Annotated in this window: 48 protein-coding genes and 1 pseudogene (2 of these 49 only partly in view); 28 read left to right on the top strand and 21 right to left on the bottom strand. The window is 68.8% G+C overall.

The genetic code is table 11. The features are described 5' to 3' along the window. From LMJ29_RS06575 to hrpB, 3 genes and pseudogenes are all read right to left on the bottom strand, one after another. Positions 1-1070, bottom strand: the 5' portion of a protein-coding gene (locus LMJ29_RS06575; RefSeq protein WP_229604709.1) for an alpha-1,4-glucan--maltose-1-phosphate maltosyltransferase. 946 nt of this gene lie to the left of the window's left edge; only the first 1070 of its 2016 coding nucleotides appear in the window; its start codon is at positions 1068-1070; the stop codon falls past the left edge of the window. 175 nt (positions 1071-1245) lie between these two features. Further along, positions 1246-1806: pseudogene (locus LMJ29_RS06580) on the bottom strand (DNA polymerase ligase N-terminal domain-containing protein); the annotation flags it as partial. A gap of 258 nt (positions 1807-2064) precedes the next feature. Beyond that, a complete protein-coding gene (gene hrpB, locus LMJ29_RS06585; protein WP_229604710.1) occupies positions 2065-4611 on the bottom strand; it encodes an ATP-dependent helicase HrpB in 2547 nt (848 codons plus the stop codon). 150 nt (positions 4612-4761) lie between these two features. Between hrpB and LMJ29_RS06590 the strand changes: the two genes are divergently transcribed. From LMJ29_RS06590 to LMJ29_RS06610, 5 genes are all read left to right on the top strand, one after another. Then, on the top strand, positions 4762-5178 hold the full coding sequence (locus LMJ29_RS06590; RefSeq protein WP_229604711.1) for a polyribonucleotide nucleotidyltransferase: 417 nt from the start codon (positions 4762-4764) through the stop codon (positions 5176-5178). Between the two features lie 11 nt (positions 5179-5189). Beyond that, complete coding sequence (locus LMJ29_RS06595) at positions 5190-6065, top strand: cation diffusion facilitator family transporter (RefSeq protein ID WP_229604712.1); 876 nt, start codon at positions 5190-5192, stop codon at positions 6063-6065. A 315-nt stretch (positions 6066-6380) separates the two neighbouring features. Continuing rightward, positions 6381-6857: an Lrp/AsnC family transcriptional regulator gene (locus LMJ29_RS06600; RefSeq protein WP_229604713.1), complete on the top strand. Its 477-nt coding sequence runs from the start codon at positions 6381-6383 to the stop codon at positions 6855-6857. A gap of 159 nt (positions 6858-7016) precedes the next feature. Next, on the top strand, positions 7017-7220 hold the full coding sequence (locus LMJ29_RS06605) for a DUF2788 domain-containing protein (protein WP_229604714.1): 204 nt from the start codon (positions 7017-7019) through the stop codon (positions 7218-7220). A 73-nt stretch (positions 7221-7293) separates the two neighbouring features. After that, the gene (locus LMJ29_RS06610; RefSeq protein ID WP_229604715.1) at positions 7294-7686 is read left to right on the top strand and encodes a globin family protein; all 393 of its coding nucleotides are present in this window, start codon (positions 7294-7296) and stop codon (positions 7684-7686) included. 66 nt (positions 7687-7752) lie between these two features. Here the strand turns inward: LMJ29_RS06610 and LMJ29_RS06615 are convergent, their stop codons facing one another. The 3 genes from LMJ29_RS06615 to LMJ29_RS06625 form a co-directional block, all read right to left on the bottom strand. After that, entirely contained in the window at positions 7753-8319 is a 567-nt protein-coding gene (locus tag LMJ29_RS06615) for a pseudouridine synthase (protein ID WP_229604783.1), read from the bottom strand. A 92-nt stretch (positions 8320-8411) separates the two neighbouring features. Beyond that, complete coding sequence (locus LMJ29_RS06620; RefSeq protein ID WP_229604716.1) at positions 8412-8978, bottom strand: SEC-C domain-containing protein; 567 nt, start codon at positions 8976-8978, stop codon at positions 8412-8414. 94 nt (positions 8979-9072) lie between these two features. Next, complete coding sequence (locus LMJ29_RS06625) at positions 9073-10725, bottom strand: acyl-CoA dehydrogenase family protein (protein WP_229604717.1); 1653 nt, start codon at positions 10723-10725, stop codon at positions 9073-9075. 106 nt (positions 10726-10831) lie between these two features. Here LMJ29_RS06625 and LMJ29_RS06630 point away from each other — a divergent pair, with 106 nt between their 5' ends. The 4 genes from LMJ29_RS06630 (at position 10832) to LMJ29_RS06645 (ending at position 14405) form a co-directional block, all read left to right on the top strand. Continuing rightward, positions 10832-11629 (top strand): hydroxymethylpyrimidine/phosphomethylpyrimidine kinase, encoded by a 798-nt coding sequence (locus LMJ29_RS06630; RefSeq protein WP_229604718.1) that lies wholly within the window; start codon positions 10832-10834, stop codon positions 11627-11629. 54 nt (positions 11630-11683) lie between these two features. Continuing rightward, on the top strand, positions 11684-12316 hold the full coding sequence (gene thiE / locus LMJ29_RS06635; RefSeq protein ID WP_229604719.1) for a thiamine phosphate synthase: 633 nt from the start codon (positions 11684-11686) through the stop codon (positions 12314-12316). Between the two features lie 22 nt (positions 12317-12338). Then, entirely contained in the window at positions 12339-13628 is a 1290-nt protein-coding gene (gene hemL / locus LMJ29_RS06640; protein WP_229604720.1) for a glutamate-1-semialdehyde 2,1-aminomutase, read from the top strand. A 228-nt stretch (positions 13629-13856) separates the two neighbouring features. Continuing rightward, positions 13857-14405: a tetratricopeptide repeat protein gene (locus LMJ29_RS06645; RefSeq protein WP_229604721.1), complete on the top strand. Its 549-nt coding sequence runs from the start codon at positions 13857-13859 to the stop codon at positions 14403-14405. A 178-nt stretch (positions 14406-14583) separates the two neighbouring features. On the opposite strand, the gene LMJ29_RS06650 is transcribed toward LMJ29_RS06645, so the two are convergent. Further along, a complete protein-coding gene (locus tag LMJ29_RS06650) occupies positions 14584-14910 on the bottom strand; it encodes a DUF1820 family protein (protein ID WP_229604722.1) in 327 nt (108 codons plus the stop codon). Between the two features lie 128 nt (positions 14911-15038). On the opposite strand from LMJ29_RS06650, the gene miaB reads away from it, so the two are divergent. The 7 genes from miaB (at position 15039) to LMJ29_RS06685 (ending at position 23032) form a co-directional block, all read left to right on the top strand. Beyond that, the gene (gene miaB, locus LMJ29_RS06655; protein WP_229604723.1) at positions 15039-16379 is read left to right on the top strand and encodes a tRNA (N6-isopentenyl adenosine(37)-C2)-methylthiotransferase MiaB; all 1341 of its coding nucleotides are present in this window, start codon (positions 15039-15041) and stop codon (positions 16377-16379) included. A gap of 143 nt (positions 16380-16522) precedes the next feature. Next, on the top strand, positions 16523-17542 hold the full coding sequence (locus LMJ29_RS06660; RefSeq protein ID WP_229604724.1) for a PhoH family protein: 1020 nt from the start codon (positions 16523-16525) through the stop codon (positions 17540-17542). Beyond that, complete coding sequence (gene ybeY / locus LMJ29_RS06665) at positions 17532-17996, top strand: rRNA maturation RNase YbeY (RefSeq protein WP_229604725.1); 465 nt, start codon at positions 17532-17534, stop codon at positions 17994-17996. Before LMJ29_RS06660 ends, ybeY begins: the two co-directional genes overlap by 11 nt. Before the next feature lie 6 nt (positions 17997-18002). After that, on the top strand, positions 18003-18842 hold the full coding sequence (locus LMJ29_RS06670; RefSeq protein ID WP_229604726.1) for an HlyC/CorC family transporter: 840 nt from the start codon (positions 18003-18005) through the stop codon (positions 18840-18842). A 142-nt stretch (positions 18843-18984) separates the two neighbouring features. Further along, entirely contained in the window at positions 18985-20520 is a 1536-nt protein-coding gene (gene lnt, locus LMJ29_RS06675) for an apolipoprotein N-acyltransferase (RefSeq protein ID WP_229604727.1), read from the top strand. 127 nt (positions 20521-20647) lie between these two features. Next, positions 20648-21409, top strand: coding sequence for a sulfate transporter CysZ (cysZ, locus tag LMJ29_RS06680; protein WP_229604728.1), 762 nt, complete (start codon positions 20648-20650; stop codon positions 21407-21409). 504 nt (positions 21410-21913) lie between these two features. Continuing rightward, positions 21914-23032, top strand: a complete 1119-nt coding sequence (locus LMJ29_RS06685; protein WP_229604729.1) for an NHL repeat-containing protein — start codon at positions 21914-21916, stop codon at positions 23030-23032. Between the two features lie 44 nt (positions 23033-23076). Here the strand turns inward: LMJ29_RS06685 and LMJ29_RS06690 are convergent, their stop codons facing one another. Both LMJ29_RS06690 and LMJ29_RS06695 read right to left on the bottom strand, forming a co-directional pair. After that, positions 23077-23571: a glutathione peroxidase gene (locus LMJ29_RS06690; protein WP_229604730.1), complete on the bottom strand. Its 495-nt coding sequence runs from the start codon at positions 23569-23571 to the stop codon at positions 23077-23079. A gap of 115 nt (positions 23572-23686) precedes the next feature. After that, on the bottom strand, positions 23687-24172 hold the full coding sequence (locus LMJ29_RS06695; protein ID WP_229604731.1) for an FKBP-type peptidyl-prolyl cis-trans isomerase: 486 nt from the start codon (positions 24170-24172) through the stop codon (positions 23687-23689). Positions 24173-24355: 183 nt separating this feature from the next. Between LMJ29_RS06695 and LMJ29_RS06700 the strand changes: the two genes are divergently transcribed. Further along, positions 24356-25246, top strand: coding sequence for an acyltransferase (locus LMJ29_RS06700; protein WP_229604732.1), 891 nt, complete (start codon positions 24356-24358; stop codon positions 25244-25246). Between the two features lie 39 nt (positions 25247-25285). On the opposite strand, the gene LMJ29_RS06705 is transcribed toward LMJ29_RS06700, so the two are convergent. The 12 genes from LMJ29_RS06705 to LMJ29_RS06760 form a co-directional block, all read right to left on the bottom strand. After that, entirely contained in the window at positions 25286-26341 is a 1056-nt protein-coding gene (locus LMJ29_RS06705; RefSeq protein ID WP_229604733.1) for an extracellular solute-binding protein, read from the bottom strand. Positions 26342-26482: 141 nt separating this feature from the next. Continuing rightward, a complete protein-coding gene (locus LMJ29_RS06710; RefSeq protein ID WP_229604734.1) occupies positions 26483-28261 on the bottom strand; it encodes a PAS domain-containing hybrid sensor histidine kinase/response regulator in 1779 nt (592 codons plus the stop codon). Next, a complete protein-coding gene (ercA, locus tag LMJ29_RS06715; protein ID WP_229604735.1) occupies positions 28245-29402 on the bottom strand; it encodes an alcohol dehydrogenase-like regulatory protein ErcA in 1158 nt (385 codons plus the stop codon). The genes LMJ29_RS06710 and ercA overlap by 17 nt, the downstream gene beginning before the upstream one ends. Positions 29403-29518: 116 nt before the next feature. After that, entirely contained in the window at positions 29519-31510 is a 1992-nt protein-coding gene (locus LMJ29_RS06720) for an alpha/beta hydrolase family protein (protein ID WP_229604736.1), read from the bottom strand. 173 nt (positions 31511-31683) lie between these two features. Then, the gene (pqqE, locus tag LMJ29_RS06725) at positions 31684-32838 is read right to left on the bottom strand and encodes a pyrroloquinoline quinone biosynthesis protein PqqE (protein ID WP_229604737.1); all 1155 of its coding nucleotides are present in this window, start codon (positions 32836-32838) and stop codon (positions 31684-31686) included. Beyond that, complete coding sequence (pqqD, locus tag LMJ29_RS06730; RefSeq protein WP_229604738.1) at positions 32810-33088, bottom strand: pyrroloquinoline quinone biosynthesis peptide chaperone PqqD; 279 nt, start codon at positions 33086-33088, stop codon at positions 32810-32812. The genes pqqE and pqqD overlap by 29 nt, the downstream gene beginning before the upstream one ends. Then, positions 33085-33837, bottom strand: coding sequence for a pyrroloquinoline-quinone synthase PqqC (gene pqqC, locus LMJ29_RS06735; RefSeq protein ID WP_229604739.1), 753 nt, complete (start codon positions 33835-33837; stop codon positions 33085-33087). The genes pqqD and pqqC overlap by 4 nt, the downstream gene beginning before the upstream one ends. A gap of 184 nt (positions 33838-34021) precedes the next feature. Next, positions 34022-34933, bottom strand: a complete 912-nt coding sequence (gene pqqB, locus LMJ29_RS06740; protein WP_229604740.1) for a pyrroloquinoline quinone biosynthesis protein PqqB — start codon at positions 34931-34933, stop codon at positions 34022-34024. A 49-nt stretch (positions 34934-34982) separates the two neighbouring features. Beyond that, entirely contained in the window at positions 34983-35054 is a 72-nt protein-coding gene (pqqA, locus tag LMJ29_RS06745; RefSeq protein WP_003253598.1) for a pyrroloquinoline quinone precursor peptide PqqA, read from the bottom strand. Positions 35055-35433: 379 nt separating this feature from the next. After that, positions 35434-36954, bottom strand: a complete 1521-nt coding sequence (gene exaC, locus LMJ29_RS06750) for an acetaldehyde dehydrogenase ExaC (protein ID WP_229604741.1) — start codon at positions 36952-36954, stop codon at positions 35434-35436. 209 nt (positions 36955-37163) lie between these two features. Continuing rightward, positions 37164-38861: a methyl-accepting chemotaxis protein gene (locus LMJ29_RS06755; protein ID WP_377656456.1), complete on the bottom strand. Its 1698-nt coding sequence runs from the start codon at positions 38859-38861 to the stop codon at positions 37164-37166. Between the two features lie 170 nt (positions 38862-39031). Continuing rightward, a complete protein-coding gene (locus tag LMJ29_RS06760) occupies positions 39032-40816 on the bottom strand; it encodes a PQQ-dependent methanol/ethanol family dehydrogenase (protein ID WP_229604743.1) in 1785 nt (594 codons plus the stop codon). Positions 40817-41541: 725 nt separating this feature from the next. Between LMJ29_RS06760 and glyA the strand changes: the two genes are divergently transcribed. The 11 genes from glyA to dgcB all read left to right on the top strand — a co-directional run. After that, positions 41542-42795, top strand: a complete 1254-nt coding sequence (gene glyA / locus LMJ29_RS06765) for a serine hydroxymethyltransferase (protein ID WP_229604744.1) — start codon at positions 41542-41544, stop codon at positions 42793-42795. Between the two features lie 93 nt (positions 42796-42888). Beyond that, complete coding sequence (locus LMJ29_RS06770) at positions 42889-44139, top strand: sarcosine oxidase subunit beta family protein (RefSeq protein WP_229604745.1); 1251 nt, start codon at positions 42889-42891, stop codon at positions 44137-44139. 11 nt (positions 44140-44150) lie between these two features. After that, a complete protein-coding gene (locus LMJ29_RS06775) occupies positions 44151-44471 on the top strand; it encodes a sarcosine oxidase subunit delta (RefSeq protein WP_229604746.1) in 321 nt (106 codons plus the stop codon). After that, positions 44468-47506, top strand: coding sequence for a sarcosine oxidase subunit alpha (locus LMJ29_RS06780; RefSeq protein WP_229604747.1), 3039 nt, complete (start codon positions 44468-44470; stop codon positions 47504-47506). The genes LMJ29_RS06775 and LMJ29_RS06780 overlap by 4 nt, the downstream gene beginning before the upstream one ends. A gap of 82 nt (positions 47507-47588) precedes the next feature. Continuing rightward, positions 47589-48218, top strand: a complete 630-nt coding sequence (locus tag LMJ29_RS06785; protein WP_229604748.1) for a sarcosine oxidase subunit gamma — start codon at positions 47589-47591, stop codon at positions 48216-48218. 127 nt (positions 48219-48345) lie between these two features. Then, positions 48346-49203 (top strand): formyltetrahydrofolate deformylase, encoded by an 858-nt coding sequence (gene purU, locus LMJ29_RS06790; protein WP_229604749.1) that lies wholly within the window; start codon positions 48346-48348, stop codon positions 49201-49203. Positions 49204-49683: 480 nt separating this feature from the next. Further along, positions 49684-50883, top strand: a complete 1200-nt coding sequence (fdhA, locus tag LMJ29_RS06795; protein WP_229604750.1) for a formaldehyde dehydrogenase, glutathione-independent — start codon at positions 49684-49686, stop codon at positions 50881-50883. Between the two features lie 339 nt (positions 50884-51222). Then, positions 51223-52200, top strand: coding sequence for a dipeptidase (locus LMJ29_RS06800; RefSeq protein WP_229604751.1), 978 nt, complete (start codon positions 51223-51225; stop codon positions 52198-52200). Positions 52201-52354: 154 nt separating this feature from the next. Further along, positions 52355-52885, top strand: a complete 531-nt coding sequence (locus tag LMJ29_RS06805) for a 4-vinyl reductase (RefSeq protein WP_229604752.1) — start codon at positions 52355-52357, stop codon at positions 52883-52885. Positions 52886-52988: 103 nt separating this feature from the next. Beyond that, positions 52989-55049, top strand: coding sequence for a dimethylglycine demethylation protein DgcA (gene dgcA / locus LMJ29_RS06810; protein WP_229604753.1), 2061 nt, complete (start codon positions 52989-52991; stop codon positions 55047-55049). A gap of 156 nt (positions 55050-55205) precedes the next feature. Continuing rightward, positions 55206-57042 carry the 5' portion of a dimethylglycine demethylation protein DgcB gene (dgcB, locus tag LMJ29_RS06815; protein ID WP_229604754.1) on the top strand. It continues 134 nt past the right edge of the window, so the window shows 1837 of its 1971 coding nt (coding positions 1-1837); it begins with the start codon at positions 55206-55208; its stop codon lies off the right edge, out of view.

A 57042-nucleotide genomic window follows, 5' to 3' on the forward strand; every position in this document is an offset into this window, starting at 1 on the left:
TTCTCCGCGTAGCGGATGCTGCCGTCCGGGCGCCAGCTGAACCAGCCGGGGTGCTGCTTCAGCCAGGGATGGTCCTGGGAGCACTGGATGGCGAAGTCCAGGGCGATCTCCAGGCCGTGCTCGGCGGCGGCGGCGACCAGCCGGCGGAAGTCATCGCGGCTGCCGAGCTGAGGGTGGATCGCCTCGTGGCCGCCCTCATCGCTGCCGATCGCATAGGGGCTGCCGGGGTCGTCGGGGCCGGCGTCCAGGGCGTTGTTGGGGCCCTTGCGGTAGCGCCGGCCGATCGGATGGATCGGCGGGAAGTACAGCACGTCGAAGCCCATGTCGCGGATCATCGGCAGGCGCCGGTGCACGTCGTCGAAGGTGCCGTGACGGGCCGGATCGTCGGTCGCGGAACGGGGGAACAGCTCGTACCAGCTGGCGAACTGCGCCAGCGGCCGCTCCACCTCGATGGGGAACTCCTCGCTGCGCACCAGGTGGGCGTGCTCGTCCAGCGGCGCCATCGCCGCGGCGGTCTCGCTGCCGAGCAGGATGGCCAGGCGCTCGGGCTCGTCGCGGGCGTCGAGCAGCAGCCGGTATTGCCGCTCCAGCGCCGCCCGGGTTTCGCCCTGGGCGCGGTCGACGGCCTTCTCCAGCAGGATGCGGCCCTCCTCCAGCTCCAGGCCGATCGCCATGCCGGTGACGTGCTTGCGGGTCAGCTCATGGCGGTAGGTTTCGTAGTGATCCCACCAGGCGACGATGAGATACGCGTAGCGACCGATGCGCATCGGCGTGAACTGCGCCTGCCAGCTGTCGTTGCCGAGGGCGGCGAGGCGCACGCGATGCCAGCGCTCCTCGCCGTCGAGGCGCCAGAGCAGCGCGGCTCCCAGCTTCTCATGGCCGTCGGTGAAGATCTTCGCGCTGACGGTGACCGGCTGGCCGGCGATGCCCTTGCTGGCGAAGCGGCTGTTCTCGACCACCGGCTCGATCGTCTCGATGGCGATGCGCGGCATGCGGATCGCCTCTTCCACCGCCAGTCCCCTGCGCAGCTTCCTGGGCTCGCGCGCGGCATGCAGCTGGTTTTCTGGCATCGGACAGGGCCTCCTCATGGGCAGGCTGGCCGGCACAGGGCGCATGTCGGCAGGGGCGGCGCCCGGCGTGGACGCCGGCACCCGTCATGGCGGCCGCGAGGCAGTATAGACAGCCCCGGTACGCCGCCCGGGCAGGGCCGACGACAGGTCGCGGCGCTCACCGCGAGTCCAGGCGCGCCCCGCTGAGTACGCTGTCCGGGCGCTCGGCCAGCACGTCGTAGTCGGCCTGGGGACGCGCCGCGGCGTCCTCCTCCTTGATCAGCAGCCACTGCGCCTGGTCGGCGCTGCCACCCAGGCGGCGGGTCCGCAGCAGCAGCCAGCCGCCCTCGAGCTTCTCGCCGCGCAGGCGGAACTTGAGCTTGCCGGCGGCATAGGCCGCCGCCGGGTCCTCGTCCTCGGCCTGCCAGGTGCCGCAGTCCCAGACGATCACCTCGCCGGCGCCGTATTCCCCCGCCGGAATCCGCCCCTCGAACTCGGCGTACTCCACGGGATGGTCCTCCACCTGCACGGCCAGGCGCTTGATCGTCGGGTCCAGGCTCGGTCCCTTGGGCACCGCCCAGCTCTTCAGGGTGCCATCCAGTTCGAGGCGGAAGTCGTAGTGCAGCTGGCGCGCGGCGTGCTTCTGGATCACGAAGCGCCGCTCGTCGCTGCGCTTGTCGAGCGCCCGCCGCCCGCGCGGCTCGGCGCTGCGCGCGAAGTCGCGCTTGCGCCGGTATTCACTGAGGGGATGGGCCATGAGCGCCTCCTCCCGCGACGGAAGTCTTACTCGGAGGACCGGGGGCGGCGGGGAAAGTTTCTCGCCGCCAGTCGGGGAAGGCTTGCGGCGTGCCGAGCGGGACGCGCGCCTGGCGCCCGCTGTCGCCCCGCCGGCGGGCGTCGTCGACGGGCCCGCCTGTGCTCCTTTGCGCCAGGCCCCGGCGGAAGCAGCGCGTGCGCCGCCGCTGTCGCAGGGGCGGCGGGCGGACGTGCGCCTGCCTTGGGCGGTCGAGCGGCGCTAGAGCTTGCGCGGCTTGGCCCGCGCGGTGGGCTCGGCGACCAGCGGGTCGTCCGGCCAGTAGTGCTTGGGATAGCGGCCCTTGAGGTCCTTCTTCACCTCGGCGTAGGTGTTGGCCCAGAAGCTGGCCAGATCCTGGGTGACCTGCACCGGGCGCTGCGCCGGCGACAGCAGGTGCAGCTTGACGCCCAGCCGGCCGCCGGCGATGCGCGGCGTGGCGGCCAGGCCGAACAGCTCCTGCAGGCGCACCGCCAGCACCGGCGGCTCCTCGCCGTAGTCGAGGCGAATGCGCGAGCCGGAGGGCACCTCGAGGGTCTTCGGCGCCAGCTCGTCGAGGCGCTGGGGCAGCGGCCAGGGCAGCAGGCCCTGGAGAATCGCCGGCAGGTCCAGCGCGGCGAAGTGGCTGAGGCGGCTGACCTTGCCCAAGTAGGGCAGCAGCCAGTCCTCCAGGGTCGCCAGCAGCGCGGCGTCGGCCACGTCCGGCCAGTCGCTCTCGCCCCGCCCCGCCAGGTCAAGACGGCGCAGGAGGGCGATGCGCGCCTGCCACTGGCGCAGCTCGGCGGTCCACGGCAGCAGTTCGAGGCCCTTGCGGCGCACCAGCGCGAGCAGCGCGCGGCCGCGCGCTTGCTCGTCGAGGTTGGCCAGCGCCTCGCTGGACAGCACCAGCTCACCGACCTTGCGCTGGCGCTCGGCGCGCAGCACGCCCTCGCGCTCGTCCCAGTCGAGCACTTCGCTGGCGCTGACCTGCTCGGCCAGCGGGCCGTCGAACAGCGCCGGGTCGAGGTCGGCGGCGAGATAGATGCGCTCCTCGCGCTGGCCCTGGCGGCTGCCCAGATCGGCGATCACCAGCCAGTCGTGCTTCATCAGCGCGTCCGGCTCGCCGAACTGCGCGGCGCGGCCGTTGGCCAGCCGGTAGTCGGCCCCCCCGGCGCGGCGCTGGCGGGCGACGCGGTCGGGATAGGCGAAGGCCAGCAGGCAGCCGAGCCAGCGCGGATGCTCGGGATCGGCGACCGCCTGCGCGGCGCCCCGGGGCAGCAGGCTGCGGAACTGGCGGGCCAGCTGGCGGGCGCGCTGTACTCCGCCCTGGGAACCACGTGCCGCGCGCGACTCGCCGGACAGCAAAGCCAATCGCGTGTGCAGGTCGGCGCCACCGCCGCCGCGCAGGATATCGCGCTCGGAAAGCAGCGCGGCCAGATCGGCGGCCAGCGCGCCGAGGCCGAGCGCCTGGCCGCGCAGCAGCAGATGGGCCAGGCGCGGATGGGCCGGCAGGGTGGCCATCGCCTGGCCGTGGCCGGTCAGCGCCCAGCCCTGGCCGCGCGGCTCCAGCGCGCCGAGGCGCTGCAGCAGCTCGCGGGCCTGGGCCAGCGCGGCGGCCGGCGGCGGATCGAGCCAGACCAGCTCGCTAGCGTCGTCGACGCCCCAACGCGCCAGCTGCAGGGCGAGGCCGGCCAGGTCGGCCTGGAGGATCTCGGCACTGCCGTGGGCGGCCAGTTGCTCGTGCTGGGTCTGCGACCACAGGCGGTAGCACACCCCGGGCTCCAGGCGTCCGGCACGGCCGGCGCGCTGGGTGGCTGAGGCGCGCGAGATGCGCTGGGTGTCCAGGCGGGTCATGCCGCTGGCCGGGTCGAAGCGCGGCACCCGCTCGAGGCCGGCGTCGACCACCACGCGCACGCCGTCGATGGTGAGGCTGGTCTCGGCGATATTGGTGGCCAGCACGACCTTGCGCTTGCCGGCCGGCGCCGGCTCGATGGCGGCGCGCTGGGCGGCCAGCTCCAGCTCGCCGTGCAGCGGGCAGAGCAGGATATCGGCGCGCGTGCCGAGCGCTTCCTCCAGCGCGGCCTGCACCCGGCGGATCTCCGCCTGGCCGGGCAGGAAGACGAGGATGCTGCCACCCTGCTCGGCCAGCGCCTGCAGGATGGTCTGCGCCACCCGCGGCTCCAGCGCCTCGCCCGGCTGGGCGGCGCGGCCCCACTGGATGTCCACCGGATACATGCGCCCCTCGCTGCGCACCACCGGAGCATCGTCCAGCAGCGCGGCGAGGCGCTCGCCCTCCAGGGTCGCCGACATCGGCAGCACCTTGAGCGGCGGCCCCTCGCGCAGCAGCTCGCGGCCGCTCAGGGTCAGCGCCAGGGCCAGGTCGGCGTCCAGGCTGCGTTCGTGGAATTCGTCGAAGATCACCAGGCCGACGCCTTCCAGGCCCGGGTCGTCCTGCAGGCGGCGGGCGAGGATGCCCTCGGTGACCACCTCGATGCGCGTGCGCGGGCCGACCCTGCTGTCCAGGCGGATGCGATAGCCGACCGTCTCGCCGACCGCCTCGCCCAGCTCGCTGGCCAGCCGCTCGGCGGCGGCGCGCGCGGCCAGCCGGCGCGGTTCGAGCATGACGATGGTCTGCCCTGCCAGCCAGGGCTCGTGCAAAAGCGCCAGCGGCACGCGGGTGGTCTTGCCGGCGCCGGGCGGCGCTTCGAGCACCACCTCGTGGCGATGGGCGAGCGCCGCGCGCAGCTCGGGCAGCACGGCATCGATGGGCAGGGCGGACGACAGGCTCATGGGCACTCGCAACGGCTGACGGCAAGGGCGGCGATTATAGCGGCGAAGCGGTCGCGCCTTCCGGGCGTCATGCGCCAGCGCTTACACTGTGCGCCGCTGTCTGGAACGGGCGCCGCGCACGGCCGCCCGCAGCAACCAAGGAGAAGATGCATGCGTACTTCCCAGCGGATCGTCGGCGGCACTCTCGTCGCCATCCTGCTCGCCCAGGTGAGTGGCTGCGGCACCCTGTTCTATCCGGAACGGCGCGGCCAGCTCAACGGGCAGATCGATCCCGCCGTGGCGGCCCTGGACGCCATCGGCATCCTGTTCTTCGTGATCCCCGGCCTGATCGCCTTCGCCATCGACTTCGGCACCGGCGCCATCTACGAGCCCGGCGGCCGCTATTCGGTGGCGCCGGAGCGCCTGCAGGAGGCGGTCGGCAGCGACGGGCGCATCGACCACGCCCGCCTGCGCGCCATCCTCCGCGAGGAACTGGGCCATGACCTGCCGCTCGACCATCCGCGCCTGATCCGCCACAGCGGCAACCTCGAGCAGCTCGCCGCCTTCGGCCTGCGCCCGGCTGCCTGAGGAGAGCCGCGATGAACCTGAGCCGCGAACACGGCCGCCTGATGCGCCTGGCTTCGGCCGCGGCGCTGGTCACCGCGCTGGTCCTGGTGGCCACCAAGGCGTTCGCCTGGTGGCTGAGCGGCTCGGTCAGCCTGCTCGCCGGCCTCACCGATTCGCTGCTGGACGGCGCCGCGTCGTTGGTCAACCTGATCGCGGTGAACTACGCGTTGCGCCCGGCCGACGCCGATCACCGCTACGGCCACGGCAAGGCCGAGGCGCTGGCCGGCCTCGGCCAGGCGGTGTTCATCGCCATCAGCGCGGTACTGGTGGGCATCCGCGGCTTCGAGCGCCTGCAGGATCCGCAGCCGATCGCCGCCACCGAGATCGGCGTGGCGGTGATGCTGCTGTCGCTGGCGCTGACCGGCCTGCTGCTGATGTTCCAGCGCCACGTGGTCAAGGTCACCGGCTCCACGGCGATCCGCGCCGACTCGCTGCACTATGCCTCGGACCTGCTGCTCAACGGCAGCATCCTCGCCGCCCTGCTGCTCGCCGCCTGGGGCTGGACGCGCGCCGACGCGCTGTTCGGTCTCGCCATCGCGCTGTACATCTTCTGGAGCGCGCTGGTCATCGTCCGCGAGTCGGCGGCGGTACTGATGGACAAGGAGCTGCCGCTGGAGATCAGCGAGCGCATGCAGCAGCTGGCCCTCGGGGTGCCCGGCGTGCTCGGCGCCCACGACCTACGCACGCGCATGTCCGGCACCCGCTGGTTCGTCCAGCTGCACCTCGACCTGCCGTCCGCCATGACCCTGCACGAGGCCCACGAACGCTGCGTGGAGGCCGAGATGGCGATCCGCGCCGAGTTCCCACGCGCCGAGGTGCTGGTGCACGCCGACCCTCACCAGACGTAAACGGCAGGCAGAAAAAAGGGGCCTTGCGGCCCCTTCCAGGTGGTTTCGTCCGGATCTTGACCGCGATAGCAGCCTGCTCGTGATGCATGGCCTTGTGGGCGATGCGGGCCGTGGCCGTGGACCTTGTGGGTCGCCGGCAGCGCGGAGCCTGATTGGGCGCCGCGCGGATAAGCGTCCGGGCCGTGAAACTGATTCAAACTGTACGCTCGACGGCGCGGCAGGTGCTTGCGAAAATTGCCCACAAAAGCCACCCTTTAGCAATATTTCACCAACCAGGCGCAAGACAGCGCAATCTATGCAACGGAGCGGGAAATCATGAGCAAACTCGACCGCTTTGATCTGCGCATCCTGGCCGAATTGCAGCGCGATGCGCGCATCTCCAACCAGGAGCTGGCCGAGCGCATCGGCCTGTCGCCCTCGCCCTGCTCGCGGCGGGTCAAGCAGCTGGAGGACGACGGCTACATCCTGCGCCAGGTCGCCCTGCTCGACCGCAAGAAGCTCGGCCTGACCCTGACCGTCTACGTGCTGGTGGGCATGGACCGCCACACGCCGGAGCGCTTCGCCCACTTCGAGTCGGTGATCCGCCAGTGCCCGCAGGTGCTCGAATGCAGCCTGGTGACCGGCATGGAGGCGGACTACCAGCTCAAGGTGGTGGTGCCGGACATGGACCACTACCAGCAGTTCCTGCTCGGCACCCTGACGCGCATCGAGGGGGTTTCCAGCGTGCGCTCGAGCTTCGTGCTCAATCAGGTGCTGGCCGGCACCGAGCTGCCTCTTGAGCATTTGCGCTGAGCGTTTATTCGACAAATATCTAACGAATTCGCATTTTCACGTTTTTTTTACCACCCCGCACCGTCTATAATCGCCGGCGTTTTGACGCACGCCTGCGTGGCCGCACATAACTACATATCGCACCCCCTGACCGTCTGTTTCTATCCTGCAGGAGGGATGATGGATCCCGAAGTTTTCGAGCACTGGATGATGAACGGGCTGATCGTGGTTCTGGTCAGCTTCATGGGCTTCATCGTCTGGGATCTGGCGAAAAAATCCAATGCCGGTAAATTCGGCACCGCGATTCTCTTCTTTGCCCTCGGTTTGGGCGTACTCGGCTTCGTTATCAAGAGCCTGGTGATCGGCAGCCTCGAAGGCCTGTAATCCTCAAAGCTCCGCAATACTCCGCCTCGGGATAGAGCGGAGAGAGGGGGCTATTGCCCAACCAAGGAACCTCATGACTCCCGCCAACCGCGTGATGCAAAGCTATGGCCGCTGCTGCGCCAGCCCGAGCTTTTTCGACACTTTTTACCAGCACTTCCTCGGCAGTTCCCCGGCGATCCGCGAAAAGTTCACCCAAACGGACATGACCGCGCAGAAGCATCTGCTGCGCGCCGGCATCCTCAATCTGGTGCTGTACGCCCGCGGCATGTCCGACACCAAGCTGCGCGCCCTCGGCCAGAGCCACTCACGCGAAGGCTTCGACATTCGCCCCGAGCTCTACGACCTGTGGCTGGACTCGCTGCTGCTGTCGGTCAAGCAGCACGACCCGGACGCCGGCCAGGATGACCTCGCCGCCTGGCGCGAAGTACTGGGCAAGGGCATCAACCTGATCAAGTCGTTCTACTGACCGGACCAGGCTGCAGGGCTGGGTCATGCCGCGTCGCGGCTGACCCGCCCCGCCTCGCTCCAGCGCTTACAGGCGCGCCGGCACCTCCTTCCACTCTCCGGGCGCCAGCCCGTCCAGCCCCCACGGCCCGATGCGCACCCGCACCAGGCGCAGGGTCGGCAAGCCCACCGCCGCGGTCATGCGCCGCACCTGACGATTTCGCCCCTCGCGGATCACCAGCTCCAGCCAGCAGGTCGGCACGCTCTTGCGAAAGCGCACCGGCGGATCGCGCTCCCACAGCTCGGGCGTCTCGATGCGCCGCGCCTCGGCCGGCAGGGTCGGCCCGTCGTTGAGCTCGACGCCGGCGCGCAGGCGCTCCAGCTGCGCATCGCCGGCCTCGCCTTCCACCTGCACCCAGTAGGTCTTCGCCAGCTTGTGCTTCGGATCGGCGATGCGCGCCTGCAGGCGGCCGTCGTTGGTCAGCAGCAGCAAGCCCTCGCTGTCGCGATCCAGACGCCCGGCCGGGTAGACGCCGGGCACCGGCACAAAGTCCTTGAGGGTGGCGCGACCGTCGGCGTCGGCGAACTGGGTCAGCACGTCGAACGGCTTGTTGAGCAGCAGCAGCCGCGGCTCGGCCGGCGGCGCCTTGGCCACCCGGCGCGGCCCTGTCGGCTTGGCCGCGGCGGCGCGGCCGTCAGTGCGCGCCCGCGGCGGACGAGCGGTGGAACCGCGTGGCGGGCGCGCCATCACAGACTGTCGCGCAGCCGGCGGCTGCAGCAGTTCTGGTAGCGCTTGCCGCTCTGGCACGGGCACTGCGCATCGCCCTTGCCGCCCAGCGCCAACCAGCCCTCGAGGCGTTCGGCGGTCTGCTGCAGGGTCTGCCGTACTGCGCTGCCCGGCGCCAGGCGCGCCAGCTCGGCGCTGACCTTGAGGAAGTCGGCGAGCAGGGCATCGCGACCGAGCGCCTGGTAGCGCGTGGCGATCGGCACCCCCTCGTAGCGGTGCTGTGGATCGGGCAGGAACAGCCAGGTCTGGTTGCCGGGCAATACGTTCCACAGGCGCCCCTCGCCATCCCGCCAGCAGGCGCTGAAGGTGGCGCGCAGCGCCTGCCCCGGCCACTCCTGCAGGCACCAGCCGTCGACCCGCGCGCCGCCCAGGCCGGCGACCGCGCGGCCGACCGAGTACCAGGGCTCGCCGGCCAGGCTTTCCGGCAGCGGCAGCGGCGCCGCCACCTCGGGCACGCCGTCGGCCACCAGGGTGCGGGCGAAGCGGCGCAGGGGATTGCTGAAGCGGGAGGGATCGACAAAGGCCATGGTGGTTTCGCAGGACGGCGCCCCACGGCTCGCGAGCGAGCCGCCGCCGCGGGGCGGTACGGGCTGAGGCGCGCATTCTAGCAGCGCGCGGACCTCAGTCGAGCGCCTGCAGACGGCTGCGCGCCAGCAGCGCAGCCACCTCCACGCCACGCGGCAGGCAGCCGTAGACGGCGGTCGGCGCGCCCACCCGCGCGGCGAGGAAGGCGTCGCTGACCACCTGCGGCGCGCCCTGCAGCAGCAGGCCGGCCTGCAGCGCCACGGCGATCTCGCCGGTCAGCTGGCGGGCGCGGTATTCCAGGCCGTCGCGGTCGTGCAGGGCGTGCTTGAGGCGCAAGACCTGCGCCTTCAGACGCGCCTCGCCGTGGCCGTCGGCCAGTTCGGCGAACAGCGCCTCGACGACCGCCGGGCTCTTCTCCAGCGCGCGCAGCACGTCCAGGCACTGCACGTTGCCCGAGCCCTCCCAGATCGAGTTGACCGGCGCCTCGCGGTACAGCCGCGGCAGGATGCTTTCCTCGACGTAACCGGCGCCGCCCAGGCACTCCTGCGCCTCGTTGACGAAGGCCGGCGCGCGCTTGCACACCCAGTACTTGCCGACCGCGGTGAGCAGGCGGGCGAAATGGCGCTCCTGCTCGTCCTCCGGACGCTCCAGGGCGTGGCCCAGGCGCAGGGACAGGGCCAGCGCGGCCTCCGACTCCAGCGCCAGGTCGGCGAGCACGTTCTGCATCAAGGGTTGCGCCTCCAGCGCGCGGCCGCCGACCTGGCGCTGCGCGCAGTGGTGCAGGGCCTGGCTGAGCGCCTGACGCATCAAGGCCGCCGAGCCGGTCATGCAGTCGAAGCGGGTCAGCGCGACCATTTCCAGCACGGTGGCGATGCCGCGGCCTTCCTCGCCGATCATCCAGGCCAGCGCGCCGCGGTACTCGAGTTCCGCCGAGGCGTTGCTGCGATTGCCCAGCTTGTCTTTCAGACGCTGGATGTAGATGCGGTTGTGCGAGCCGTCCGGACGCAGGCGCGGCAGCAGGAAGCAGCTCAGCCCGCCCTCGCCGTGCGCCAGGGTGAGGAAGCCGTCCGCCATCGGCGCCGAGCAGAACCACTTGTGGCCGAGCAGCTCGTAGGCCTGCCCCGCCCCGCGCTCCCCAAGAGCGAAGGCGCGCGTGCTGTTGGCGCGCAGGTCGGTGCCGCCCTGCTTCTCAGTCAGCGCCATGCCCAGGATCAGGCCGCGCTTGTGCGCCGCCGGCAGCGGCTGAGGGTCGTAGTCGAGGCTGAGCACGCCGGGCAGCCAGGCCGCGGCCAGCTCCGCCTGCCGGCGCAGCACGGCGACGCCGGCGAAGGTCATGGTCAGCGGGCAGGCGCTGCCGGCCTCGGCCTGGTTGTGCAGGTAGAACAGCCCGGCGCGCAGGACCTGGGCGCCGGCGCGCGGCTCGCGCCAGGGCAGCGCGTGCAGGCCGTGCTGGACGCCGGCCTCCATCAGCCGGTGCCAGGCCGGATGGAACTCCACCTGGTCGATGCGGTGGCCGTAGCGGTCGTGGGTGTGCAACTCGGGCGGCTGGCGGTTGGCGGCGAACCCGGCGGCCAGCAGCGGGCCGCCGGCCAGCTCGCCGTAGGCGGCCAGGCGCGCCTCGCCCCAGGCGGCGCCGAAGCGCTGCAGCCACTCCTGCAGCGGGCGGTCGCCGCGGTACAGGTTGGCGCCGTCCAGGGGCGTCGGCTGGTTGGTCACCGCATGGGTTTCCGCGTATTGCTCCAGACTCATCGCTCGCCTCCCGACACGTCGTTTCCAGCAGTGAAGCAGACTCGCGGCGCAGCGCCCCGGAGCGGCGACGGGCAGCCCCGCGACTTTGGTGATAAGCTGCGCAGCCATGAACCGATACCCTTCCCGTCCCGTCGTCCTCTGTCTGTCCGGCCACGATCCCAGTGGTGGCGCCGGCCTGCAGGCGGACATCGAGGCCCTGCTCGCCCAGGGCTGCCACGCCGCACCAGCGGTCACCGCGCTGACCGTGCAGGACACCGTGAACGTCAGCGACTTCCGCGTCCTCGACCGTGCCTGGGTGCTCGCCCAGGCCAATGCGGTGCTCGACGATCTGCCGGTCGCCGCGGTCAAGCTCGGCATGCTCGGCTCGCTGGAGATGGTCGACACCGTGGTCGAGATCATGGCCCGCCTGCCCGGCGTGCCGCTGGTCTGCGATCCGGTGCTGCGCGCCGGCGGCGGCGGTGCGCTGGGCAAGGACGAGGTCGGCTACGCGATCCGCGAGCGCCTGCTGCCGCTGTGCCGCATCGCCACCCCCAACCTGCCCGAAGCGCGCATCCTCGCCGAGCTGCCCGACGGCAGCGCCGATGCCTGCGCCGAGAAGCTCCTGCCGCTCTGCGAGCACCTGCTGATCACCGGCGGCCACGGCGACGAGCGCGAGGTGCACAACCGCCTGTATTCGCGCGACGGCAACCGCCACGACTTCACCTGCGCGCGCCTGCCCGGCAGCTACCACGGCTCCGGCTGCACCCTGGCCAGCACCCTGGCCGGCCGCCTGGCGCTGGGCGAGGAGCTGGTCAGCGCGGTGCGCTCGGCGCTCGACTACACCTGGCGCACCCTGCGCGACGCCGAGCAGCCGGGCCATGGCCAGTACGTGCCGCGCCGCCTGCCGCTGGACTACTGTTCCTGACATACCGTTTCCGACTTTCTGTCTCCAAGAATGCCCGCCCGAGGAAGCCTGCCGATGAAGCCGCTGCGCGGTCTCTACGCCATCACCGACAGCCAGCTGCTCGCTGATGGCCGCCTGTTGCCCTACGTGGAAGCCGCGCTCAAGGGCGGCGCCAAGCTGCTGCAGTACCGCGACAAGTCGGACGACGCCGCGCGGCGCCTGCGCCAGGCCGAGGCACTGCGCGACCTGTGCCTGCGCCATGGCGCGCAGCTGATCGTCAACGACGACCTGGAGCTGGCCGCGCGCCTGGGCGTCGGCCTGCACCTGGGCCAGGAGGACGGCTCGCTGTCCGCCGCGCGCGCCCTGCTCGGCCACAAGGCCATCATCGGCGCCACCTGCCACGCCAGCCTGGAGCTGGCCGAGCAGGCCCGCAGCGAGGGCGCCAGCTACCTGGCCTTTGGCCGCTTCTTCACCTCCAATACCAAGCCCGGCGCCCCGGCCGCTCCGCTGGAGCTGCTGGAGCAGGCGCGCACCCGTTTCCGCCTGCCGCTGGTCGCCATCGGTGGCGTGACCCTGGACAACGCTCCCCAGCTGCTCGCCCGTGGCGCCAGCATGGTCGCCGTAGTCCACGCCCTGTTCGCCGCCCCGAATGCCGCCGAAGTCGAGCGCCGCGCGCACGCCTTCAGCCAACTGTTCGCCGACATCTGACCTTTCTTTCGAGAGACCTTCCATGTCCCGCTCCGAAATCCTCTTCAGCAATGCCCAGAAGCACATCCCCGGCGGCGTCAACTCGCCGGTGCGCGCGTTCAAGAGCGTCGGCGGCACCCCGCTGTTCTTCAAGCACGCCGAGGGCGCCTACGTCATCGACGAGGACGACAAGCGCTACGTCGACTACGTCGGCTCCTGGGGCCCGATGATCCTCGGCCACGCCCACCCCGAGGTGCTCGACGCGGTGCGCCGCCAGCTCGAGCACGGCCTGTCCTACGGCGCGCCCACCGCGCTGGAAGTGGAGATGGCCGATCTGGTCTGCCAGCTGGTGCCGTCGATGGAACTGGTGCGCATGGTCAGCTCCGGCACCGAGGCGACCATGAGCGCCATCCGCCTGGCCCGCGGCTACACCGGTCGCGACGCGATCATCAAGTTCGAGGGCTGCTACCACGGCCACTCCGACAGCCTGCTGGTCAAGGCCGGCTCCGGCGCCCTGACCCAGGGCGTGCCGAGCTCGGCGGGCGTGCCGGCGGACTTCGCCAAGCACACCCTGACCCTGCCCTACAACGACCTCCAGGCCGTCGAGCAGACCCTCGCCGAGGTCGGCCAGACTGTCGCCTGCATCATCGTCGAGCCGGTGGCCGGCAACATGAACTGCGTGCCGCCGGCGCCGGGCTTCCTCGCCGGCCTGCGCGCGCTGTGCGACCAGCACGGCGTGGTGCTGATCTTCGACGAGGTGATGACCGGCTTCCGCGTCGCCCTCGGCGGCGCCCAGGCGCACTACGGGGTCACCCCGGACCTGTCGACCTTCGGCAAGATCGTCGGCGGCGGCATGCCGGTCGGCTGCTTCGGCGGCAAGCGCGCGATCATGGAGTGCATCGCCCCGCTCGGCCCCGTCTACCAGGCCGGCACCCTGTCCGGCAACCCGCTGGCGATGGCCGCCGGCCTGACCACCCTCAAGCTGATCAGCCGTCCGGGCTTCCACGCCGAACTCACCGACTACACCGGCCGCCTGCTGCAGGGTCTGCAGGACCGCGCCGATGCCGCCGGCATCCCCTTCGTCACCACCCAGGCCGGCGGCATGTTCGGCCTGTACTTCAGCGGCGCGGACGACATCGTCACCTTCGCCGACGTGATGGCCAGCGACGCCGCGCGCTTCAACAAGTTCTTCCACCTGATGCTGGAAGGCGGCGTGTACCTGGCGCCGAGCGCCTTCGAGGCCGGCTTCACCTCCATCGCCCATGGCGACACGGAGCTTGCCCTCACCCTCGACGCCGCCGAGCGCGCTTTCGCCGCCCTGCAGCAAGGCTGAGCCTACGCTCGCGCGGCCGTCCGGCGGCCGCGCGAGTGCGCCAGATCGCCAGAATCGCCAAAATCGGCACCGATTCGCGCGGCAAAGCCCCGTGGCGGCCCTTGGCCAGCAGGAAAAACCGCGCGCCCCCTGTCATGACCCGGCGGCTTATCCCATAATGTGAACGCCGGCGCAGGGCGCCGGACGGGTAGCCGTTTACCCGTATATCCCGGGAGATGTCCGATCGCCATGAACCGTGCTGGCCGCACCCTGCTGATGGGCTGCCTGTTGCTGACCACCCCGCTGCCGGGCCTCGCCGGTGGCAACTCCCTGCTGATCCCGGCCACCAGCCGCTGCGTGCTCGACACCCGTCCGGAAGACCTGGAACAGGCGCTGGCCCACTGCCGCACCCTGGCCGAAGGCGGCGACGCGCAGGCGCAGTTCGAGCTGGGCGAGTTCTTCCATGCCGGTGCGCAACAGCCGCAGGATCTGCCGCAGGCGCTGCACTGGTACGAACAGGCCTCGCTGCAGGGCCACGCCGAGGCGCAGCTGCGCCTGGGCACCCTGTTCTGGCGCGGCGAAGGCGTGCCGGCCAACCAGGTGCAGGCCTACGTGGTGCTGAAGATGGCGGCGGTCAACGGCGCCGAGGAGGCGCTGGACAGCGCCGACGAGGTGGCCGAGGGCATGAGCCGCGAGCAGCTGGAGCACGCCAACCGGGTGCTCGGCGAGATCTTCCGCAACTACCTGCAGGAGCTGCAGGCCAGCGATATGCGCTCGCCCTTCTCGCCGCTGCCCTGAGGACTGACTGGCCATCCCGCGGATGGCCGCCCCCCCGGACGGCCGGCCCATGGAAAACCGTCGGCGGTTTTTTCCATCCACCCCGCTCGCCCTACCCGACTTGCATCGCCTGGGGACCTGAAGCCTCAGGCGCGAAGGGGCGTTTTCAACGCAGGCTGGCCGAACGCCGCCGCGCCAATCAGCGCTCCGGCAGCGGCGGCATGGGGAACGGCATGACGTTGCCACCGCCCTTGGCCTCGCTGATCTTCGCCGTGCCCAGGCGCTCCACCTCGTCGATGCGGACGATCGAGTGCATCGGCACGAAGCTGCGCACCACGCCCTCGAACTGCGCCTTGAGCTTTTCCTCGCTGGGATCGACCACCACCTGGGTGCGCTCGCCGAAGACGAACTCCTCGATCTCCAGGAACCCCCACAGGTCGCTCTGGTAGATGGCCTTGGCGTACATCTCGTACACCTGGCCCTGGTTGAGGAAGATCACCTTGAAGATGGGGGCGGGCTTGTTCATGACTCGACGGTTCGGCGGACGGGAAAGTCGCGCATCCTAGCATATCCCCGCCAGCGACCACGGAGCCTAGGAAGGCTGGACGGCGGCGCCTATAATGCGCGATTCCCTCGATTCGCCGACGATCTCCCATGGCCAAGAAGCTTTTCATCGAAACCCACGGCTGCCAGATGAACGAGTACGACAGCTCGCGCATGGCCGACCTGCTGGGTGAACACCAGGCCCTCGAACTCACCGAGGACCCGGCCGAAGCCGACGTGATCCTCCTCAATACCTGCTCGATCCGCGAAAAAGCGCAGGAGAAGGTGTTCTCCAAGCTGGGCGGCTGGCGCGAACTGAAGCGGCAGAAGCCGGAACTGGTGATCGGTGTCGGCGGCTGCGTGGCGAGCCAGGAAGGCGCGGCGATCCGCGACCGCGCGCCCTACGTCGACGTGGTGTTCGGCCCGCAGACCCTGCACCGCCTGCCGGAGATGATCGACGCCGCGCGGACCACGAGAAAGCCGCAGGTGGACATCTCCTTCCCGGAGATCGAGAAGTTCGACCGCCTGCCCGAGCCGCGCGTCGACGGCCCGAGCGCCTTCGTCGCGGTGATGGAAGGCTGCAGCAAGTACTGCACCTTCTGCGTGGTGCCCTACACCCGCGGCGAGGAGGTCAGCCGCCCGCTGGCCGACGTGCTCGCCGAGATCCTCCATCTCGCCGAGAACGGCGTGCGCGAGGTGACCCTGCTCGGCCAGAACGTCAACGGCTATCGCGGCGACGCCGGCGACGGCCGCATCGCCGACTTCGCCGAGCTGCTCTACGCGGTGGCGGCGATCGACGGCATCGACCGCATCCGCTACACCACCAGCCACCCGCTGGAGTTCTCCGACGCGCTGATCCAGGCCCACGCCGAGATCCCCGAGCTGGTCAAGTTCGTCCACCTGCCGGTGCAGGCGGGCTCCGACCGCATCCTCGCGGCGATGAAGCGCAACCACACCGCGCTGGAGTACAAGTCGCGCATCCGCAAGCTGAGGGCCGCAGTGCCGGAGATGTGCATCAGCTCGGACTTCATCGTCGGCTTCCCCGGCGAGACCGACAAGGACTTCGAGCAGACCATGAAGCTGATCGAGGAGGTCGGCTTCGACTTCTCCTTCTCCTTCATCTACAGCGCGCGTCCCGGAACCCCGGCCGCCGAGCTGGCCGACGACACCCTGGAGGAGGTCAAGAAGCAGCGCCTGCTGGTGCTGCAGGCGCGCATCCACCAGCAGGGCTTCGAGATCAGCCGACGCATGGTCGGAAGCCGGCAGCGCATCCTGGTCAGCGACTACTCGAAGCGCGATCCGGGCATGCTGCAGGGCCGCACCGAGAACAACCGCATCGTCAACTTCCGTGCCGATAACCCGCGGCTGATCGGCCAGTTCGTCGACGTGCACATCGACGAAGCGCTGCCGCACTCCCTGCGCGGCACCCTGGTGGACGAGCGCAGCTACTGAGCCGCCGTGCGTCGGGACGCCGCCGCGGCGTCCCGGCTAGTGGCCGCGGGCCACCTTTTGCCGACGCACCGGCGCTTTCCCCCTCGCCCCCCTGCGGTTATTCTTCAATCATCACTCAGCCAAATGGCGGCCAACAGAAGACCTTGAACGCTCCCCTGGAACACCACCGCTTCATTCTCGAACCTTTCGAAGCCCGCCGCTTCGCCAACCTCTGCGGACAATTCGACGAGCATCTGCGCCTGATCGAGCAGCGCCTGGCGATCGAGATCCGCAATCGCGGCAACCAGTTCGAACTGGTCGGCGATGCCCAGCGCAGTCATACCGCCGAGCGCCTGTTGCGCCGCCTGTACCGCGAGACCCACGCCACCGAGCTGACTCCGGAAATGGTCCACCTGTTCCTCCAGGAGTCCGGCCTCGAGGATCTCGCCGTGCCCGGCCAGGTGCCGGCCATCACCCTGAAGACGCGCAAGGCGCACATCACCCCGCGCGGCGCCAACCAGCAGCGCTACGTCAAGGCGATCCTCGACAACGACATCAACTTCGGCGTCGGCCCGGCCGGCACCGGCAAGACCTACCTCGCCGTGGCCTGCGCGGTGGACGCCCTGGAGCGCGAGCAGGTGCGCCGCATCCTGCTGGTGCGCCCGGCGGTGGAAGCCGGCGAGAAGCTCGGCTTCCTGCCCGGCGACCTCGCCCAGAAGATCGACCCCTACCTGCGCCCGCTCTACGACGCCCTCTACGAGATGCTCGGCTTCGAGCAGGTGGCCAAGCTGATCGAGCGCCAGGTGATCGAGATCGCCCCGCTCGCCTACATGCGCGGCCGCACCCTGAACAACAGCTTCATCATCCTCGACGAGAGCCAGAACACCACCCTCGAGCAGATGAAGATGTTCCTCACCCGGATCGGCTTCGGCTCCACCGCGGTGATCACCGGCGACGTCACCCAGGTCGACCTGCCGCGCGGCACCAAGTCGGGCCTCGCCCACGTCATCGAGGTGCTGCGCGACGTGCCGGGCATCAGCTTCACCCACTTCAAGGCCAAGGACGTCGTGCGCCACCCGCTGGTGCAGCGCATCGTCGAGGCCTACGACCGTCACGAGCAGCGCCTGCAGGGCAAGCTCGAGCGCGTCGTGCACATCGCCAGGGACGAATCCGATGCAGATTGAACTGGACCTGCAGCTGGCCACCGCGGCCAGCGCACTGCCCGGCGAGGCGCAGCTGCGCCGGTGGTGCGAACTGGCCCTGCGCCAGCGCACCGCCCCTTCCGAGTTGACCATCCGCATCGTCGACGAGGCGGAAGGCCGCGAGCTGAACCGCACCTGGCGCGGCAAGGACTACGCCACCAACGTGCTGTCCTTCCCGGCCGAGATCCCCGAGGGTTTGCTGGATATCCCGCTGCTCGGCGATCTGGTGATCTGCGCCCAGGTGGTGGCCCGCGAGGCCGCCGAACAGGACAAGAGCGCGGAAGCCCACTGGGCCCACCTGACCATCCACGGCTGCCTGCACCTGCTCGGCTACGACCACATCGAAGACGCCGAGGCCGAGGAGATGGAGGCGCTGGAGCGCCAGCTGCTGGCCGAACTCGGCTACCCCGACCCCTACGCCTGTGACGAAGAGTAAGGACACATGAGCGACGACCGATCGAGCCAGGGGCAGAAGTCCTGGCTGGAAAGAATCATCCAGACTTTTGCCCATGAGCCGAAGAACCGCGAGGAGCTGATCGAAGTCCTGCGCGACGCCCATGACAACAAGCTGCTCGACACCGAGGTGCTGTCCATCGTCGAGGGCGCCATCCAGGTCGCCGACCTGCAGGTGCGCGACATCATGATCCCGCGCTCGCAGATCATCAGCATCAAGGCCTGCCAGAACCCGCAGGAATTCCTCCCGGCGGTGATCGAGGCCGCCCACTCGCGCTACCCGGTGATCGGCGAGAACCTCGACGAGGTGCTCGGCATCCTGCTGGCCAAGGACCTGCTGCCGCTGCTGCTGGACGGCAACCAGGACAGCTACGACCTGCACAAGCTGCTGCGCCCGGCCACCTACGTGCCCGAATCCAAGCGCCTCAACGTGCTGCTGCGCGAATTCCGCAGCACCCACAACCACATGGCCATCGTCATCGACGAGTACGGCGGCGTGGCGGGCCTCGTCACCATCGAGGACGTGCTCGAGCAGATCGTCGGCGACATCGAGGACGAGCACGACGTCGAGGAGGACAGCTTCATCAAGGCGCTGCCCAGCGGCGATTTCATCGTCAAGGCGCTAACCCCGGTGGAGGAATTCAACGAATTCTTCGAGGCCGGCTTCTCCGAGGAAGAGTTCGACACCATCGGCGGCGTGCTGATGAGCGCCTTCGGCCACCTGCCCAAGCGCAACGAGACCATCGAGCTGGGCGACTTCCGTTTCCGCGTGCTCAACGCCGACAGCCGGCGCATGCACCTGCTGCGCCTGACCCCGCTGGCGCGCTGAGGCCGCCGCTGCGCAGGGGGCTCGCGCCGCGATCTCCCCCTGCGCAGCACCCTGGTGGAAAGGTCTGCGGCCGTTTCCCACCCTACCCGCCCGTGCGTCGCTCCGCTAAGCTGCCCGCGCCTGCACTCGCCAAGGAATCTCCATGCGCTGGATCTCCCGTCCCGGCTGGCCCGGTCACCTGCTGGCCCTGGCCGCCGGCGCCCTCACTCCGCTGGCCCTCGCTCCCTACGATCTGTGGCCGCTCGGCCTGCTGACGCTGGCGCTGGCCTACCTCGGCCTGCGCCAGGTCGACGGCCGCGCCGCCTGGTGGCGCGGCTGGTGGTACGGTTTCGGCGCCTTCGCCGCCGGTACCAGCTGGGTGTACGTCAGCATCCACGACTACGGCGCCGCCTCGCCGGCGCTGGCCGGCCTGCTGACCCTGCTGTTCTGCGCCGGTCTCGCGCTGTTCTTCGCCCTGCCGGCCTGGGTCTGGAGCCGCTGGCTGCGCCGCGAGCGCGCACCGCTGGCCGACGCGCTGGCCTTCGCCGCCCTGTGGCTGGCCCAGGAGGCCCTGCGCGGCTGGCTGTTCACCGGTTTCCCCTGGCTCTACGTCGGCTACAGCCAGCTGGACGGACCGCTCGCCGGCCTGGCGCCACTCGGCGGCGTCTGGCTGCTGTCGTTCGCCATGGCGCTCTCCGCCGCGCTGCTGGTCAACCTGCCGGCCCTGCTGGGGCGCGGCCGTGCCCTGCTCGGCGCCGGCCTGCTGCTCGCCGGCCTGTGGGGCGGCGGCCTGTGGTTCAAGGACCACGCCTGGACCCAGCCTGCCGGCGCGCCCCTCAAGATCGCCGCCATGCAGGGCAACGTCGAGCAGAACATGAAGTGGGACCCCGAGCAGCTCAACGCCCAGCTCGCCCTGTACCGCGACATGACCCTCGCCGAGGCGCCGGCCGACCTCTACGTCTGGCCGGAGACCGCGGTGCCGGTGCTCAAGGAGTACGCCGAAGGCTATCTGTCGGTGATGGGCCGCGTCGCCAGCGAGCGCAACGCCGCGCTGATCACCGGCATCCCCCTGCGCCAACCCGACGCCAGCGGTCGGCCGCGCTACTACAACGCCCTGCTGGCCATCGGCCAGGGCGGCGGCACCTACCTGAAGCAGAAGCTGGTGCCGTTCGGCGAATACGTGCCCCTGCAGGACGTGCTGCGCGGGCTGATCGCCTTCTTCGACCTGCCGATGTCCGACTTCGCCCGCGGCCCCGCCGAGCAGGCGCTGCCGACCGCGCGCGGCTACCGCATCGCCCCCTACATCTGCTACGAGGTGGTCTATCCGGAGTTCGCCGCCAGTCTCGCCGCGCGCAGCGAGCTGCTGCTGACGGTGAGCAACGACGCCTGGTTCGGCACCTCGATCGGCCCGCTGCAGCACCTGCAGATGGCGCAGATGCGCGCCTTGGAGAGCGGCCGCTGGATGATCCGCGCCACCAACAACGGCGTCACCGCGCTGATCGACCCGTTCGGCCGCGTGCAGACCGAGGTGCCGCAGTTCCAGCGCGCCGTACTGCGTGGCGAGGTGGTGCCCATGCAGGGCCTGACGCCCTACCTGCAGTGGCGCGCCTGGCCGCTGGCCGGCGTCTGCGCCCTGCTGCTCGGTTGGACCGCGCTCACCGCCCGGCGCCAGCGCCGGCTGTTCGCCGCGCTGGGCTGAGCCGCCACCGCGGCAGGGGCCGAGCCATCGGCGCCCTTGCCGCGGCGCAGAAGGGCCGCGCGCTGCCGCCCACGAGCCGGCAGACGGCCCGTGCTAAGGTTGCCGCGTGTTCCCTTTGGAGTCGCCCATGCCCCTGCCCGCCCTCTCCGGCCCCGGCTACCTGGCCGCCGGCCTGCGCCTGATCCTCAGTCCCGGTCTGCGCCGCTTCGTGCTGCTGCCGCTGACCGTCAACCTGCTGCTGTTCGCGACCCTGCTGACCCTGGCCTTCCAGCAGTTCGGCTTCTGGGTCGACGCCCTGATGCCTACCCTGCCCGACTGGCTGGCCTTCCTCGAATACCTGCTGTGGCCGCTGTTCGTGGTGCTGGTGCTGCTGATCCTGTTCTTCAGCTTCACCCTGCTGGGCAATCTGATCGCCGCGCCCTTCAACGGCTTCCTCGCCGAAAAGGTCGAGACGGTGGTGCGCGGCCGCGACCTCGCGCCGCCGTTCAGCTGGGGCGAGCTGCTGGCGATGCTGCCGCGCACCCTGGGCCGCGAACTGCGCAAGCTAGGCTACTTCCTGCCGCGCGCCCTGGGCCTCTTGCTGCTGTCGCTGATTCCCGGCCTGAACCTCATCGCCGCGCCGCTGTGGCTGCTGTTCGGCGTGTGGATGATGGCGGTGCAGTACATCGACTATCCGGCCGACAACCACAAGATGAGCTGGCAGACCATGCTCGCCTGGCTGCGCGAGAAGCGCTGGCAAAGCCTGGGCTTCGGCGCCGCCACCTACGCCGCGCTGCTGGTGCCGGGGCTGAATATCCTGTTGATGCCGGCGGCGGTGGCCGGGGCGACGGTGTTCTGGGTGCGCGAGGAGGGACTGAATCGTCTTGATCCCATCACCCCAAGGCCTTAGTCGTGCCTGTAAAACGTCATCGCGCAGACACGATCTTTCATTGTTGCACCGCCGGCCTCTGCGTGAGGCCGGGGCTTTTCGCATGAGCGCCGCACATCAAAAATTACCGCGTGCGATTGGCCAATGAAAAACGCGGCACTCGCAACAACTTTGCAGACTCGAATAGAGCCCGGCCACGGCCTATCAATATCGCAAAATGATTCTACGCGCCCCGGAAAGCCGCGCCCCGCCTTCCTATAGTTACTCTCACGCCAGAATTCCCTTCCGAATATCCCCGCACTTCCAAGCACTCTCCTGATCAAGCCCGCTCATCCCCAGCCCCTCGTTCACTGCAGGTGTCATGCGACTTATTGAAATCATTACGTATCAACCCGCTGGCTTTATTTCGATAAACCCTTGAACAACTGCTTTCGATTAGCCAACCCGCGAAAGGAGGTGCTGCAAGTACAAAGTTACCGACGTCCATTAACCCCCATACGACTGCAACATGAATAGGGGAATGCCATGAACAACCATCTTCAGCGCCTGCGCCATCTCGGCGCCGGCGCGAGCCTCGCACTACTGGCGCTGCTCATCGGGCTCGCCCCCGCCAGCCATGCCGACTCTCTGTATATTGGCGATCAAACCGACAACACGGTGAAGCGCTTCGATGCCGACAGCGGCGAATACCTCGGCGAATTCGTCAAGAAGGGAAATAGCCCGATAAAGGGCCCGCGCGGCCTTATCTTCACCCCGGCCGGCGACCTGCTGGTTTCCAACCAGAATGTCGGCACCGGCAAGGCGGGGACACTGTTGCTATTCGACGGCACGACTGGCGACTTCTCGGAGGCGCTCGTTCGCCACAATGACGAGGACGCCCCCTTCGCACCCGACGGGATCGTCCTGGTCGACGGCACTCTGTTCGTCGCCGACCAGGCAAGTGACGGCAAGGACACCCCTCCCGGTCGGCTGTGGGCCTATAGCGCGGACGGCGTGCTGCAAAGCGACCTCACCCCCGATCCGGTCAGCGAGTTTCCCGGAGACGGCTCCGCGAACGAGTTCCATCCCCGCGGTGTGGTGCTCGGCCCCGACGGCCTTCTGTATGTTTCGGTTGTCGACGACCTCAACCCGAGAAGCGCCGACTTCAACCCTCTCCCCGGCTGGATCCTGCGCTTCGACCCCGTCGACAAACGCTTCGTCGACGTCTTCGCCAGCCATACCGACAGCGGCTGCGCCGCCGCCCTGCACCGGCCGGATGGCCTGACATTCGGCCCGGACGGACGGCTATACGTCACTGCCTTTCGCGCCGATGCCGAAGATAACGACAAGATCCTGATATTCGATGCCAGTGGGGCCTGCGTGGACCAGATCGATCTCGACCAGGTCGGGCAGCCCCGCGCGGTCGCGCAGGCCCTGCTGTTCGGGCCGACCAACCAGGCGGGAGAAAACCTGTTCGTCCCGATCAGCGGCGACGGTCCGGATACCGGTGCGATACGCCGCTACAACACCCGCACCAAGGCGTTCAGTACGCTGGTCGCTCCGGCGGAACAGGGCGGAGCCTTGGGAAGTGGCTGGTATCTGACCTTCGGGCAGACCGCCCCGGATACCTTGGAGTACGTCGAAGAGGAAGCGGCCGCCCCCTGAGCGGCGGCCAGCCAGGTGGGAGCGGCGCGCAGCGCCGCCCCGTCCTACGCCGCCACCGAACCCAGCGCCTTCTCGATGGCCTGGACCAGATGCGGATCTTCCGGGGGAATGCGCGGGGAGAAGCGTTCGAGTACCCGGCCATCGGGGCCGACCAGGAACTTCTCGAAGTTCCAGCTGATGTCGCCGGGGAACTCCGCGCCCTCGCCGGCGAGCAGCAGGTAGAGGGGATGACGGTCGTGGCCGTTGACCTCGACCTTGCCGCTCAGCGGGAAGCTGACCCCGTAGTTGAGCGTGCAGAACTCGCGGATCTGCGTCTCGTTGCCCGGCTCCTGCCCGGCGAACTGGTTGCACGGCAGGCCGAGCACGCTGAAGCCGCGGTCGCGGTATTGCTGATGGAGGTGTTCGAGGCCGGCGTATTGCGGGGTCAGGCCGCACTTGGAGGCGACATTCACCACCAGCACCACCTTGCCCTTGAACGGCGCCAGCGGCAAATCCCCGCCATCCAGGGCTTTGAGGGTCAGGTCGTGAAATACGCTCATCGCATCGCTCCAGGCTGATCAGGGCTCATTAAAAAAGGCGCCATCGCGATCCGCAACAGCGCCCTGGCGTGTGTGTCCAGCTTAGCAGCAGATACCCCGCTGCAAGCCCGGCGACTCAGTGGTGGTGACCGCCTTCGCCGTGAATGTGACCGTGTGCGATTTCTTCGGCGTTGGCTTCGCGCACGTTGACCACCTTGACCTTGAAGTTCAGGCGCTGGCCGGCCAGCGGGTGGTTGCCGTCGACGGTGACGTCGTCGCCGTCGATGTCGCGGATGGTGACCACCTGCATGCCGCCGTCCGGAGCGGAGGCGTGGAACTGCATGCCGACTTCCAGCTGGTCGACGCCTTCGAACATGGCGCGGTTCAGCACGGCCACCAGCTCGACGCTGTAGTCGCCGTAGGCGTCTTCCGGCTCGATGGTCACTTCCAGCTCGTCACCGGCCTGCTTGCCTTCGAGGGCACGCTCCAGGCCAACGATGATGTTGCGGGCGCCATGCAGGTAGACCAGCGGGGCACCGCCAACGGAGCTGTCGATGACCTCACCGTTTTCGTTGGTCAGGGTGTAGTCGATGGATACCGCCTTGTTGGCCGCGATCTGCATGGGAGAAACCTTTGCGAATGGAGTATGAGTAGTGATTCTACGTCGCCACCCCGCCGAAAGCGACCCGCCGCGGGTCAGATGGCCGGGTCTGCCTATGCCGAGGTCGCGGCTGAGCTATCATCCGCCGCGCCGCCGGCGCGCCAACAGCGCCCGCCCCCTGCCCTGTCCTGGTGGAAACCGACCATGCTGCGATCCCTGCCCGCGCCGCTGCGCGGCCTCGTCTGCGCCCTGCTGCTGGTGCTCAACACCCTGGTGTGGTGCTGGCCATTGTTCGCCCTGGCGCTGCTCAAGCTGTTGCCGTTCCAGGCCAGCCAGGCGTTCAGCCGGCGCCTGATGGGCCGCATCGCCGAATGCTGGGCGGACGGCAACAAGGCATGGATGGACCTGTTCGGCGATATCCACTGGCAGGTCGAGGGTCTGGATACGCTGCGCAGTCGCGGCTCCTGCCTGGTGATCAGCAACCACCAGAGCTGGGTCGACATCTTCGTCCTGCAGTACCACCTCAACCGCCGCCTGCCGCTGCTGCGCTTCTTCCTCAAGCAGGAGCTGATCTGGATTCCGGTGTTCGGCCTGTGCTGCTGGGCGCTCGACTTTCCGTTCATGAAGCGCCATTCCAGGGCCTACCTGGCGCGGCATCCCGAGCAGCGCGGCAACGACCTGGCCACCGCCCGTCGGGCCTGCGCCCGTCTGCGCGGCATCCCGGTGGCGCTGTTCAACTTCCTCGAGGGCACCCGCTTCACCGAAGCCAAGCACGCCGACCAGCAGTCGCCCTACCGCCACCTGCTCAAGCCGCGCGCCGGCGGCATCGCCCTGGCCATCGGCGCCATGGGCGAGCAGTTCGCCACGCTGGTCGACGCGACCATCCACTATCCGGACGGCCGCCCGCGCTTTCGCGACCTGTTGTGCGGCAACCTGCGGCAAGTAGCGGTGAGCTTCGCCGAACGGCCGATCCCCGGCGAATTCCTCGGCCGCAGCTACGACCAGGACGAGGCCTTCCGCCTGCAATTCCAGCAGTGGGTGAACCACCTGTGGGCGGAGAAGGATGCCCGGCTCGAACGGATGAGCCGGGCCTGAGCGCCGCGCGCGGAGCTGGCCGTGCGCGGCGGGCCGGGCTCAGCGCACGACCTGGGCCCAGGAAGCATCCACCGCGTTCTTCTGCTTGGCGGTCAGCGCCTCCAGGTAGTAGAAGCTGCGCCGCTGGTCGCCGGTGACCACCAGCTCCAGGCGTTCGCTGGCCAGCTTGGTCATCGCCGGCGAGTCGATGCGGGTGACCGGGTAGAACAGGGTATCGCGGGAGTTGCGAGTGTTGGCCTCGGCGCTGGCCAGGTAGTCGATGAAGCGGTAGGCCGCGTCGACGTGCTCGGCGTTGCGGGGGATGGCCATGGTGTCGATGAACATCAGCGCGCCTTCGCGCGGGGTGACGAAGCGCAGCGGCGCGCCGCTGTCGGCCGCCTTGAGGACGTGGCCGCTCCAGGCCATGGCCATGCACAGCTTGCCGTTGGCCAACTGGTCGATGTAGGAGCTGTTGCCGAAGCTGGTGGACTTGCCGCGCAGCGCCGCCAGGTCGGCCCCGGCCTGCTGGATCTGCCGCGGGCCGCTGCGGCCGAGCGCCCGGCCCTTGTAGTTGAGCAGCAGCGACACCGCCTCCTCGCGCGCATCGAGCAGACCGATGCCGCACTGGGCCAGGCGGTCGCTGTTCTGCGTATCGAACAGCAGGCCCCAGCTGTCCTCGGGCTGGGTGCCGAGGGTGTCGACCACCTTGGAGACGTTCAGCGCCAGGCCGACGGTGCCCCACAGGTAGGGCACGGCGTAGCGGGTCTGGCCCTCGAAGCTGCTGAGCATGGCCAGCAGATCGGGGTCGACCTGCTTGAGATTGTCCAGCTTGGCGGGATTCAGCGGCTGCAGGCGTTGCGAATCGATCAGCGCCGGCAGATGGAAGTGGGCCGGGAACACCACGTCGTAACGGATGCCGAAGCCGACGTCGCGCAGCACGTCCTCGGCCTTGGTATAGGTGGTGTACTCCACCTTGATGCCGCTCTGCTTCTCGAACGCCTCGATCACCCCGGGCGACAGGCGACCCTCCCAGCCATACACCCGCACCACTTCGGCAGCCTGTGCCAGGGTCGCGCCCAGCCCGAGACCGAGCGCCAACGCCATACGCTTCAACATCATCCTGCTCCTCATTGTTCTTGTCGGAGCGAGGTGGATCCATGGGGTCGGTCCATGACCGCGACCTCGCGCGCAGGATTTAACCGAGCCCTACTACTTTTGTCGCATACGCGCGCTCGATTGGTGACGGACGTCACACTTTCAGGACAGGAACTGGCTCAGCGCGGCGCGCAGCTTGCCGGGCTTGACCGGCTTGTTGAGCAGCGGGATGCCCAGCTGGTGCAGATGGCGACGGCACTGCTCGCTGCGCTCGGCGGTGATGATCACCGCCGGCAGGGGCAGGTGGCTTTCCTCGCGCAGGCTGTGGATCAGGTCGCAGCCATTGGCGCCCTGGTCGAGGTGGTAGTCGACCAGCAGCAGCTCCGGCTGCCAGCCCGCGAGCTGCCCGCGCGCCTCCTCCAGGCCGTCGGCCAGGCGCACCTCGCAGCCCCACTGGGTGAGCAGCGCCTGCATGCTCTGCTGGATGTCCGGCTCGTTGTCGACCACCAGCACGCGGCGTCCCGGCAGCGGGTTGCCCGGGCTCTCCTGCGGCCGCGCCACCGGGGCCGCCGCCACGTACTCGGCGAGCGGCACCTCGATGCTGAACAGCGAACCGCACCCCGGCAGCGACTGCACGCGGACGCGGTAGTCGAGCATGCGCGCGATGCGCTCGACGATGGCCAGGCCCAGGCCGACACCCTTGCGCTCGGCCGCGCGACTGGCCTCGAGCTGGTTGAACTCGAGGAAGATCTCCTCGAGCTTGTCCGCCGGGATGCCGCGGCCGGTGTCGGCCACCTGGATCGACAGATAGCCGCCGCGCCGGCGGCAGCCGAGCAGCACGCGACCGTCGCTGGTATAGCGGCAGGCGTTGCTGAGGAAGTTGCGCAGGATGCGGGTGAGCAGGCGGAAGTCGGTGTGCACCGCCAGGCGCGGGATGCGCACGCGCAACTGGAGGCCGGCGGCCTCGGCCACCGACTGGAACTCCGAGGCCAGCGGCGCCAGCAGTTCGTCGAGACGGTACACCGCGAGGTCGGGGCGAATCGCCCGGCTGTCCAGGCGGGCGATGTCGAGCAGGTCGGCGAGCAGGTCCTCGGCGCCCTCCAGGGCCTGGTGGGTGCGCTCGACCAGGGTGCCCTCGGCGGCCGGCAGGTTGCGCTCGCGCAGGGTGGAAATCAGCAGACGCGCGGCGTTCAGCGGCTGCAGCAGGTCGTGGCTGGCCGCCGCCAGGTACTTGTCCTTGCTCTGGTTGGCCGCCTCGGCGGCATCGCGCGCCTCGCGCAGCTCGCACTGCACGCGCTCGCGCTCGCGGATCTCCTGCTGCAGGTGGCGGTTGGCCTCGAGCAGCTCGGCGGTACGCGCCGCCACTCGCCGCTCCAGCTCCACGTTCAGCTGCTGCTGGCGCAGCTGCGCCTGCTTGCGCTCGGTGATGTCGGCGACGAAGCCCTCGACCAGGCCCTCCTCGTCAGGCTTGAGCAGCAGGTTCATCAGCACGTCGATGTGGCTGCCGTCGCGGCGACGCAGCTGGGTCTCGTAGCCGAACAGGCCGTTGCCCTGGCGTAGCACCGCACCGATCCGCTTCAGCTCCTCGGCGCCGCCGACGAACAGCTGTTCGGCCAGGTCGGTCCGCGACCACAGCACCTGCTGCGGGTCCTCGTAGCCCAGCATGTGCGCCAGCGCCGGATTGGCGGCGAGGATGCCGTGGTTGAGGTTGCCCTGGAAGATGCCGTGCACGGCGTGCTCGAACAGCCACTTGTAGCGGTTGCGCTCGCGCTCCAGCTCGTCGAGGCGCGCCGACAGCTCGGGGTAGTAGCTCTTGCGCGCCGAATGGCTGCCCAGGCCGAGCAGGTCGGCAACGTCCGGACGCGGCGCCGGCGCGGCGGCAGCCGCCTCCTGGCCTGCCGGTCCGGCGCTGCCGGGCCGCAATTCAGAGGGCTTCGCCATATACCACCTCGACGTCGCGCTGAGTCGACTGCCGCGGATTGGTGAGGATGCACGGGTCCTGCATGGCGTGCTGGGACAGGAAGGGGATGTCCGAGCTGCCGACGCCGTGGCGACGCAGGGTCTCCTCGAAGCCGACCGCGTGCTTGAAGGCGATCAGGTGCTCGACCAGGCGGCTGCGCACCTGGTGCGAGGTCAGTCCGCGGCAGTCGAGGCCGAGGGTCTCGGCGACAATGCGGAAGCGCTCCGGCGCGGCGTCGAAGTTGAACGCCACCACGTGCTCGACCAGTGCGGCGTTGCACAGGCCGTGCGGCAGGTCGAGGAAGCCGCCAAGGCTGTGGCTCATGGCGTGCACTGCGCCAAGGATCGCGTTGGAGAAGGCAAGCCCCGCCTGCATGCTGCCGAGCATGATCTTCTCGCGCAGGGCGATGTCGTGGGGGGTGGCGATCATCGCCTCCAGGTTGCCGCCGATCAGGCGCATCGCCTCCAGCGCGTGCGGGTCGGTGAGCGGGCCGGCACCGGTGGAGACGTAGGCCTCGATGGCGTGCACCAGGGCGTCGATGCCGGTACAGGCGGACAGGAAGGGATCCATGCTCACAGTGGTCTCCGGGTCGATCAGCGACACATCGGGAACCACCGCCTTGCTGACGATGGAGAACTTCATCCGCTCGGCCTGGTTGGAGATGATCACGAACTGCGACACGTCCGCCGAGGTGCCGGCGGTGGTGGGAATCAGGATCAAGGGCGGACTGGGCACGCGGATGGTGTCCACGCCCTCGAACTCGAGGATGCTGCGCCCATGCGCGGCGACGATGCCGATGCCCTTGGCGCAGTCCATCGGGCTGCCGCCGCCCACCGCGACTATCACGTCGCAGCCGCTGGCGCGGTACAGCTCGGCGCCGATCATCACTTCCTCGGAGCGCGGGTTGGGCGACACCCCGGTGAACAGCACGTGGGCGATGCCCTGGCGATCGAGGCTGGCCAGCACGTCGCCCACCCAGCCCGCCGCCTGCACGCCGGGATCGGAGACCACCAGAACCTTGCGGGCACCGAAGGTCGCGGCATAGTTGCCGACCGAGTGGCGGGAACCGGCGCCGAAGATGATCTCCGGGCTGACGAACTTGCGAAGCGGCGAGATGGACATGCAGAAACCTGACGGCATCATTGTTGTTATGGGGTGTGTTATCGGCAACAGCCTACTGCATTGCTGGGGCATTGCAATCCACCGAAGGTGAGCGGCCCTGCGCCGATGCCAGCGGTCTAATCGAGCAACTCCCGGTAGAACGCCCACTCGCGGTGCAGGGCGTCGGCCAGATGGTCGGCCTGGCGGAAACCGTGCCGCTCGTCCGGATAGAGCCGGTATTCGACCGCCACGCCGTTGCCGCGCAGGGCGGCGACCATCGTTTCGGTCTGCGCCGGCACCACCACGGCGTCCAGGCCCCCCTGGAAAAAGATCACCGGCGCAGCAATGCGCCCGGCATGATACAGCGGTGTGCGCGCCGCGTAGCGTTCGGCGTCGCGCAGCGGATCGCCGATCAGCCAGTCCAGATAGTCGCCCTCGAACTTGTGGGTGGCGCGGCGCAGGGCCAGCGGGTCGCTGACCCCGTACAGGCTGGCGCCGCCGCGGAACAGCGCGTGGAAGGCCAGCGCGCACAGCGCGGTATAGCCACCGGCGCTGGCGCCGCGGATAAAGGCGCGCGCGGCATCCACCAGGCCCCGCTCGCCCAGATGGCGCACCAGCGCGCAGGCATCCTCCACCTCGATATCGCCCCACGCGCCCTTAAGACGCAGCCGGCAGGCGCGACCGAAGCCGCTGGAGCCGCGGTAGTTGAGGTCGGCGACGGCGAAACCGCGCTGGGTCCAGAACTGGATGCGCGGATCGAACACCGGGTAGCAGGCCGAGGTCGGCCCGCCGTGCAGGAACAGCACCAGCGGCGGCCGCGCGCCGACCGGCAGCGTGCAGGCGGCGTTGCGCGGCGGATAGAAGAAGGCCTGGGCGCTCTCGCCCTCGCCCGTGGCGAAGCGCACCGACTGCGGGCGGGACAGTTCGGCCTCGGCCAGCGGCTGCGCGCCGCCGGCAAGGATGCGCCACTCACCCGAGTCGCGGGCGATGGCCAGCACCGCCGGCAGCCGGTCGGGCGCGGCGGCGATGCAGTAGAAGTGCGTGGCGTCGGCGGCCAGCTGGCGGAAACGGCTGAACTCGCTGGCCAGCCGTCGCTCGCGACCGGCGCCGTCGCGCTCGACCAGCAGGCCCCAGCCCTCGTCCAGACGCGCCAGCAGCCAGCCGCCCTGTTCCAGCGGCAGGTGGCTGACCGTGCCCAGTTGCCAGGGCGCCGGGGCGTGGTCGGCCGCGGCCATGGGCAGAGATTCGCTCCAGCCGGCCCCGTCGACGGTGGACAAGGCTGCGCCGTTGTCCACCCTACGTTCGACCTCGGCCGCAGGATGGCCGGAAACGGGGGTCCATCGACCGCCCTGCTCGCTCCACGGCTGCCACCAGCCGGCGCGGTCGCTCAGGCAGCTCAGACGGCCGTCGGCGGTAAAGGCGGGCTGCTGCAGGGACTGGTCGCCGGCGGCGCCGGCCACCACCTCGAACGCGCCCAGCACGCCATCGGCAGCGACCGCCGCCCGGCACAGGCGGGTACTGGTCCAGGGCAGCTCGGGGCGATCCCACTCGATCCAGGCCAGCTGGCGGCCATCGGCGGACAGCCGCGGCGCCGCGTAGAAGTCGGCGCCCTCGGCCAGCACGCGGCGCGTGCCGTCGGCCAGCGCCAGGCTGACCAGGCGGTGCACCACCGCCCCCTGCTCGCGGCGCTCCTCCACCGCCAGCACGGCCCGCCAGGCCGGCGCGAAGTGCAGGTCGCCGTAGCGACAGTCGGGATTGGCGGTCAGCGCCTGCAAGGCGCCGGGCGTGCCATCGGCCGCCACCGTGAGCAGATGGACCTGCTGGTCCGCCTCGCCGACCAGCGCCACGCCGCCGTCCACCACGCAGAAGGCGCCGCCGCCGTATTCGTAGACCCGGCTGCGCACCGAGAAGCCCGGCGCGCTGAGGCGCCGCGCGCCGCCCGCGTGCCACAGCCACAGGCTGCAGACGGCTTCGCGCGGATCGAATTCGAGCCATAGCAGCCCACCGAGGCCGGTGCGCAGTTCGGCGAAGTCGCAACTGGCCGCCGCGGCCTGCTCGGCCGACCAGCCGCTCGGCCAGTCGCCGCACGCCAGCGGGTGCGGAGCGGACGACGGCGCAGCCTTATCCACCGCGCAGACCTCGACGCGGCACAAGGCCGATGTGGTTTTCCATGGAGCGGCCACCCGGGGGACGGCCATCCAAGGGGCGGCCGTCCGCGGGGTGCCGATCCACGGCGCGGCCATTCGCGGGATAGCTCTCCACAGGGTGGCTGCCCACCCCAGCGACCGTACCCACCTGCCCCTCAGCTCTTGCAGATCAGCTGCGAGGCATGCACGTTGCGGTGGGTCAGCTCGTCCAGCCCCTTGGGCGCCTCCTCGGCCTGGCGCCGGGCGTCGAGGATCAGGCCGTGGTGCTGCGACTTGCCGCACACCGGGTCGGCGTTATCGGCGTCGCCGGTGAGCATGAACGCCTGGCAGCGGCAGCCCCCGAAGTCGCGGTCCTTCTCGTCGCAGGAGCGGCACGGCTCGGGCATCCAGTCGTCGCCGCGGTAGCGGTTGAAGCCGAAGGAGTCGTACCAGATGTGCTTGAGGCTGTGCTCGGTGACCTTGGGGAACTGCACCGGCAGCATCTTGGCGCTGTGGCAGGGCAACGCGGTGCCGTCCGGGGTGATGTCGAGGAACAGGCTGCCCCAGCCGTTCATGCAGGCCTTGGGGCGCTCCTCGTAGTAGTCGGGGGTGACGAAGATCAGCTTGCAGGGGTGACCCTGCGCGGCCAGCTTGGCGCGCCACTCGTTGGTGATGCGCTCGGCGCGCTCCAGCTGCGCCTTGGTCGGCAGCAGCCCTGCGCGATTGAGCTCGGCCCAGCCGTAGAACTGGCAGGTGGCCAGCTCGACGAAGTCGGCCTCCAGCTCGATGCACAGCTCGATGATCCGCTCGATGTTGTCGATGTTGTGCCGGTGGGTGACGAAGTTGAGCACCATCGGGTAGCCGTGCTTCTTCACCGCGCGGGCCATCGCCAGCTTCTGCGCGAAGGCCTTGCTGGAGCCGGCGAGCAGGTTGTTCACCTCCTCGTCGGCGGCCTGGAAGCTGATCTGGATGTGGTCCAGACCGGCCTCGGCGAACTCGGCGATGCGCTCCTCGGAGAGGCCGATCCCCGAGGTGATCAGATTGGTGTAGTAGCCCAGCTCGCGCGCGGCGCGGATCAGCTCGGTGAGGTCCTGGCGCACCAGCGGCTCGCCGCCGGAGAAGCCGAGCTGGGCGGCGCCCAGCTCGCGGGCCTGACGGAACACCTCGATCCACTGCGCGGTGGTGAGTTCCTCGCTCTGCTTGGCGAAATCCAGCGGGTTGGAGCAGTACGGGCACTGCAGCGGGCAGCGGTAGGTCAGCTCGGCCAGCAGCCACAACGGCGGGCCGGGAATGTGTCCCGGCTTAGCGAAACTCGATCCAGAATCGTTCACGCGCCACCTCCAGGAAAACCATGATGTCTTCGGCGATGCCCTGAACGTCCGGGAAGCGCGCGCTCAGATCGGCGACGATCGCGCCGATGCTGCGTTGTCCGTCGACCTCGGCGAGGATCGCCCCGGCGCTGTCGTTGAGCTTGATCATACCCTCGGGATAGAGCAATACGTGACAGCCCTGCGCCGGCTCCCACTGGAAGCGGAAGCCACGGCGCAGCACCGGCACCAGTTCGGTGTTCAAACCACTCACAGCGCGATCCCCTTGTGCCAGACGCGCTCGGCGGTGACGGTGTGATAGGGCGGACGGTTCAGCTCGTAGGCCATGCTCATGGCGTCGAGCATGCTCCACAGCACGTCGAGCTTGAACTGCAGGATCTCCAGCATGCGCTGCTGGGCTTCGACGGTGGTGTAGTGGTCGAGGGTGATGCGTAGGCCGTGCTCGACGTCGCGGCGGGCTTCCTTCAGGCGCTTGCGGAAGTAGTCGTAGCCGCCGGCCTCGATCCACGGGTAGTGCGCCGGCCAGCTGTCCAGGCGCGACTGGTGAATGGTCGGCGCGAACAGCTCGGTCAGCGAGCTGCTGGCCGCTTCCTGCCAGGACGCGCGGCGCGCGAAGTTGACGTAGGCATCCACCGCGAAGCGCACACCGGGCAATACCAGTTCCTGGGACAACAACTGCTCGCGCTTGAGCCCCACCGCCTCGGCCAGACGCAGCCAGGCCTCGATGCCACCCTCCTCGCCCGGGGCACCGTCGTGGTCGATGATGCGCTGGATCCACAGCCGGCGGGTCTCGCGGTCCGGGCAGTTGGCCATGATCGCCGCATCCTTCACCGGGATGCACACCTGGTAGTAGAAGCGGTTGGCCACCCAGCCCTGGATCTGCTCGCGGGTCGCGCGGCCTTCGTACATGGCGACGTGGAAGGGGTGGTGGATGTGGTAGTAGGCACCCTTGGCGCGCAGCGCCTGCTCGAACTCGGCGGGGCTCATGGCAGTCTGGGTCATCGTGGCTCCTCGGTGGCCGCAGTCGATGCGGCGCGTTGTTGTTCTGGGATCTGGCACCTTGCGCAGGGCGGGTCAGGCCGCAGGCCCTAACCCACCACCCGGCCGCAAGGCCGGCAATCGCGATGCCTGAGGGCATCTCTGGCGGGTTGCGCCGCCACGCGGCCAACCCACCCGACGATCGGGTTTACAACTCGATGCTCATGCCGTCCCAGGCGACCTCGACCCCACGCGCGTTGAGTTCGCCGCGCTCGAGCGAGTCCTCGTCGAGGATCGGGTTGGTGTTGTTGATGTGGATGAGCACCTTGCGCTGACGCGGCAGACGCTCGAGCAGCTCGAGCATGCCGCCCTCGCCGCTCTGCGGCAGGTGACCCATCTCGCTGCCGAGCTTGGTGCCGCAGCCGGCATGGATCATCTCGTCGTCGCGCCACAGCGTGCCGTCGACCAGCAGGCAGTCGGCGCGGCCCATCCACTCCAGCAGCTCGTCGCTCACCTGGCCGAGGCCGGGCGCGTAGAACAGGCGCCCGCCGGTGCGGCTGTCCTCGACCAAGAGGCCCAGGTTGTCACCGGGGTGCGGATCGTTGCGGTGCGGCGAGTAGGGCGGTGCCGCGCTGCGCAGCGGAATCGGGGTGAAACGCAGCGCCGGGCAGGCGTCGACCACGAAGCTGCGATCCAGCTCGATGCGTTTCCAGTTCAGGCCGCCGTTCCAGTGGCTGAGCATGTTGAACAGCGGGAAGCCGGTGGTCAGGTCCTGGTGGACCATCTCGCTGCACCACACCTCGTGCGGGCAGCCCTCGCGCAGGGTGAGCAGGCCGGTGGTGTGGTCGATCTGGCTGTCGAGCAGGATCAGCGCGCTGATCGCCGTGTCGCGCACCGCGCGGGCGGGCTGCAGGGCCGGGAAGGCCTCGATCTGCGCGCGGATGTCGGGCGAGGCGTTGCAGATGATCCAGTTGACCCCGTCGTCGGACAGGGCGATGGACGACTGGGTGCGCGGGGTGACACTCAGGGTACCTTCGCGCAGGCCGCGGCAGTTGCGGCAGTTGCAGTTCCACTGGGGAAAGCCGCCACCGGCGGCGGAACCGAGAATACGGATGTACATGGGGGAGTCCCCGGGCGGGAAGCCCCGGACAGGCCGGGGCTATGTTGGATCAACGATTGGCGAAATACATGGTTACTTCGAAGCCAATACGCAGATCGGTGAAGGCGGGCTTGGTCCACATGGCGCAGTCCTCTTGTTGTCGAAACCGGTGAATTCCGGCAAGACAGTTATGCGCCCTAAATCGGAGCGGCCAAATGGTACTTTGGAAGGAGGCCCGGCTGTCGTTGGTAGCCCTCGACCGGCGTCGTCCGGGAGTATGGCCGCGGGCCGCCCCGGCCAAAGACGCGCATAAAAAAACGCGGCCCAGGGCCGCGTTTCGACAGGGGGGGCGCCGTGCGCCACGGGTATCTTCCGGAGCCCCCCTGCCCGGCGGGGCGTCGACAAGTCACAAAAAACCGGCGCACCGTTTCCAGTGCGCCGGCGAGGAGTGACACGGGGAGAAAAGGCGGGAGCGACCGGACCACGCTCAGAGCCGGTCGCGCCCGAAAGGGGACAGCCCCTTAGAAGAAGCCCAGCGGGTTGATGTCGTAGCTGACCAGCAGGTTCTTGGTCTGCTGGTAGTGGTCGAGCATCATCTTGTGGGTCTCGCGGCCCACGCCGGATTTCTTGTAGCCACCGAATGCGGCGTGCGCCGGGTACAGGTGGTAGCAGTTGGTCCACACGCGACCGGCCTTGATGCCGCGACCCATGCGGTAGGCACGGTTGATGTCGCGGGTCCACACGCCGGCGCCCAGGCCGAACTCGGTGTCGTTGGCGATCGCCAGCGCCTCGGCCTCGTCCTTGAAGGTGGTCACGCCGACCACCGGGCCGAAGATCTCCTCCTGGAACACGCGCATGTCGTTGGTGCCCTTGATCAGGGTCGGCTGGATGTAGTAGCCGCTGGCCAGGCTGCCCTCGAGCTTCTCGGCGGCACCGCCGGTGAGGATCTGCGCACCCTCGGTGCGGGCCACCTCGAAGTAGGAGAGGATCTTCTCGAACTGCTGGTCGGAGGCCTGGGCGCCCACCATGGTGGTGGTGTCCAGCGGGTTACCGCGCTTGATCTGGCCGATCTTCTTCATCACCACGGCCATGAAGTCTTCGTAGATCGACTCCTGGATCAGCGCGCGCGACGGGCAGGTGCACACCTCGCCCTGGTTGAAGAAGGCCAGCACCAGGCCTTCGGCGGCCTTCTCGATGAACTCCGGCTCGGCGCGCATGATGTCTTCGAAGAAGATGTTCGGCGACTTGCCGCCCAGCTCGACGGTGCTCGGAATGATGTTCTCGGCGGCGCAGCGCATGATGTGCGAGCCGACCGGGGTGGAGCCGGTGAAGGCGATCTTGGCGATGCGGGTGCTGGTGGCCAGCGCCTGGCCGGCTTCGCGGCCGAAGCCCTGGACGATGTTGAGCACGCCGGCCGGCAGCAGGTCGCCGATCAGCTCGATCAGCACCATGATCGACAGCGGGGTCTGCTCGGCGGGTTTCAGCACGATGCAGTTGCCGGCGGCCAGGGCCGGGGCCAGCTTCCAGGCGGCCATCAGCAGCGGGAAGTTCCACGGAATGATCTGGCCGACCACGCCCAGCGGCTCGTGGAAGTGGTAGGCGGCGGTGGTGTCGTTGATCTCGGCGGCGGCGCCTTCCTGGGCGCGGATGCAGCCGGCGAAGTAGCGGAAGTGGTCGGCGGCCAGCGGTACGTCGGCGTTGAGGGTCTCGCGCACGGCCTTGCCGTTGTCCCAGGTCTCGGCGACGGCGAGCACTTCGAGGTTCTGCTCGATGCGGTCGGCGATCTTCAAGAGGATCAGCGCACGGTCCTGCACGGAGGTGCGGGCCCAGCCGTCGGCGGCGGCGTGGGCGGCGTCCAGCGCCAGCTCGATGTCTTCGGCGGTGGAGCGGGGGAATTCGGCGATCACCTCGCCGGTGACCGGCGTGGTGTTGGTGAAGTACTGGCCCTTGACCGGCGCGACGAACTCGCCGCCGATGTAGTTGGCATAGCGCGGCTTGAAGGAAACGATGGCGCCTTCGGTACCCGGTTGTGCGTAGATCATGCTGATGGCCTCTCTTTTATTGTCGCTGTCCGGACTGGTTCTGGTTTGTGCGGACTGTGAGTTGATGGTGGCAGTCCATGCACGGTGTCGGTATGCGCCGATGGAAGGCAGAAGCTCGTTATTTGGTAGTAACGGCCGCAGGAAAGTTTGCACGGGACCGGGCAAAGCGCAAGGCGCCTGCCCGCTGCCGGCGCCTCGGTCTTCGGGCCTCAGGCCGCAGCGGGCACCGGCGCCCCGGCGGTCGACGCCGAGACCGGCGGCTGCGCGACCTCCGGCAGGTAGCCCAGGCGCAGGCCGCCCCAGTGGCGACCGTGGATGAAGATCGGCACCGAGAGGTCGTGCATCAGCTCGCCAGTGTCGCGGGTGTAGGTCTGCATCAGCAGCGCCTGCCGGTGGCTGCCGCAGCGGATGCCGGTACGATCGGTGAAGATGCGCTTGCTGCGGCTGTGGGCCATGTCGACCTGGGCGTCGCCGGTGAGCGGCTGACTGAAGGCCAGGTTGTGGGTCGGCACATAGCCGTCCGGCGTACAGGCGATGGCGAACACCACCCCCTCGTGACGCTCGAGCAGCGGCTCCTGGATGGCCGGCAGCACCTCGTCGGTGAAACGGTCGAAGCGGCTGCTGAATTTCTGCGGATGGGTAGCGGGGATCGGCTGGTAATGGCGATCGAACAGGTCGTCGAGGCCGATCCGCCCGCCCTTGATGGCCGCCTCGAACTGCCGGGTGATCGCCTGCGCCCCTTCGCGGGCCAGGTCGTAGACGCGCTGGTGGTAGTCGTCGAGGGCCACCTCGGCAAGTTGCTCGCTGATGGTCTCGGTCAGCTCCTCGAGTTTCATCGCCTCGTCCTCCAGACGGCGGGTCTGCTCGTCGCTCACCGCCAGGTCGCTGCGCATCTGTTCCACCGCCTCGAACAGGCTGCCGAGCTGTCGGCGGTTGTCGTCCGAGCCGGCGGCGATCTCGCTGATCTGCCGCTCGACGCCCACCGACAGCGCGGCGATGCTGTCCAGGTGCTGGCCGGCGCGCTCCACCTCGGCCACTCCGGCGACCAGCTCGGCGGGCAGGCTGCGGATCTGCTCGACTACCTCGCTGGTCTGGCGCTGGATTTCGCCGATCATCGTGCCCACCTCGGCGGTCGCCGCGGCGGTGCGTCCGGCCAGGCTGCGCACCTCGCCGGCCACCACGGCGAAACCGCGGCCATGCTCGCCGGCGCGGGCCGCCTCGATCGCCGCGTTGAGCGCCAGCAGGTTGGTCTGGCTGGCGATCTCCTGGATCACCCCGGTAACCCTCTGGATCTCCGCGCTGCGCCGGTTCAGTTCCTCGATCAGCACGCGGCTGGCGCCGGCCTGCTGGCGCAGCTGCTGCATCCGCCCGATGGTGTCGACCAGCACGCGGCGGCCGGCCTCGCTGCTCTGCCGCGCCTCGACGGCGGCTTCCACCGCTTGCTTGCTGAGCGCCGAAGTCTGCGCCTCGGTGGCGATCATCACCTCGGCGCTGCCGACGATGCGCGCCGCGGCTCCGACCTGCGACTCGACCCGCGCCGCCAGGTGCTGCACCGAATAAGCGACACCGGCCGCCGACAGCGCATTGTGGCTGACGGAATAGGACAGGCCACGGGCCAGCTTGCCGACATCGACGGTCGTCGCCTCCCGTCGGCCGCCCCACCGACGCCGCCAGGCCAGCGCCAGCCAGGGCAGAGCGAGCAGCAGGGCCAGACACAGCCAGAGCGGCAGCCAGGCCTGCGCCTGGGCCAGCAGCAGCAGCGCCGCGCCGACGCCCAAGGCCAGGCGCTCGACAACCGTGCGGGAAAGGATGGATGACATGGGGGCTCCTCGCGGGAAGCGGACCACCGCAGGCATCACGGAGAAGAGGCCACCGGCCATCCGTGGCTGCCGCCGGCGCTCCGGCATTGTTCTTGTTCGAAAAGGCAGTGACGCCGCCCCCTCCTCTGCCGGAGACAGTCGCCCTGCACGTGGGCCATCACTGGTATATCGGCCGCCCGCCAGCGGCCTTGAGCCACCCGCCAGACGAAAACGACGAGGCCGGCAATAAGCCGGCCTCGTGCGTCAGCAATGACGGATCAGCGATTGGCGACCGCCGCGGCCTCCTTCGGCAGCTTGAAGGTCCACACCATGCCGCCCTGGTTGAAGTCCTTGATGCGCTTGGCCACTTCGCCGCCCCACAGCGGTACGGCGCCACCCCAGCCGGAGAGCACGGAGACGTACTGCTCGCCGTCCATCTCCCAGGTGATCGGCGAGCCGATCACGCCCGAGCCGGTGTTGAACTCGTAGAGTTTCTTGCCGGTCTTGGCGTCGAAGCCCATCAGGAAGCCTTCCGGGTTGCCGGTGAATACCAGGTTACCCTTGGTGGCCAGCACGCCGCCCCACAGCGGTGCGTAGTTCTTGTAGCGCCAGACTTCCTTGCCGGTCTTCGGATCGATGGCGCGCAGCACACCGATGTAGTCGTCGTTGAGCGGATGGATGGTGAAGCCGGCACCCAGGTAGGCGGCGCCCTTCTTGTAGGCGGTGCCTTCGTTCCAGATGTCCATGCCCCACTCGTTGGACGGCACGTAGAACAGCCCGGTGTCCTGGCTGTAGGCCATCGGCATCCAGTTCTTGCCACCCAGGAACGACGGCGCGACGAACACGCTCTTGCCCTGCGCACCGGCTTCGCTCGGCTTGCCCGGACGGTTTTCCTCGTTGTAGAGCGGACGACCTTCCTTATCCAGGCCCTTGGCCCAGGTGATCTTGTCGACGAACGGGAAGCCGCGGATGAACTTGCCGTTGGTGCGGTCGAGCACGTAGAAGAAGCCGTTACGGTCGGCGGTGGCCGCGGCCTTCACGGTCTTGCCGCCTTCCTGGTAGTTGAACGACACCAGCTCGTTGACGCCGTCGAAGTCCCAGCCGTCGTGCGGGGTGGTCTGGAAGTGCCACTTGATGGTGCCGTCGTCCGGGTTCAGCGCCAGACGCGAGGAGGAGTACAGGTTGTCGCCCGGGCGCAGGTGCGAGTTCCACGGCGACGGGTTGCCGGTACCGAACAGCAGCTGGTTGGTTTCCGGGTCGTAGTAGCCGCCCAGCCACGGGGCCGCGCCACCGGTCTTCCACAGGTCGCCCGGCCAGGTCTTGCCCTGGCCCGCGCCGGTCAGGCCGTTCTCGACCGGCTTGCCGTCCTTGTAGACGAAGCCCATGTGACCTTCGACGGTCGGGCGGGTCCACAGCAGTTCGCCGTTGGTGGGGTTGTAGGCTTCGATCTTGCCGACCACGCCGAATTCGCCACCGGACACGCCGGTGATCAGCTTGCCATTGACCACCAGCGGAGCCGCGGTAATCGAGTAGCCGGCCTTGTAGTCGGCCACGGTCTTCTTCCACACCACCTTGCCGGTGTCCTTGTTCAGGGCGACCAGTTTGGCGTCGAGGGTGCCGAAGATCACCAGGTCGCCGTACAGGGCGACACCGCGGTTGATCACGTCACAGCAGGGCATGATGCCGTCGGGCAGACGGGCGTCGTACTGCCACAGTTCCTTGCCGGTCTTGGCGTCGACCGCGAACACGCGCGAGTAGGAGGCGGTCATGTACATCACGCCATCCTTGACCATCGGCTGGGCCTGCTGGCCGCGCTGCTTCTCGCCACCGAAGGAGAAGGCCCACACCGGGCGCAGCTGGGTGACGTTGTCGGCGTTGAGCTTGTCCAGGGTGCTGTAGCGCTGGCCTTGGGTACCGATACCGTTGGTCACCACGTCGCCGGGGGTCTGGGCGTCCTTGGCGATGTCGTCGTCGGTGACTGCCCAGGCAGACATGCCGGACAGCGCCAGCGCAAGGCTCAGGGCGGTCCGGGCAAAGGAATTGGTGAGACCGGAGTGCTTCATTGCGGCTACCTCTGCGGGTTCATTGTTATCGCCGGGAGTTTTTCCCGGTCTGTAGCGAATTCTTCGCCGCAGGGGATAGCGCAACAATTGAACGCGGGGAGCAAAGACATGCTTCCTTGGTAGCAATACCGCCCCGCGAGGCCCGTGCGACGGGGGTATGGCCGCCATCCAGACGCCCCCGTCCCTTCGCGATCTCGCCCTGCCCTGAGTAGTGAAGCGGGTTCCCCCGGCATTCGCCACGCGGCGGGTGAGCGAGCGGCCGGCCGCAGCCTCTGGAGAGGAACACCGTCCGGCGAGGACTGCCGGCAGGCTACGGGCCACTTCTATTGCCGTCGTTTCCGGGGAACCGGGTCGCCTCCGGTGCGCCGACCTTATACCCCTCCGCGCCAGCCCCAGTGCCGTCGATGACGCCGCAGCGCGCAGCGCCACGCGACATCCGCGGCCGTCCGCTGTCGTCCCGCGCCGCCCGGCCGCCGGCGCCCGAGGGGACAGGTCAGTTTGAGCATTTTCACGTCGCAAATAGGCAAATGGGCTGTCGGCCTATTTCGCACAATCGATCCAACACGCTTTCCAGCCGGCGGTCGCCGGCATCCCGTCGCCCTCCTGGATTCGTGGCGACACGCACCGGACAGGACGACGGGGTGCGGGAGGCACGCCCCGATCAGACCGGGCCTGGGCAGCCCTAATCCAACAGACGACCGCAAGGTGTCGCAGGGAGATCAGAGATGTTCAGCAAACAAGACCAGATTCAGGGCTACGACGACGAACTGATGGCGGCGATCGACGCCGAAGAAGCGCGCCAGGAGCACCACATCGAACTGATCGCCTCGGAAAACTACACCAGCAAGCGCGTCATGCAGGCCCAGGGCAGCGGCCTGACCAACAAGTACGCCGAAGGCTATCCGGGCAAGCGCTACTACGGCGGCTGCGAGCACGTCGACAAGGTCGAGGCGCTGGCCATCGCCCGCGCCAAGGAGCTGTTCGGCGCCGACTACGCCAACGTCCAGCCGCACTCCGGCTCGCAGGCCAACGCCGCGGTCTACCTGGCCCTGCTGCAGGCCGGCGACACCATCCTGGGCATGAGCCTGGCCCACGGCGGCCACCTGACCCACGGCGCCAAGGTGTCGTCCTCCGGCAAGCTGTACAACGCCGTGCAGTACGGCCTGAACCCGGCCACCGGCCTGATCGACTACGACGAGGTCGAGCGTCTGGCCCTCGAGCACAAGCCGAAGATGATCGTCGCCGGCTTCTCCGCCTACTCCAAGACCCTCGACTTCCCGCGCTTCCGCGAGATCGCCGACAAGGTGGGCGCCTACCTGTTCGTCGACATGGCCCACGTCGCCGGCCTGGTCGCCGCCGGCCTGTACCCCAACCCGATCCCCTTCGCCGACGTGGTCACCACCACCACCCACAAGACCCTGCGCGGCCCGCGCGGCGGCCTGATCCTGGCCAAGAGCAACGAGGAGATCGAGAAGAAGCTCAACGCCGCGGTATTCCCCGGCGCCCAGGGCGGCCCGCTGATGCACGTGATCGCCGCCAAGGCGGTGTGCTTCAAGGAAGCGCTGGAGCCGGGCTTCAAGGACTACCAGGCACAAGTGATCAAGAACGCGCAGACCATGGCCAAGGTGTTCATCGACCGTGGCTACGACGTGGTTTCCGGCGGCACCGACAACCACCTGTTCCTGGTCAGCCTGATCAAGCAAGGGTTGACCGGCAAGGACGCCGACGCCGCCCTCGGCCGCACCGGCATCACCGTCAACAAGAACGCGGTGCCGAACGATCCGCAGTCGCCGTTCGTGACCTCGGGCATCCGCATCGGCACCCCGGCGATCACTACCCGCGGCCTCAAGGAAACCCAGAGCGCCGAACTGGCCATGTGGATCTGCGACGTCCTCGACCACCTCGGCGACGCCGACGTCGAGGCCCAGGTGGCGCGCCAGGTGGCCGGCCTGTGCGCGGACTACCCTGTGTACCGCTGAGCCAACCGCCCCATGCGCGGCCGGGCGGGCAGTAACGCCCACCCGGCCCGATCCTCTCCCGCTGGAGAGGTGCAACGTATCAGGAGCCTCCAGATGCAACGTTATTCCGGCTTCGGCCTGTTCAAGCAATCCCTGAGCCATCACGAGAACTGGCAGCGCATGTGGCGCAACCCGACGCCCAAGCCGGTCTACGATGTGATCATCATCGGCGGTGGCGGCCACGGTCTGGCCACGGCCTACTATCTGGCCAAGGAGCACGGCATCACCAACGTCGCGGTGATCGAGAAGGGCTGGCTGGGCGGCGGCAACACCGCGCGCAACACCACCATCGTGCGTTCCAACTACCTGTGGGACGAGTCGTCGCAACTCTACGAACACTCGCTGAAGCTGTGGGAAGGCCTGTCCCAGGACCTCAACTACAACGTGATGTTCTCCCAGCGCGGCTGCTACCACCTGTGCCACACCCTGCAGGACCTGCGTGACGCCGAACGCCTGGTGAGCGCCAACCTGCTCAACGGCATTCCCAACGAGCTGCTCGACCGCAACCAGGTGGCCGACGAGATCCCCTTCCTCGACTGCAGCAAGAACACCCGCTTCCCGATCCTCGGCGCATCGGTGCAGCGCCGCGCCGGCAACGCCCGCCACGACGCCGTGGCCTGGGGCTACGCCCGCGCCGCCGACGCCCTGGGCGTCGACCTGATCCAGCAGACCGAAGTCACCGGCTTCCGCAAGCAGAACGGCGCGGTGATCGGCGTCGAAACCACCCGCGGCTTCATCGGCGCCAAGCGCGTCGGCATGGTGGTCGCCGGCAACACCAGCCCGCTGGCGGCCAAGGCCGGCTTCCGCCTGCCGCTGGAATCCCACCCGCTGCAGGCGCTGGTGTCCGAGCCGATCAAGCCGATCATCCACAGCGTGATCATGTCCAACGCCGTGCACGGCTACATCAGCCAGTCCGACAAGGGCGACCTGGTGATCGGCGCCGGCATCGACGGCTGGGTCGGCTACGGCCAGCGCGGCTCCTACCCGGTGATCGAGCACACCATCCAGGCCATCGTCGAGATGTTCCCGGTGCTCTCGCGGGTCCGCATGAACCGCCAGTGGGGCGGCATCGTCGACACCACCCCGGACGCCTGCCCGATCATCGGCAAGACCCCGGTGCCCAATCTGTTCATCAACTGCGGCTGGGGCACCGGCGGCTTCAAGGCCACCCCGGGCTCGGGCAACGTGTTCGCCGCCACCCTGGCGCGCGGCGAGCCGCACCCGCTGGCCCGGCCGTTCAACCTCGAGCGCTTCCACACCGGCGCGCTGATCGACGAACACGGCGCCGCCGCCGTCGCCCACTAAGGAGACCCGCCATGCTGAACATCTTCTGTCCCCACTGTGGCGAACTGCGCTCCGAGGAGGAATTCAGCCCCGCCGGCCAGGCGCACATCGCCCGCCCGCTGAATCCCGAGGCCTGCTCCGACGAGGAGTGGGGCGAGTACCTGTTCTTCCGCGACAGCCCCCGCGGCCTGCGCCACGAGCTGTGGCTGCACGCCTCCGGCTGCCGCAAGTACTTCAACGCCACCCGTCACACGGTGAGCTACGAAATTCTCGAGACCTACAAGATCGGCGAACAACCCGCCTTCACCGAGGCAGCCGGCAAGAAGTCCGCCGCCCAAGGAGTATCGGCATGAGCCAGGTCAATCGCTTGTCCCGTGGCGGCCGCGTCGACCGCAGCCAGCCGCTCACCTTCACCTTCAACGGCCAGCGCTACCAGGGCTTCGCCGGCGACACCCTGGCCGCCGCCCTGCTGGCCAACGGCGTCGACGTGGTCGGCCGCAGCTTCAAGTACTCGCGTCCGCGCGGCATCGTCGCCGCCGGTGCCGAGGAGCCCAACGCCGTCATCCAGCTCGGCTCGCGCGAAGCCACCCAGGTGCCCAACGTGCGCGCCACCCAGCAGGCGCTGTACGACGGCCTGGTGGCCAGCAGCACCAACGGCTGGCCGAACGTCGACACCGACCTGATGGGCCTGGTGGGCAAGGTCGGCGGCCAGATGATGCCGCCCGGCTTCTACTACAAGACCTTCATGTTCCCGCAGTCGATGTGGCCGACCTACGAGAAGTACATCCGCAAGGCCGCCGGCCTCGGCCGCGCGCCGACCGAGAACGACCCGGACAGCTACGACCTGATCAACCGCCACTGCGACGTGCTGGTGATCGGCGCAGGCCCGGCGGGTCTGGCCGCCGCCCTGGCCGCCGCCCGTAGCGGCGCCCGGGTGATCCTCGCCGACGAGCAGGAAGAGTTCGGTGGCAGCCTGCTCGACACCCGCGAGACCTTGAACGGCAAGCCCGCCGCCGAATGGATCGAGCAGGTGCTCGCCGAGCTGAAGACCTTCCCGGAAGTGCTCCTGCTGCCGCGCGCCACCGTCAACGGCTACCACGACCACAACTTCCTGACCATCCACGAGCGCTGCACCGACCACCTCGGCGAAACCGCGCCGCTCGGCGCCTTCGCCCACAAGCCGGTGCGCCAGCGCCTGCACCGGGTGCGCGCCAAGCGCGTGGTCCTCGCCGTCGGCGCCCACGAGCGTCCGCTGGTATTCGCCAACAACGACGTGCCCGGCAACATGCTGGCCGGCGCGGTGTCCACCTACGTGCGCCGCTACGGCGTGGCCCCCGGCAAGCAGCTGGTGCTGGCCACCAACAACGACTACGCCTACCGCACCGTGCTCGACTGGCTGGACGCCGGCCTGCAGGTTGTCGCCGTCGCCGACGCGCGCAGCAACCCGCGCGGCGCCTGGGTCGAAGAAGCGCGTAGCCGCGGCGTGCGCATCCTCACCGGTAGCTCGGTGGTCGAAGTACGCGGCAGCAAGCGCGTCAAGGCCGCCCGCATCGCCGCCATCGACACCCGTTCCCATCGCGTCACCAGCCCGGGCGAGTGGCTGGAGTGCGACCTGGTAGCCAGCTCCGGCGGCTACAGCCCGGTCGTCCACCTGGCCTCGCACCTCGGCGGCAAGCCGACCTGGCGCGAGGACATCCTCGCCTTCGTGCCCGGCGACGGCCTCGGCCTGCAGGCGCGCGTCTGCGCCGGCGCGGTCAACGGCGTGTTCGCCCTCGGCACGGTGATCGCCGACGGCTACAGCGCCGGCAGCAAGGCCGCCACCGACGCCGGCTTCAAGGCCGTCAACGGCAAGCTGCCGCGCGCCGAGGAGCGCCGCGAGGAAGCCACCCTCGCGCTGTTCCACGTGCCGCACGACAAGCCGACCGCCCGCGCGCCCAAGCAGTTCGTCGACCTGCAGAACGACGTCACCGCCGCCGGCATCGAGCTGGCCACCCGCGAGGGCTTCGAGTCGGTCGAGCACGTCAAGCGCTACACCGCGCTGGGCTTCGGCACCGACCAGGGCAAGCTCGGCAACATCAACGGCCTGGCCATCGCCGCCCGCTCGCTGGGGATCAGCATCCCGCAGATGGGCACCACGATGTTCCGCCCCAACTACACCCCGGTCAGCTTCGGCGCCATCGCCGGTCGCAACTGCGGTCCGCTGTTCGACGCCAAGCGCTTCACCGCCCTGCACGCCTGGCACGTGAAGAACGGCGCACTGTTCGAGGACGTCGGCCAGTGGAAGCGCCCGTGGTACTTCCCCAAGCCGGGCGAGGACCTGCACAGCGCCGTGGCCCGCGAGTGCCTGGCGGTGCGCAGCAGCGTCGGCCTGCTCGACGCCTCGACCCTCGGCAAGATCGACATCCAGGGCCCGGATGCCCGCGAGTTCCTCAACCGCGTGTACACCAACGCCTGGACCAAGCTCGACGTGGGCAAGGCCCGCTACGGCCTGATGTGCAAGGAAGACGGCATGGTCTTCGACGACGGCGTGACCGCCTGTCTGGCCGACAACCACTTCCTGATGACCACCACCACCGGCGGCGCCGCCCGCGTGCTGCAGTGGCTGGAGCTGTATCACCAGACCGAATGGCCGGAGCTGAAGGTGTACTTCACCTCGGTCACCGACCACTGGGCGACCCTGACCCTGTCCGGCCCCAACAGCCGCAAGCTGCTGGCCGAGGTCACCGACATCGACCTGGACAAGGACCGCTTCCCGTTCATGACCTGGCAGGAAGGCAAGGTCGCCGGCGTGCCGGCGCGGGTGTTCCGCATCTCCTTCACCGGCGAGCTGTCCTACGAGGTCAACATCCAGGCCGACTACGCCATGGGTGTGCTGGAGAAGCTGGCCGAGGCAGGCAAGAAGTACAACCTGACCCCGTACGGCACCGAGACCATGCACGTGCTGCGCGCCGAGAAGGGCTTCATCATCGTCGGCCAGGAAACCGACTCCACGGTGACCCCGGACGACCTCAACATGGGCTGGTGCGTCGGCCGCACGAAGCCGTTCTCGTGGATCGGCTGGCGCGGCATGAACCGCGAGGACGCCCGTCGCGAGGGCCGCAAGCAGCTGGTCGGCCTGCGCACCGTGGACCCGAACCAGGTGCTGCCGGAAGGCACCCAGCTGGTGTTCGATCCCAAGCAGCCCAAGCCGATGCAGATGGCCGGTCACGTGACCTCCAGCTACCAGAGCGCGAGCCTGGGCCACAGCGTCGCCCTGGCGCTGGTCAAGGGCGGCCTGTCGAAGCTCGGCCAGAAGGTCTACGCGCCCTGCCGCGACGGCCGGCTGATCGAGGCGGAGATCGTCAGCTCGGTGTTCTACGATCCCAAGGGCGATCGCCAGAACATCTGATGAGTACACCGGCCCCCGCGTGCGGGGGCCGGTCTTGCGAACAGGATTCTTACGGCGCCCGCGGGCGCCAGGCAGGTGAACCATGACTGCGATCAACGTCTACAACCAACGCCCCGCCGACATCGCCGGCCAGTCGCCGCTGCACCACGCCGGCTTCGAGCAGCTGATCGGCAAGGGCCGCCCCAACGCCGGCGTGCGCCTGCGCGAGCGCAAGCTGCTCGGCCACCTGACCCTGCGCGGCGACGCCAAGGACCCGGCCTTCTGCGGCGGCGTGCACCAGGCCCTGGGCCTGGAACTGCCGGTGGCCCTCGGCCTGGTCGCCAAGGGCGAAACCTCGCTGCAGTGGATGGGCCCCGACGAGTGGCTGCTGATCGTGCCGCGCGGCGAGGAGTACGCCACCGAGCTGCGCCTGCGCGAAGCGCTGGCCGGCCAGCACATCCAGGTGGTCAACGTCAGCGGCGGGCAGACCATCCTCGAACTGAAGGGCGACAAGGTTCGCGACATGCTGATGAAGTCGACCAGCTACGACGTGCACCCCGACAACTTCCCGGTCGGCAAGGCGGTCGGCACCGTGTTCGCCAAGTCGCAACTGGTGATCCGCCACACCGCCGAGAACACTTGGGAACTGCTGGTGCGCCGCAGCTTCGCCGACTACATCTGGCTGTGGCTGCAGGACGCCTGCGCCGAGTACGGCCTGGCCATCGAGGCCTGAGCCGGCGCGCGCCGGCCATGGGGCGGACAACGGCGTCCGTCACCGTGGCCGGCGCCGCGCCCCCCAACCCCCTCGGGCCCCGCGCCCCGCGCGGAGCCTCTCTCGCCACGCGCCAGCGGAGTCCGCCATGAGCCGCACCCCCGACACCTGGATCCTCACCGCCCACTGTCCGAGCCTGCTCGGCACCGTGGACGTGGTCACGCGCTTTTTGTTCGAGCAGGGCTGCTACGTCACCGAGCACCACAGCTTCGACGACCGCGAGGACAACCGCTTCTTCATCCGCGTCGAGTTCCGCGCCCCGGACGGCTTCACCGAGGCGGACTTCCGCGCCGGGCTGGCGCAACGCGTCGCGCCCTTCGCCATGCAGACCGAACTGGTCGCCCCGGGCTACCGGCCCAAGGTGGTGATCATGGTCTCCAAGGCCGACCACTGCCTGCACGACCTGCTCTACCGCCAGCGCATCGGTCAGCTGCCGATGGACGTCGCCGCGGTGGTCTCCAACCATCCCGACCTCGAGCCGCTGGCGCGCTGGCACGGCATCCCCTACCACCACTTCCCGCTCGATCCGAACGACAAGCCCGCCCAGGAGGCGCGCGTGCTGCAGGTGGTCGAGGACAGCGGCGCCGAGCTGGTGATCCTCGCCCGCTACATGCAGGTGCTGTCCGCCGAGCTGTGCCAGCGCCTGGAAGGCCGGGCGATCAACATCCACCACTCGCTGCTGCCCGGCTTCAAGGGCGCCAAGCCCTACCACCAGGCCTGGGAAAAGGGGGTCAAGCTGGTCGGCGCCACCGCCCACTTCATCAACAACGACCTCGACGAAGGGCCGATCATCGCCCAGGGCGTCGAGCCGGTGGACCACGCCCACTACCCCGAGGACCTGGTCGCCAAGGGCCGCGACATCGAATGCCTGACCCTGGCCCGCGCGGTCGGCTACTTCCTGGAACGCCGGGTGTTCTTGAACGGCAACCGCAGCGTGGTGCTGTAACGCCCGCTCCCGGGGCGGGCTGCAGGAGCGAATGTAGGGTGGACAACTCGCGAAGCGATTGTCCACCGCGACCGCAGAGTAGTGGTGGACAAGGCTGCGCCGTTGTCCACCCTACGCGTTGCCGCGGCCACGCCGGGCGCATGAGTGCGCCCCTGCACACGGAAACGCAGGGTGGACAACTCGCAAAGCGATTGTCCACCGCGACCGCGGAGTGGTGGTGGCGGACAAGGCTGCGCCGTTGTCCACCCTACGTGCCTGGCGAAGCTCGCCAGCCGGTCGTTTTCAGCGGATACCGACCAGCGACCCGCCCTGACGTTTTGAGCAATCCCCGGGTCGCTTACGTACCACAGCCCCACCGCCCCCCGCCGCTAAGCTGCCGACACAGCGCCGCTGCCTGCGGCCACCGACACCAGCTCCAGCTACAAGCCGCGCGGCATTTGGCCCCGCCTTGTTTCCACAACAACAAACGGAGAACTGATGATGTCCGACAATCGTGGTGTGGTTTATCTCGGCGCCGGCAAGGTCGAGGTGCAGAACATCCCCTATCCGAAAATGCAGGACCCGCGCGGCAAGAAGATCGAGCACGGCGTCATCCTGCGCGTGGTTTCCACCAACATCTGCGGCTCCGACCAGCACATGGTGCGCGGGCGCACCACCGCACAGGTCGGCCTGGTGCTCGGCCACGAGATCACCGGCGAGGTGATCGAGAAGGGCCGCGACGTCGAGCACCTGAAGATCGGCGACCTGGTCTCGGTGCCGTTCAACGTCGCCTGCGGCCGCTGCCGCAGCTGCAAGGAAACCCATACCGGCGTCTGCCTGACCGTCAACCCGGCGCGCGCCGGCGGCGCCTACGGCTACGTCGACATGGGCGACTGGACCGGTGGCCAGGCCGAATACGTGCTGGTGCCCTACGCCGACTTCAACCTGCTCAAGCTGCCCGAGCGCGACAAGGCGATGGAGAAGATCCGCGATCTGACCTGCCTGTCCGACATCCTGCCCACCGGCTACCACGGCGCCGTCACCGCCGGCGTCGGCCCGGGCAGCACCGTCTACGTCGCCGGCGCCGGCCCGGTCGGCCTGGCCGCGGCGGCTTCCGCCCGCCTGCTCGGCGCCGCGGTGGTGATCGTCGGCGACGTTAACCCGGTGCGCCTGGCCCACGCCAAGGCCCAGGGCTTCGAGATCGCCGACCTGTCCAAGGACACCCCGCTGCACGAACAGATCGCCGACCTGCTCGGCGAGCCGGAAGTCGACTGCGCGATCGACTGCGTCGGCTTCGAGGCCCGCGGCCACGGCCACCAGGGCGTGCAGCACGAGGCCCCGGCCACCGTGCTTAACTCGCTGATGCAGGTCACCCGCGTGGCCGGCAAGATCGGCATCCCCGGCCTGTACGTCACCGAGGACCCGGGCGCGGTGGACGCCGCAGCGAAGATCGGCAGCCTGAGCATCCGCTTTGGCCTCGGCTGGGCCAAGTCGCACAGCTTCCACACCGGCCAGACCCCGGTGATGAAGTACAACCGCGCGCTCATGCAGGCGATCATGTGGGACCGCCTGAACATCGCCGACATCGTCGGCGTGCAAGTGATCGGCCTCGACGAGGCGCCCAAGGGCTACGGCGAGTTCGACGCCGGCGTGCCGAAGAAATTCGTCATCGATCCGCACCGCACCTTCAGCGCCGCCTGATCGGCGCAGGTACAGTCACGGCAGGCGTCGCCCGCATGCGCGACGCCTTTTACGAGGGAGCCTCCGGGCTCCCTTTTTTTATGCCCGTGCGCACCGCGCCCCCCTTGGCACGGCCAGCAGCGACCCGCCAGCCGCGCGTTCGCAGGCGCCGCCAGCGGCGCGGCGAGCCCGGCAAAGCGCGCCTCCACGCTGGCTTGTCCCACCGCGACCGCCCCTGACGCTTTCGGCAATCCCCCGGTCGTTTTTGCACCGGGGCGCCCCGGACGCCCGGCATATGCTCCTTTCAAAGCGCCGGCACCGACGCCGCCGCAAGGTACCGCCAGACAAGGGGACAGCCTGATGAGCCCAGCCGAATTGCACGCCGACAGCATCGTCATCGACGGTCTGATCATCGCCAAGTGGAACCGCGAACTGTTCGAGGATATGCGCAAGGGCGGCCTGACCGCCGCCAACTGCACCGTGTCGGTGTGGGAAGGCTTCCAGGCCACGGTGAACAACATCGTCGCCAGCCAGCAGCTGATCCGCGAATCCAGCGACCTGGTGCTGCAGGTGCGCACCACCGCCGACATCCGCCGCGCCAAGGAGCAGGGCAAGACCGGCATCCTGTTCGGCTTCCAGAACGCCCACGCCTTCGAGGACCAGCTGGGCTACGTCGAGGTGTTCAAGCAGCTCGGCGTTGGCATCGTGCAGATGTGCTACAACACCCAGAACCTGGTCGGCACCGGCTGCTACGAGCGCGACGGCGGCCTGTCCGGCTTCGGTCGCGAGATCGTCGCCGAGATGAACCGCGTCGGCATCATGTGCGACCTGTCCCACGTCGGTTCCAAGACCTCCGAGGAAGTCATCCTCGAGTCCAAGAAGCCGGTCTGCTACTCCCACATCCTGCCCTCGGGCCTCAAGGAACATCCGCGCAACAAGTCCGACGCGGAACTGAAGTTCATCGCCGACCACGGCGGCTTCGTCGGCGTGACCATGTTCGCCCCGTTCCTGGCCAAGGGCATCGACTCGACCATCGACGACTACGCCGAAGCCATCGAGTACGTGATGAACATCGTCGGCGAGGACGCCATCGGCATCGGCACCGACTTCACCCAGGGTCACGGCCAGGAATTCTTCGAGTACCTGACCCACGACAAGGGCTACGCCCGCCGCCTGACCAGCTTCGGCAAGATCGTCAACCCGCTGGGCATCCGCACCGTCGGCGAATTCCCCAACCTCACCGAGACCCTGCTCAAGCGCGGCATGCCCGAGCGCACCGTGCGCAAGGTCATGGGCGAGAACTGGGTGCGCGTCCTGGGCGAGGTGTGGGGCGAGTGAGCCAACCCTGACCCGTTCGATCGTTCCCACGCTCCGCGTGGGAATACAGCCCGTGACGCTCCGCGTCACAGAAGCGGACGCAGAGCGTCCAGCGAGACGTTCCCACGCAGAGCGTGGGAACGATCAACAAACCACCGAATTCGAGACTGAAGACATGACCACCCACGCCCCCGAAATGCCCATCCTGGTCGACGACGAAACCGGCGTCTGGACCACCGACGCCCTGCCGATGCTCTACGTGCCGCGCCACTTCTTCGTCAACAACCACATGGGCATCGAGTCGGTGATCGGCGCCGAGCGCTACGCCGAGATCCTCTACGAGGCCGGCTACAAGTCCGCCTGGCACTGGTGCGAGAAGGAAGCCGAATGCCACGGCCTGGTCGGCGTCGAGGTGTTCGAGCACTACATGAAGCGCCTGTCGCAGCGCGGCTGGGGCCTGTTCAAGATCGAGGCGATCGACATCGACGCCGGCACCGCCACCGTGCGCCTCGACCACTCCGCCTTCGTCTACGTCTACGGCAAGTGCGGCCGCAAGGTCGACTACATGTTCACCGGCTGGTTCGCCGGCGCCATGGACCAGATCCTCGCCGCCAAGGGCAGCACCCTGCGCACCGTCGCCGAGCAGGTCTACGGCGCCTCCGAGGAAGGCCACGACCACGGCCTGTTCGTCGTCAAACCACTCTGAACCCGTAGGAGCGGCAGCCGCCGCGAGCTGTTCATAAACCGGATCGCGGCTGACGCCGCTCCTACAAGAAGCGCATAGACCGCTCTTGCGTGAGGATGTCCCCATGGCCTTCGAAGCAATGTTCCAGCCGATCCAGATCGGCAAGCTGACCATCCGTAACCGCGTGCTCAGCACCGCGCACGCCGAGGTGTACGCCACCGACGGCGGCATGACCACCGAGCGCTACGTGAAGTACTACGAGGAGAAGGCCAAGGGCGGCATCGGCCTGGCCATCTGCGGTGGTTCGTCGGTGGTCGCCATCGACAGCCCGCAGGGCTGGTGGAAGTCGGTCAACCTGTCCACCGACCGGATCATCCCGCACTTCCAGAACCTCGCCGACGCCATGCACAAGCATGGCGCCAAGATCATGATCCAGATTACCCACATGGGTCGTCGTTCGCGCTGGGACGGCGAGCACTGGCCGACCCTGATGTCGCCGTCGGGCATCCGCGAGCCGGTGCACCGCGCCACCTGCAAGACCATCGAGGTCGAGGAGATCTGGCGGGTGATCGGCAACTACGCGCAGGCCGCACGCCGCGCCAAGGAAGGCGGCCTGGACGGCGTCGAGCTGTCCGCCGTGCACCAGCACATGATCGACCAGTTCTGGAGCCCGCGCGTCAACAAGCGTACCGACGAGTGGGGCGGCACCTTCGAGGGCCGCATGAAGTTCGGCCTGGAGGTGCTCAAGGCGGTGCGCAAGGAAGTCGGCGACGACTTCTGCGTCGGCATGCGCATCTGCGGCGACGAGTTCCACCCGGACGGCCTGTCCCACGAGGACATGAAGCAGATCGCCAAGTACTACAACGACACCGGCATGCTCGACTTCTTCGGCGTGGTCGGTTCGGGTTGCGACACCCACAACACCCTGGCCAACGTCATTCCCAACATGAGCTACCCGCCGGAGCCGTTCCTGCACCTGGCGGCGGGCATCAAGGAAGTGGTCACCGTGCCGGTGCTGCACGCGCAGAACATCAAGGACCCCAACCAGGCCACCCGCATCCTCGAGGGCGGCTACGTGGACATGGTCGGCATGACCCGCGCGCACATCGCCGACCCGCACCTGATCGCCAAGATCAAGATGGGCCAGGTCGACCAGATCAAGCAGTGCGTCGGCGCCAACTACTGCATCGACCGCCAGTACCAGGGCCTGGACGTGCTGTGCATCCAGAACGCGGCGACCAGCCGCGAGTACATGGGCGTGCCGCACATCATCGAGAAGTCCACCGGGCCCAAGCGCAAGGTGGTGGTGGTCGGCGGCGGCCCGGCCGGCATGGAGGCCGCGCGCGTCTCCGCCGAGCGCGGCCACGACGTCACCCTGTTCGAGAAGAACGACGCCCTCGGCGGGCAGATCAGCATCGCCGCCAAGGCGCCGCAGCGCGACCAGATCGCCGGCATCACCCGCTGGTTCCAGCTGGAGCTGGCGCGCCTGAACGTCGACCTGCGCCTGGGCACCGCCGCCGACAGCGCGACCATCCTCGACCTCAAGCCGGACATCGTCATCCTCGCCAACGGCGGCAAGCCGTTCGTCGAGCAGAACGAGCACTGGGGCGCCGCCGAGGGCCTGGTGGTGAGCAGCTGGGACGTGCTCAATGGCGTGGTCGCGCCGGGCAGCAACGTGCTGGTCTACGACACCATCTGCGAGTTCACCGGCATGTCGGTGGCCGACTTCCTCGCCGACAAGGGCTGCAAGGTGGAGATCGTCACCGACGACATCAAGCCGGGCGTGGCGATGGGCGGCACCACCTTCCCGACCTACTACCGCAGCATGTACCCCAAGGAAGTGATCATGACCGGCGACATGATGCTGGAAAAGGTCTACCGCGAGGGCGACAAGCTGGTGGCGGTGCTCGAGAACGAATACACCGGCGCCAAGGAAGAGCGGGTGGTCGACCAGGTGGTGGTGGAGAACGGCGTGCGTCCGGACGAGACCCTCTACTACGAGCTCAAGCAGGGTTCGCGCAACAAGGGGCAGATCGACATCGAGGCGCTGTTCGCCATCCAGCCGCAGCCGTGCCTGGCCGAGAAGGCCGCCGGCTACCTGCTGTTCCGCATCGGCGACTGCGTGGCCCAGCGCAACACCCACGCGGCGATCTACGACGCGCTGCGCCTGTGCAAGGACTTCTGACGGCCCCCGTAGGGTGGGTTAGCCGCGCCGCGGCGTAACCCACCGACCGGATCACCGAGCCGGCCAAGGCGATGCCTGGCGGCATCGATGGTGGGTTACGCCTTCGGCTAACCCACCCTACGTCGACGCTCACGGTCCCCATAAGGAGACCCATCCATGTTGAACACCCTCCTCCCCATCCTGCTCTTCGCCGCCTTGGCACTGGCCGTGCTGGGCGCGCTGAAGCGCTTCCTGATGTGGCGCCGCGGCCGCCCGGCCAAGGTCGAGTGGCTCGGCGGCCTCATGAAGATGCCGCGCCGCTACCTGGTCGACCTGCACCACGTGGTCGAGCGCGACAAGTACATGTCCAAGACCCACGTGGCCACCGCCGGCGGCTTCGTGCTGTCCGCCGTGCTGGCCATCGCCGTGCACGGCTTCGGCCTGCACAACCGCATCCTCGGCTTCGCCCTGCTGGCCGCCACCGTGCTGATGTTCGTCGGCGCGCTGTTCGTCGCCAAGCGCCGGCGCAATCCGCCGAGCCGCCTGTCCAAGGGCCCGTGGATGCGCCTGCCGAAGAGCCTGCTGATGTTCTCGGCGAGCTTCTTCATCGCCACCCTGCCGGTCGCCGGCATCCTCCCCGAAGGCATGGGCAGCTGGATCCTCGGCGGCGTGCTGGCCCTCGGCGTGGCCTGGGGCGTGTCCGAGCTGTTCCTCGGCATGACCTGGGGCGGGCCGATGAAGCACGCCTTCGCCGGCGCCCTGCACCTGGCCTGGCACCGCCGCGCCGAACGCTTCGGCGGCGGCCGCTCGACCGGCCTCAAGGCGCTCGATCTGGACGACGAGGCCGCCCCGCTGGGCGTCGAGAAACCCACCGACTTCACCTGGAACCAGCTGCTCGGCTTCGACGCCTGCGTGCAGTGCGGCAAGTGCGAGGCGATGTGCCCGGCGTTCGCCGCCGGCCAGCCGCTCAACCCGAAGAAGCTGATCCAGGACATGGTCATTGGCCTGGCCGGTGGCAACGACGCCAAGTTCGCCGGCAGCCCCTACCCGGGCAAGCCGCTCGGCGAGCACAGCGGCGGCCCGCACCTGCCCATCGTCGCCCGCGAGGGCCAGGGCCTGGTCGACGCCGAGACCCTGTGGTCGTGCACCACCTGCCGCGCCTGCGTGGAGGAGTGCCCGATGATGATCGAGCACGTCGACGCCATCGTCGACATGCGCCGCCACCTGACCCTGGAGCGCGGCGCCACGCCGAACAAGGGCGCCGAGGTGCTCGACAACCTGATCGCCACCGACAACCCCGGCGGCTTCGCGCCCGGCGGCCGCCTGAACTGGGCCGCCGACCTCGACCTGCCGCTTTTGAGCGACAAGAAGCAGACCGACGTGCTGTTCTGGGTCGGCGACGGCGCCTTCGACATGCGCAACCAGCGCACCCTGCGCGCCTTCGTGAAGATCCTCAAGGCCGCCAAGGTGGACTTCGCCGTGCTCGGCCTCGAGGAGCGCGACAGCGGCGACGTGGCCCGTCGTCTGGGCGACGAGGCGACCTTCCAGCAGCTGGCCAGGCGCAACATCGCCACGCTCAACCAGTACAAGTTCAAGCGCATCGTCAGCTGCGACCCGCACAGCTTCCACGTGCTGAAGAACGAGTACGGCGAGCTGGGCGGCAACTACGAAGTCCTGCACCACAGCACCTTCATCGCCACCCTGCTGGCCGGCCAGAACATCGCCCTCGGCCAGCACGCTCTCGCCCAGCAGGGCGCGGCGATCACCTACCACGACCCCTGCTACCTCGGCCGCTACAACGGCGAGTACCAGGCGCCGCGCGCGGTGCTCAAGGCGCTCGGCCTGGAGGTGAAGGAAATGGAACGCTCCGGCTTCCGCTCGCGCTGCTGCGGCGGTGGCGGCGGCGCGCCGATCACCGACATCCCCGGCAAGCAGCGGATCCCCGACATGCGCATGGCCGACATCCGCGAGACCGGCGCAGAGCTGGTGGCGGTGGGCTGCCCGCAGTGCACGG

Origin of the sequence: Pseudomonas oryzagri, from assembly GCF_020831405.1 — a bacterium.
Lineage (GTDB): Bacteria > Pseudomonadota > Gammaproteobacteria > Pseudomonadales > Pseudomonadaceae > Geopseudomonas > Geopseudomonas oryzagri.

What these genes read in the sequence shown, in the direction of transcription:
- LMJ29_RS06705 (WP_229604733.1), bottom strand. Translation starts at nt 26,341, where the DNA reads ATGTTGAAGCGTATGGCGTTGGCGCTCGGTCTCGGGCTGGGCGCGACC.
- LMJ29_RS06625 (WP_229604717.1), bottom strand. Translation starts at nt 10,725, where the DNA reads ATGAGTCTGGAGCAATACGCGGAAACCCATGCGGTGACCAACCAGCCG.
- LMJ29_RS06780 (WP_229604747.1), top strand. Translation starts at nt 44,468, where the DNA reads ATGAGCCAGGTCAATCGCTTGTCCCGTGGCGGCCGCGTCGACCGCAGC.
- fdhA (WP_229604750.1), top strand. Translation starts at nt 49,684, where the DNA reads ATGTCCGACAATCGTGGTGTGGTTTATCTCGGCGCCGGCAAGGTCGAG.
- LMJ29_RS06760 (WP_229604743.1), bottom strand. Translation starts at nt 40,816, where the DNA reads ATGAAGCACTCCGGTCTCACCAATTCCTTTGCCCGGACCGCCCTGAGC.
- LMJ29_RS06600 (WP_229604713.1), top strand. Translation starts at nt 6,381, where the DNA reads ATGAGCAAACTCGACCGCTTTGATCTGCGCATCCTGGCCGAATTGCAG.
- dgcA (WP_229604753.1), top strand. Translation starts at nt 52,989, where the DNA reads ATGGCCTTCGAAGCAATGTTCCAGCCGATCCAGATCGGCAAGCTGACC.
- pqqB (WP_229604740.1), bottom strand. Translation starts at nt 34,933, where the DNA reads ATGTACATCCGTATTCTCGGTTCCGCCGCCGGTGGCGGCTTTCCCCAG.
- LMJ29_RS06710 (WP_229604734.1), bottom strand. Translation starts at nt 28,261, where the DNA reads ATGGCGAAGCCCTCTGAATTGCGGCCCGGCAGCGCCGGACCGGCAGGC.
- miaB (WP_229604723.1), top strand. Translation starts at nt 15,039, where the DNA reads ATGGCCAAGAAGCTTTTCATCGAAACCCACGGCTGCCAGATGAACGAG.
- hemL (WP_229604720.1), top strand. Translation starts at nt 12,339, where the DNA reads ATGTCCCGCTCCGAAATCCTCTTCAGCAATGCCCAGAAGCACATCCCC.
- LMJ29_RS06755 (WP_377656456.1), bottom strand. Translation starts at nt 38,861, where the DNA reads ATGCCGGAGCGCCGGCGGCAGCCACGGATGGCCGGTGGCCTCTTCTCC.
- LMJ29_RS06805 (WP_229604752.1), top strand. Translation starts at nt 52,355, where the DNA reads ATGACCACCCACGCCCCCGAAATGCCCATCCTGGTCGACGACGAAACC.
- LMJ29_RS06695 (WP_229604731.1), bottom strand. Translation starts at nt 24,172, where the DNA reads ATGCAGATCGCGGCCAACAAGGCGGTATCCATCGACTACACCCTGACC.
- LMJ29_RS06590 (WP_229604711.1), top strand. Translation starts at nt 4,762, where the DNA reads ATGCGTACTTCCCAGCGGATCGTCGGCGGCACTCTCGTCGCCATCCTG.
- LMJ29_RS06645 (WP_229604721.1), top strand. Translation starts at nt 13,857, where the DNA reads ATGAACCGTGCTGGCCGCACCCTGCTGATGGGCTGCCTGTTGCTGACC.
- cysZ (WP_229604728.1), top strand. Translation starts at nt 20,648, where the DNA reads ATGCCCCTGCCCGCCCTCTCCGGCCCCGGCTACCTGGCCGCCGGCCTG.
- LMJ29_RS06605 (WP_229604714.1), top strand. Translation starts at nt 7,017, where the DNA reads ATGGATCCCGAAGTTTTCGAGCACTGGATGATGAACGGGCTGATCGTG.
- LMJ29_RS06630 (WP_229604718.1), top strand. Translation starts at nt 10,832, where the DNA reads ATGAACCGATACCCTTCCCGTCCCGTCGTCCTCTGTCTGTCCGGCCAC.
- purU (WP_229604749.1), top strand. Translation starts at nt 48,346, where the DNA reads ATGAGCCGCACCCCCGACACCTGGATCCTCACCGCCCACTGTCCGAGC.
- ybeY (WP_229604725.1), top strand. Translation starts at nt 17,532, where the DNA reads ATGCAGATTGAACTGGACCTGCAGCTGGCCACCGCGGCCAGCGCACTG.
- LMJ29_RS06610 (WP_229604715.1), top strand. Translation starts at nt 7,294, where the DNA reads ATGACTCCCGCCAACCGCGTGATGCAAAGCTATGGCCGCTGCTGCGCC.
- lnt (WP_229604727.1), top strand. Translation starts at nt 18,985, where the DNA reads ATGCGCTGGATCTCCCGTCCCGGCTGGCCCGGTCACCTGCTGGCCCTG.
- glyA (WP_229604744.1), top strand. Translation starts at nt 41,542, where the DNA reads ATGTTCAGCAAACAAGACCAGATTCAGGGCTACGACGACGAACTGATG.
- LMJ29_RS06770 (WP_229604745.1), top strand. Translation starts at nt 42,889, where the DNA reads ATGCAACGTTATTCCGGCTTCGGCCTGTTCAAGCAATCCCTGAGCCAT.
- LMJ29_RS06775 (WP_229604746.1), top strand. Translation starts at nt 44,151, where the DNA reads ATGCTGAACATCTTCTGTCCCCACTGTGGCGAACTGCGCTCCGAGGAG.
- ercA (WP_229604735.1), bottom strand. Translation starts at nt 29,402, where the DNA reads ATGTCCATCTCGCCGCTTCGCAAGTTCGTCAGCCCGGAGATCATCTTC.
- hrpB (WP_229604710.1), bottom strand. Translation starts at nt 4,611, where the DNA reads ATGAGCCTGTCGTCCGCCCTGCCCATCGATGCCGTGCTGCCCGAGCTG.
- LMJ29_RS06650 (WP_229604722.1), bottom strand. Translation starts at nt 14,910, where the DNA reads ATGAACAAGCCCGCCCCCATCTTCAAGGTGATCTTCCTCAACCAGGGC.
- LMJ29_RS06800 (WP_229604751.1), top strand. Translation starts at nt 51,223, where the DNA reads ATGAGCCCAGCCGAATTGCACGCCGACAGCATCGTCATCGACGGTCTG.
- LMJ29_RS06670 (WP_229604726.1), top strand. Translation starts at nt 18,003, where the DNA reads ATGAGCGACGACCGATCGAGCCAGGGGCAGAAGTCCTGGCTGGAAAGA.
- LMJ29_RS06595 (WP_229604712.1), top strand. Translation starts at nt 5,190, where the DNA reads ATGAACCTGAGCCGCGAACACGGCCGCCTGATGCGCCTGGCTTCGGCC.
- LMJ29_RS06700 (WP_229604732.1), top strand. Translation starts at nt 24,356, where the DNA reads ATGCTGCGATCCCTGCCCGCGCCGCTGCGCGGCCTCGTCTGCGCCCTG.
- LMJ29_RS06620 (WP_229604716.1), bottom strand. Translation starts at nt 8,978, where the DNA reads ATGGCCTTTGTCGATCCCTCCCGCTTCAGCAATCCCCTGCGCCGCTTC.
- LMJ29_RS06690 (WP_229604730.1), bottom strand. Translation starts at nt 23,571, where the DNA reads ATGAGCGTATTTCACGACCTGACCCTCAAAGCCCTGGATGGCGGGGAT.
- LMJ29_RS06785 (WP_229604748.1), top strand. Translation starts at nt 47,589, where the DNA reads ATGACTGCGATCAACGTCTACAACCAACGCCCCGCCGACATCGCCGGC.
- pqqC (WP_229604739.1), bottom strand. Translation starts at nt 33,837, where the DNA reads ATGACCCAGACTGCCATGAGCCCCGCCGAGTTCGAGCAGGCGCTGCGC.
- thiE (WP_229604719.1), top strand. Translation starts at nt 11,684, where the DNA reads ATGAAGCCGCTGCGCGGTCTCTACGCCATCACCGACAGCCAGCTGCTC.
- LMJ29_RS06685 (WP_229604729.1), top strand. Translation starts at nt 21,914, where the DNA reads ATGAACAACCATCTTCAGCGCCTGCGCCATCTCGGCGCCGGCGCGAGC.
- exaC (WP_229604741.1), bottom strand. Translation starts at nt 36,954, where the DNA reads ATGATCTACGCACAACCGGGTACCGAAGGCGCCATCGTTTCCTTCAAG.